A 54,905-nucleotide genomic window follows, 5' to 3' on the forward strand; every position below is an offset into this window, starting at 1 on the left:
ACCTAATCATAAATGGCCACTTTACGGTTTAGGTATAATCAAATCCAAGTCATAATTGAAATTTGTATCATTCGATTTTTTTAATCTTATGTGAAACTACCTGAGATAGCCTTTCACTCAAACCTATCTTTTGTGAGACTTGGCACTGGTCGAGTCACTTTATACTCCCCACTTATAAAAAAAGCACAGTTGGTTTTAGCCAATTGTGCTGTCGTAGTTTATGAATGATCAGATGAATGGTTTTTAGCTTCTTAGAAATGTTCACACTGTTGAAGATTTTTCGCTTTAAAGTGGTTTTTGAGCGCGTTGAAATTGGCTTTTTTAGTTGAATCTTGAATATCAAATACGGTCTGTTTGTTTTCGACATCTGCATCTAAATTTGAATGTGCTGAAATCAGTTTTTCCCCTTGGAAGAACCAGTATTCAGTAGCTTTGCCTGTCTCAAAGTTGCCTGTAAATTCAATGAGGCAGTTGTCTTTTTGTTTAATGAGGCGAGCAATATTGTGTTGAGTTTCAGGTTCAACAGCAATGTTTTTGTGTTGTTCTAGAATGCGAGGGGTATTGAGGTTGGATGGTGTAGTTGTACAAGCGCTAACAAAAAAAGCAGTAAGAGAGATTAGTATTGATCTTTGGATTTCCATAAACTTCTTTCTTGATGAGTGTTGTTAGAGTGAGTATAGGAAATAGAATAAAAATTAACTATAGTCAAAGGGTATAGATAAAAAATACATTAGCAGTTTGTTAATTTTCATGTTTGTTGAATATCTTAGCTTGCATGTCTGTTATAAATTTAACCCAATTTTGTATATCTTTACTATCTAATGTTGTATTGTGGCTAGAGTGAGCTAGCGAGTTTCGAATTCGAATAAGATAGATGAGTTCTTTCGTGTAAGGGTCTGGGATAAGTTGTAGATTAATTAATTGATTAATGATTTTTGCTAAAGACATTTTGCTAGAAGGTGTGCCTGTATACTTAGAGTGAAAATCCCGTATTTGATTTTCAAACTCAGAAAATTTAATAAAAAACTCTCCGAGAGAAGATTGAAGAGTAGTGTGAGGGATAGTAGATTTTATCTCACCAAATACGTTGGAATCAGATCCTGTAGTATTAACAGTTTGTGAAGTTGCTGGAACATGTTTTGATATGTTTTTTTTCTGGCTAGTATGTGATGGTATCTCAGAAATTAAATCATTTAAGTTATTTTTACTATCTTCAAAAACTTCTTCATTATTCTTTTGTACAGACTCTGGTAAAAATGATCTATGTATAAACTTTAATAAGGCATAGGCAAAGAGAACTAAAGAACTAAAGCTCATAGACATAAAAAAATCTTGAAAAGCAGGATATTTAAAGCTACTAATCACTAGTAAGCTTGATCCTACTGAAAAAACTCCTATGAATAATGTTAATGTTAAATCTATGAAAGCATAATTCTTTGTTCTTGAAATGGCTTCTTCTAGTGTTGGATCACGTTCTTGCTTTTGATTTAATTCTGTATTCAAAAAACTATATGAAACGAGGCTTAATGCAACTAATGCAGATACAACTTGTGCAGAGGTAGCATGCAAATAAAGTATAGAGTCTTCAGTTAGAAATACAGGATAGTAGTTACAAATTGCAATAATTGAACTAGGTATAACGCATATTGCAGAATATGTAAAAATTTGATTTTTTAAGGATGAATTCATCTAATTTTAGTGGTAAAAAAACCGCTATCAAGATAGCGGTTTTTTAAATCAATTACAATCTGTAACGATTAATGCTGTAACACCGAAATATCAGCCACTTTCGTAAACAAATCACGAAGCTGTGCAAGCATACGCAAACGGTTCGCTTTTAATTCAGCATCATCAGCCATCACCATTACGCCTTCAAAGAACGCATCGACTGGTGTACGAAGTGCAGCAAGTGCAGACAACGCAGCAGTGTAGTCTTTCGCAGCAAATAATGGCTCAACCATAGGCGTGATTTTCGCAAGTTCAGCGAACAATGCTTTCTCAGCATCTTCAACCAAGTTTGCTTCAACCACAGCGCCTTCAGGTGCAGCTTCTTTCGCAAGAATGTTTGCAACACGCTTATTCGCAGCAGCAAGCGCAGCCGCTTCAGGTAATGCACGGAAATGATTGACCGCATTTACACGCTTATCAAAATCAAGTGGTGATTTTGGTGACAACGCTTGAACCGCTTGAATCACATCAACCGCAACGCCTTGGTCTTCGTATTTCGCACGGTAACGACCTTCAAGGAATGCAACAGCATCGTTTAAAGTCTTATTGTGATCTTTCAATACATCGCCATACGCAGCAAGTGCAAGTTTGATCAGGTCTTCAATTGATACATCAAGCTCATTTTCAGTCACTAGACGTAAAATACCAATCGCAGAACGACGCAGCGCAAACGGATCTTTAGAACCTGTCGGTGCTTGACCAATACCAAAAATACCTGTGAGCGTATCTAAACGGTCAGCAAGGGCAATCGTTGTACCTGTCTTAGTCTTAGGTAAAACATCACCAGCAAACTTCGGTAAGTATTGCTCACCTAAAGACTCAGCAACTTCATCATTTTCGCCTTCAAGACGTGCGTAGTAAGTGCCTGCAATCCCTTGAAGTTCTGGGAATTCACCCACAAGCTCAGAGGTTAAGTCACATTTTGCAAGAAGCGCAGCTTTTTCAGCGTCTTGAGGGTTTGCACCTGTAATTGGCGCTAAAGCAACAGCGAGTTTTGCAATACGTGTCGATTTGTCCCAAAGCGTACCCAATTCTGCTTGGAAGACCATATTTGCTAATTTCTCTTTACGAGAAGCAAGCGGTTGTTTTTGGTCTTGTAAGAAGAAGAATTCAGCATCCGACAAACGTGGACGAACCACTTTCTCGTTACCTTCAATAATTTGTGTCGGGTCTTTAGACTCAATATTTGACACAGTAATGAAGTATGGTTGAAGCTTATTGTCAGCATTCACTAAGCAGAAGTATTTTTGGTTGTCCTGCATGGTCGTGATCAATGCTTCTTGAGGAACCGCAAGGAAGCGTTCTTCAAAGCTTGCACGAAGTGCAACAGGCCATTCAACCAATGCTGTTACTTCGTCACGTAGATCCGCAGGCACAATCGCAATCGCATTTACTTCATCAGCTAAAGCTTTGACTTGACCGTCAATGATTGCTTGACGCTCTTCAAAGTTTGCCACAACGTAAGCCGCTTTTAACTTCGCTAAGTATTCATCAGCATGCGTTAAAGTAATTGCTTCAGGTGCATGGAAACGATGACCGAAAGTTACGTTACCTGCTTTGTGATCTTGAATTGTTGCATCAACAACGTCGTTGTCTTTAAGCAATACCACCCATTTTACTGGACGTACAAATTCGGTACGGCTTGCCGCTGAACGCATACGTTTCGCAATTGGAAGATTGTCCAATGCATTTTGTAAAATTTGGGGAAGTAAAGCATCAAGGCTTTGACCTTTGACATCTTTTAAGTAGCAAACTTTTTCGACTTTACCCGCTTGAAAAGTCGAGATTTGATCAACCGTGATGCCTTGACCACGCATAAAGCCTTCAAGCGCTTTAGTTGGGTTACCTTCAGCATCAAACGCTGCTTGTTTCGCAGGGCCATCAAAACGTTTTTGCGTGTCCGCTTGCGCACCATCAACGTTTACGATTTTAAGGGCAAGACGACGTGGTGCTGCATAGGCTTCGATCGAGTCGAATGCAAGACCTGCATCTTTTAAGCCTTTTACAGTTTCAGCTTGCAGTGCATCACGTAATTTTTTTAAGCTTTTTGGTGGAAGTTCTTCACAACCTAATTCGAACAAAACGGTATGTTTAGACATTATTTGCTCTCCTCAGATTTTGCTTCTGCTTCAACTTGTGCCTTTAACTGTGCCAATACTTCATCACGTAATGCTGGTTCTGCCATTGGGAAACCAAGTTCAGCACGTGCAGCCACATAAGCATTTGCAATTGAACGCGCCAATGTACGTACACGTAAAATATAACGCTGACGTTCAGTCACAGAAATCGCACCACGCGCATCAAGCAAGTTAAAGCTATGAGAGGCTTTAACCACTTGCTCATACGCAGGAAGTGGAAGTTTTGCTTCGATTAAACGTGTTGCTTCAGTTTCATAGAAGTCAAAGAGTTCAAACAGTTTATCAACAGGTGCGTATTCAAAATTATAAGTGGATTGTTCAACTTCATTTTGATGGAATACATCACCATAAGTCACTGTACCAAACTGACCTTTAGTCCAAACCAAATCGTAAACTGAGTCTACACCTTGCAAGTACATTGCAAGACGCTCTAAACCGTAAGTGATTTCTCCAGTAACAGGGTAGCACTCAACACCACCGACTTGTTGGAAGTAAGTGAACTGAGTCACTTCCATGCCGTTTAACCATACTTCCCAACCTAAGCCCCACGCGCCAAGCGTTGGAGATTCCCAGTTGTCTTCTACGAAACGAATGTCGTGTACCAAGGGATCAATTCCGATCGCTTTAAGCGAGTCAAGATACAACTGTTGGATGTTGTCTGGGTTTGGCTTAAGTACCACTTGGAATTGGTAGTAATGTTGCAAACGGTTTGGGTTTTCACCATAACGACCGTCTTTTGGACGACGCGAAGGTTGAACGTATGCAGCGTTCCAAGTTTCAGGCCCTAATGCGCGTAGGAAAGTTGCAGTGTGGAATGTACCTGCACCCATTTCCATGTCGTAAGGCTGTAACACGACGCAGCCTTGCTCCGCCCAGTAGTTTTGTAAGGCAAGAATTAAGCCTTGGAAGGTATCAATATGCGATATGGCGCGACTCATGGTCATCCACTTAAAATTAGAAAAAAAATTGGCTCTAAGTATAAGGATTTTACAGAGGAGTGGCAAAGGGTATGAACTAATGAATAAACTATATAACTTCAGGTGTTTCGAGTGCTTCATTAAATATTGATTTATACCAAATGCAGAAATCATTACTTTTAAGTAAAGGATTCATGTATTCATTTTGAAAAACATAACTTTTATAATTTTTTACAATAGCTAATACATTTGATTCATTTAAGAAATTTACTAATTTTTTAAAATCTTTTAACTCGATAAAACATTCTACTGAATACATAATATGTTCTACCTCATCCCAACTATTCTTAAAGTTTTCGATTGCTTCATTTAATAGGATTATTTTTTTATTTTGATCAGTGATTAATTTTGCCAATTGTAATTGACAATAACCTAAAAAATGAAAATTCCCACCATATTGAGGGTCATTTTGGGTTCCTAATCTATAAGTGTTGATGGCTTTGTTGTAGCAGTTGATTCGATCTTGAATATTTTGTTTATCAAAATTCTTGTAGTCATAATATGCACTTGCCCACCAATAGAAAAATTCACCAGATAGGCTGTCTTTTAAGACTGGATAAAGCTCTTCACAAATTGCAATTAACCTTTCTTTTGAATAGTTTGGGTCATCTGAAAAAAAATGAAATTCATCATTGCCAATATAGTCAGTAACTATTTCTGCTAGCTTAAATTTGTTGATTACAGCATCATTTTTTAAGATAGAAATATAATTTTTTACTTTAGATAGTAATTGATGACCTTTAGATTTAGATGTGTTGAAATCAATTTCTTTCGTATAAAGTTCAAGCTCAGTATAAGGTTGTTCAATAAAATCTAAACTGCAATTCAATAGTTCTGCGATTTCCATAAATGTTTCATCAGCATCGCAACCATAAATTACTTTACATTCTTCATCATTTTCTAAGAAATGATGACTTTCTTTTTGTAATACTTGATTATTATATTCTAACCAATACATCCAATTGTTATATGGGCGCAGTTCATTCAAGGCATCCATTAGAGGGTCATTTTCGCCACTATAGCCCGCTATAACCCAAGTTTTAGAACAACCTGTAGAACGAACGATTTGAGTTAGAGTTTCTTTGTGAGCTTCAAGTTGATCAGTTGTATTCCTTTGTACAAAACCAACATGCTGTCCATTTAAATACACAATACTAGGATCATGTAAGAGTTCTGCGTTTACTTTACCCATTGCACCTAGATCATAGATAGCAGGGAAAGGGTACATCCCCACCATATAGCAAGCATGAATCAATAACGGATCAAAATTAACGGTAAGAATGCGACTGAAATAACCTTGTTTTAATAGTTCAGCAATTGCAATGTGTGCAAAATTAAGTTTAGCTTTTTCAATTCCTTTATCTTTGTTACCTTCAATAAACCATTTAAACAACTCTTTGCGTTTAACATTCGACAACTTTGTCATAATGTCATTGTATTGGAGTTGGCTTAAATCTTCTTGAGCGAGTTGTTGTTCTTCATCCGTAAAATAATTTGGGAAATTCTCAATCGCAATTTTCATAAGCTTTTGAGCAGGGGGAATGCCTGCTGAAACAGAAATACCTGCTCCTACAAGAAGAATGGCTCCACCATCATCTTTAGCATCTTTTAAAGATGCTGCTAAGTGTTTTAAAAGTTCTTCGCGATGCGTTGTTGTAATCGACATGACTTAATTTCTTAGAAAAATTTTAAAGTAGTAAAATGGCATTATTTCATAAAATTCAATTATTGATTCAAATAATAAGACCTTTTAGAACCATTATTCTAATCAAACTATTTAGATCTTCATCTCATTGGAATCGCAATTTACAACTTTAAATTTAAATCACATCTTTGAATCTCTGTATCATTATGTTATAAATGTTATGTTATAACATTTCAAATGTAATGTATTGTCATAATAAGAGATGATCTCCATGAAAAACCAATTACCAAAGATCAGCATTTTGCTTTCAGCTATTTTACTGACAGCATGTGGTGGTAGCGATAACAACAAATCAAATCAGAATAATCCGCCTGAAAAACCAACAACAGTGGTGAATCAAGAGGGGAGACTTTTGATCATCAATGATCAAGTCGATCGACCAGAATTGAGTTTATTCGATTTAGAACAACAAAAAGTCATCGATGTTAAACAACTGAAGACGATGCCATTTGCATTACATAGCAGTCCAAGAGCACGTTATGGCATCTTGATGGATCGAGTTGGTGGCACTGTTAATTTTTATGACAGCGGTTTAAGTGATAAGGGAACTGCTTCACCTCAGTTATTGAACTTCCAACTCAATGGTGCTGCACCTACGCATTATCGGAATTTTAATGGTCAGGCTGCTATTTTTTATGATGGTAGCGAGACTGAAACATCAAAATTTGATGTATTCACAGATGCAGGAATTGCTTCAAAAAATGTGGCATCGCAAAAGCTTCCGTTTAAACATCATGGCGTAGCTGAACCGTTGGGTGAGTATGTATTGAGTTCATATTCAGGATCAGGCGAAACATTAGCAAGTGTGGTGAGAAATTACGAACTGCATGGTGATCACTTCCATGGTCAAAATAATTTAGAAAATACGTGTCCAGGTTTGCACGGAGCCTCATCGGTTAAAGGTTATAGTGCATTTGGCTGTGAAGACGGCGTGTTACTTGTCGAGCATGGTGTTGCAGGTCTTTTTAAAGACTCGAAGATTAAGTTGGATGTTCGTATTGGTACAGTCGTCGGCCAAGCCAATGCGCAAGAGCTAGTTGGATTGGCATCCGCTACACCTGATTTATTCATTATCAATGGTGCAAATAAGCTAGTTCAACAAATTCCATGGACTGAGAAAGATACCAATGTGAAACGTCTTCAGCAGATGTATAGCCAATCTGGCGATTATTTCGTGATACTCGATTCATTGGGGCAATTGGTGATTTTAGATACTGAGTCTTGGACAGTGAAACATCGTATTCAAGTGATTGAGCAAGGTTCAGAAGCGATAGAGAAGGCAGCGCTGATTGCGCATGGTCAGCAAGATCGTGTTTTCATCAATAATGTGGTGACGAAACAGATTCATGAGATTGATTTGAAATCTGCCAAGATTGAACGCAGTATCAAGCTAGATGCCGTACCACAAAAATTCATTTGGTTGGGTGTTACAAAATAAATAAAAGACTGGCTTTGAATCGACAAGAAAAAAGCACGATACCGTGCTTTTTTCTTTTTTGAACATTTATTTAGATCAGATAAAGAACCAATAGATAAATAGTGAAACAATGAAAATACACATAATATTCAGGACGAATCCGACTTTCATCATTTCAGACTGTTGAATATGTCCAGTACCAAATACGATGGCATTTGGTGGTGTCGCAACAGGAAGCATAAATGCACAAGAAGCACCAATGCCGATCACAATAACTAAAATTTCCTTGGGCATGCCCATTTGATCTGCAATCGCTGCAAAGACTGGTACTAACAGTGCAGCAGATGCAGTGTTACTGGTGAATTCTGTTAAAAAGACAATAAATGCTGCTACAACAAAAATAATCATCAATGGTGAGGTATCACCAAACACATTTGCAAGCGTTTGACCAAGTACCAATGAACTGCCTGAATCTTTTAAAATTGCACTGAGGGTTAAACCACCGCCAAATAAAAATAAAACGCCCCAATCTGTATTTTCAGCAACTTGTTTCCATGTTGCAGTACCGATAATCACGACCAAGCATGCTGCCAGAACAGCAATCCAAGTATCAGGTTGTGAAATACCAAAGTTCTCGGTCAGCTTTTTGCTGAAGATCCAAGCAATAGCCGTACAGACAAACAATACCATTGTTGCAATTCGAGTACCCGTCCAAGGAATATCCTCAGTCACAAATTGCACTTTATGATTGAGCTTAGGTCTAAGTACCAGATAAAGACTCAAGAGCATGGCAGGTAAAATGAGCAGCATCATCGGTAAACCGATTTTCATCCAATCTGCAAAATCATAGTCTAAAGCCTTAGCCGCAATTGCATTTGGTGGAGAGCCGACCATGGTCCCTAAGCCACCAATACTTGCAGAATAGGCAATACCTAACAGGATAAAAACAAATGTTTTTCGATCTCGGCTGACATCTAAATGTGAAAGTAAACCAAGGGCAAGTGGAAGCATCATTGCTGCAGTCGCCGTATTTGAAATCCACATAGATAAAAGTGCTGTTACAGCAAAAATCGCCATTACAGAGATGCCGAGATGACCACCAGACATAGAGATGATCCACATCGCAATTTTTTTATCCAGCTTTTGAATATGCAACGCGGTCGCTAATGCGAAGCCACCAAAAAATAAAAAAATCACAGGATCTGCAAATGTAGCTAATGCCGCTTGTGTTGTGATTGGTACAAGCTCATCGCCTTTTGCCATTGGCATCGCGAGGAGAACCGCGAGTACAGGTACCAATAGGGCGGTAACCGTGATATGGATAGCCTCAGTCAGCCATAAAATGCCGATAAAGCAAAGTAATGCCAACCCTTTATTGGCGTTTTCATCATAGGGTAAGACTTGATAGAGTCCATAAGAAATAAAAGCGGCGATCAGTATCAACACCCAACCTTTGATCAGCCCTTTTGGCATCATGTTGGTCGGGGTCGCGAGTTGTTCCGTCATATTCGCTCCTTTTGAATATCGCTATAGGTTTTATAGTTGCATGTATTAAACTTCTTAATTCTGAAGAATGAATATCCTTATCACTTTTCAAAATATACTATTTAAACAATGAAATCGATTGTTCTAATAAATTATAGCTTTGCCACAGGGCTTGAATACCGAGCAAAAGTAATAGGATCAATACTGTATTTTTAAAAAACTGTTGAGAAATGTGTTGCCTGATCCGTCCTCCGATCCATACCCCAAATATTGCAAAAACACAGATCAACATGACTAAAAGTTGTTGATGCTCATCAATATTGACCAAAATTGGGTAAAGTAGAAGGAGTTGTATCAATTTGCTGGCGATAAAGCTTAAATTACTCACGATCACAATATCGGTTTTACTCAGCTGACAGCTGAGTAAATACATCATTAGAAATGGTGCCATTGCATTGGTAGCACCACCGATAATGCCTGCTAACAGACCGAATATCAGCATATTGAGCACTGACGGGCTGACGGTGAATGAATGTTGTCGTAATTGATCAATCACATACAGTACCATCACCATGCCAAGTAAAAGCTTTAAATAACCTTCATTGAGCCACAATAAAAGTTTCACCCCAAGCAGACTGCCAACTAAGCTACTTAGAATAAGGGGAAAAAATCTTATGCTGTAGTGTTGAATGCTCTGCCATATTGAATACTGAGGGTGAGCAGTTAGCAGAATTAAATTTAAAATGAGACAGGGAAGAATGACCAAAGTGACAGCGAGGCTTAGCGGGAGTTGAGTAGAGAGTACGGCGGTACTCATCATGGGAAAGCCGAAACCGCTCAGGCCATGTAATAATGCGGCCAGTGCGCATAGCCACAATACCATCCATTCCGACTGTGCCATTGATTGTCCATATTTATTGTTTTGTTCAAGTTAGCGCTATTTTGAGAAAGATGCAAAATGAGAATAAAAAAAACACGATAATTGGGGGAAATTATCGTGTTAAAAAACTCACCCGAGGTTGTGTGGGTGATTGAGGGTAAACTCAAGTTAAAGCGGTGATCTGTCCTGATGTACAGTGCGCATTGGACGATCATAAGTATTTGAATGTTCGTGCTGAACTTTATTTTTTGGCATCACTAACCAAAGCACTAAGTACACTAAAATTCCTGGAAATGCAGCGCTCATCACTGACACTAGAACAAAAATAATTCGTAATAAATTCGCATTCCAACCAAAACGTTCAGCAATACCACCCATCACACCAGCAATCATGTTAGAGCGGTTTGAGCGATATAAACCAACATTGGCCATTGAGTTCTCCTTTAGAACCTAAAATAGTCATGAAATAGACTTCGCAATTTCTCTTTAACGTTTGTCTATACATTTTATATGGAGAATAATTTTTAGTTTTAAAGGAGATTATTCACAAAATATCGTAATTTTATGTAATGAAAAAGATAAAACCTTGATGTGGTATAGGTTCTGGATAATTAGACAGAACATGCTAATACTTGTATATCCCTATTTTATAAGGATAATATTTTTATACATCGCAATTTATGAAATGGCTCAAGATATAAAATGATGAATTTAAATTTTAAAGTTCATTCAATCTCAATGTTCAGCATTATCGCCATCATGAATATTGCACTTGCAGCATGTAGCCAGAATGAATCGCCACACATTGAACACATCAACCAAATTCAGGAGTCGCATACGCCTGAGTCTTCTAACTCATTAACGAATGTCGCAGGTAAGGCACGGCCTCCAATTCAAGAGAAAGCGGATACAACACCGCAGTCTGTTGCTAAAGAATGGCAAAAATTTGTAGGTCGTTACCAAACCACGATGCAATGTGGTGATGGCTTTGCTCGTTGTGATAAGGGAGAAGCTGAGTTTATTATCAATTTATTGGCTGATGGCACAGCTCATCGTATTTTTATGCATCGTGGTAAGGTTGAATTTACAACGCAACGTCAATATCGCCAAGATCGTTGGTTGTATGATCCGCATCACCATCAAATCATTATTTTGAGAGAGAGTGGGGTTCAGTTTTTTTACGATTTGGATGAGCAGGGTAATATGGTCATGGATCTTGATAAAATTGCCAATGCAACGCAAGTGAACCAAACTTTCTTTAAAAACAATCCGCTTCCGTCACGTGCATATACTTTGCAACGTCAAAAGCTTTAAAGACATAAGAATTGATACTCTATAAGGGTAGCTTGTATTATATTGCAGGCAATAAAAAAGCCTTTCAATATGAAAGGCTTTTTTAAGAATCTGGTGGGTCGTCCGCGACTCGAACGCGGGACCAACGGATTAAAAGTCCGCTGCTCTACCAACTGAGCTAACGACCCATAGGGGTTTCAAAATAAGTGGTGGGTCGTCCGCGACTCGAACGCGGGACCAACGGATTAAAAGTCCGCTGCTCTACCAACTGAGCTAACGACCCATCTCGTTTTGATGTTGCGTATTTTAGCAAGTTATTTGAGTAGCGCAAGTAAAAAATATAAAACTTTGTTACGTTTGGCTAGAAATGACACAATTTCGTGTTTTCTAGCCAAAAAACAATCGATTTTAGCTTAAAAACGATATTTATACTGTTCAATATTTTTCAGAATCTCTTCATTTAAATCGCAATATGCATCTTCATTTGGTAATAAAACCAAAATACGATCTGAAGTTTTGTCTGGAAAATAAGCTTCTTCCTTTAACTTACTCTTTTGATATTTAAATGTTCCTGTAGTTTCGAGTGTTTTCTGTACACGTAAGAACACTGGAATTGCATAGCTAGGCAAAGACTTCTTAAAGAACTGAGCCATATCGGATAAATCTTGCTCATTTAGTTCAGCACCTTCTGCTAAAGTGATGGCTGCCATACCTGCACGACCGTTAGTATTTGGAATCTCAACGCCGTATACCACTGCTTCTGTGATCTTTTCATAATCACTACAAATATTTTCAACCTCAGTTGTAGAGACATTCTCACCTTTCCAGCGGAAGGTATCACCGAGACGGTCAACAAATTGAGCATGGCGGCACCCGATATCTCGCACAAGGTCACCCGTGATGAAATAAGAATCTCCTTTGGTAAAAACATCATGCATGATCGAGGATTTATTCTTTTCTGGATCGGTATAACCATCAAATGGCGAGCGATTGGTAATTTTACCAATCAATAAGCCTGTTTCACCTTTTTTGACTTTAATACAATGACCTTTTGCATCGCGAATAGGAGCTTCTTTTTCCTTGTCATATTGGATAATGGCATAAGGAATAGGAGAGAAACCTACGGTATTGTCGAAGTTTAAAATATTGGAAAAGCCGACATTGCCTTCACTTGAAGCATAAAGTTCGAGTACTTCTTCAATGCCAAAGCGATTTTTAAATTTATCCCAAATATTTGGACGCATGCCGTTACCAATCATCTTGGTGACGCGATGATTGCGATCTTGGTGTGATTCAGGTGCATCTAGAAGATAGCGACATAGCTCACCAACATAACCAATTGCTGATGCATTAAATTTTTGAACATCTTTCCAAAAAGAAGAGGTTGAGAACTTACGACGAATCGCTAGCGTCGAACTACCAGCAATTACACCACACCAGCAAACCACCATGCCTGTGGCATGATAAAGCGGTAAAGTGACATACATAACGTCATCTTTATTTAGATTGAGGACATGACCATATGTGCCATACGCTAACATCCAACGACTATTGGTAAAGACTACGGCTTTTGGTAAACCTGTTGTACCAGACGTATAAATATAGAATAAGCCGTCAGCACCAGTCACCTTATGTGTTTCAGCTAGATTATCTTTAGATTCAGATAAAATTTCTTGTGCAAGATTATGATAGCCATCAGGTGCTTGACCAGCATTTTGACGTGTATTTTGATCAGCCAGCCAATAGAGCTTATCTTTGGCGACAGTCAGTTGTTCGCGTACTTCATCTACAGCTTCACGGCATTCTTCACCGACAATTACACCGATTGGTTTAACCAAATTAATACTATGGGTAAGTACCTTACCTGTTTGAGACGTATTGACGAGCGCTGAAACAACCCCAATTTTTGCAAGACCAATGACGGTGGCAATAAGTTCACTACGGTTTTCAACAATGACCGCAATCACATCACCTTTTTTTGCACCCTTAGCGATGTAGTAGTGTGCAATTTGGTTTGCCCAATCATTTAGTTGTTGGTAGGTATATTTCTGATCTTCACATAACAGCGCAATACCTTGAGGATTTTTTTGCGCTGCACGCTCAAAAGCGAGGGCAAGACCTGCTGGCGTTTTAGGAGTACGTAAATAAGCCTGTTTGAGCCCGACAAGAATATTTGGCAACTTCGTGACCAAATGTGGGAGTCGTGCTGCTACGTCTTTGATTCCAATGAGATCGTTTTGATAAGTCTGGCTCATACTGGTCCTATTTTTTGTGATATTCCGTTTAGTCTTTAATTTTTCGCAAGTTTTTTTACTTGGTTTTGTCACTGAATATCTTATCCATTTTGAAAAATTGATCAATTCTGAACAGGATTTTTCAGTCAAAACTTTAAAGACCATAACAAAAAAACCTAGCCACCGTAATGACTAGGTTTGTCAAAAGCTAATGTAGTTTAAGCAAATTACTCAGCTGATGGTGTTGCTTTTTTAGGTGGGCGACCACGAGGGCGACGCGGACGAACAGGTTTATCTTCTTCCTGCTGTTCTGCATCATCCTTATCTGCTTCAGCTTGTGCAGATTTATCTTCAGCATTTACGGCAACTTCCGCCACTTCAACGTTCGCAGTTTCTGCTTCTGTAGACGCAACTTCAGTTGATTCTGAAGATTTTTCTTCAGGTTGCTGTTGTGACGAAGTTTGAACTTTTTCTTCAGTCTTCACTTCAGATTGAGTCACTTCAGCTGTCTGTGTTGCTGTTTCTTGATGTGCAACTTCAGATGTTGCATCAGCTGCTTGTGGAGCATCCGTAACAGGTGCTTCAACTTTCACGGCTTCTTGTGCTGCAACTTCTTCAAGGCGCGCTTGTTTTGCTTGCTCTGCTGCAAGTTTTGCAAGACGACGACGCTCACGTGGATCGTTTGCAACACGCTTATCAGACACTGGTTTTGGAGGTGTTAAGTCCAACACAGGTGCAGGCTCTTTTTCAGCTGGAGCTTGTTGAACAGCGACATCACGTGTGACTGGTTTTTTCTCAGTAGCAGGTTCAGCAGATTGAGTATTTAAACTCGCTGCATACTGTTCAGTGAACTTTTGCAATGCGCGATTGAAGGTTGGAATTAATCCAAACTGCTCAATCAATACAGAGCAATCCGCACCATAAACATGTTGAATTAAGCTTAAAACCGTATGTTGTGCTAAAGCTGGCACTTGTGAAGGGCGAAGCTTCGGCGCATCTGATTTTGCTTTCTGGTCATGTTGATGCTTGTTACGACGACGTTGACGTGGGTCGTTACTTGCACGTTGTGGTGCTTGTTGAGGTTTAACCTCAGCTTCAATGACAGGTTCATCAACCGTAATTTCCACTTGAGGTGCTGACACTTCAGTGTCTGTCACAACAGGTGCTGGAGCAGTTGCTACAGGTGCTGCTACTTCAGGCGTTAATGCAACAATCTCACTTTGTGCTTGATCAACATTAACCACTAACGCTGTTTTAAGCTCATCATTACGAGGTACATCAATTAAATCAACTTTAACTTGAGCTTCTGGAGCAACAGGTGCTGAAGATTGCTCTTGATTTAATACACTTTGATCGCGGTGACGATTTGGACGTTGTGGACGTTGTGCATTACGGTCTCGACGTGGCACAGCTTGTTCAGTTTGTGCTTCGAAAGCTGTCTCGTTTTGTTGAGGGCGCTTTTGATGACGTTTCTGATCACGCTGTTCTTGGCGTTGCTCATGACGGTTTTCATTGCGTGACTCATGACGATTGTCTTGACGTTGTTCATGGCGAGGTGCCTGTACAACTTCTTCAATCACATGTTGATCTGCGTTAACTTCGCGTGTGTCACGTTGCTTATTGCGATTTTTCTTGTTATGACGTTGTGGACGCTCGTCTTTTTCAGCTTGACGTTCTTGGTCGCGTGTATCATTTTTCGCAACAGGCGTATGTGAAATATACGCATTTGTTTCAAGTGGTGCAGATGCTTCAATTGCCACAGGTGTTACAGGTGCAATTTGACCGAATTGCCCACGACTTACGGCACCACCGTTCACCATTTGTTCAATTGCAGCCGCTGCAGAGTTAGCCGTACGCGATTGATCAATCGTACTTGCTTGTTTTTGAACAAACAGATTTTCTAACCATGCGCATGGGCTAGTTGCTGGAGCAGCTACTGCTGGGGCAGTTTTTTGCGCTACCGCAGGTTGTGTAGCATTTTGGTTATTTTTATGACGCTTATTGCCTTTTTCCTGCGTTACAGGGGCATGCGTATGTGGAGCTGCATGCTCTTCTTCTAAGTGCCATTCTGAAGACTCATAACCCAACTCTTTTTCACTTGAACGAGTCGCTTCAGTACGTTCATAGCTGGTTGGTGCAAAGCCTTCAGGATTATACGAGATTTTGTAATGTGGCGTTTCTAAATGCGGGTGTGGGAGTACAGTCACACGTACATTTGAAGTTTGCTCCAAATATACGAGGCTATGACGTTTTTCATTGAGAAGGAATGCTGCAATTTCAACAGGAACTTCTACTTGAACTTCACCTTGACGCTCACGAAGTGCAATTTCTTCAACTTTACGCATGATTGAAAGTGAAAGAGAACGCAAGTCACGAACCATACCTGTGCCATGACAACGTGGACATACATAGCCAGTCGCTTCTTCTAAAGAAGGGCGTAAACGTTGGCGACTCATTTCCATTAAGCCGAAACGAGACAATTGACCGAACTGGATACGTGCACGATCACTTTGAGTTGATTCACGCAGTTTCGCTTCAACCATACGTTGATTGCGTTCTTTGGTCATATCAATGAAGTCAATCACGACCAGACCACCGATATCACGTAAGCGAAGTTGGCGAGCGATCTCCTCTGCTGCTTCTAAGTTAGTACTAAGCGCAGTTTCCTCTACATCGTGACCACGAGTAGATTTTGCAGAGTTAATATCGATCGAAACCAATGCTTCTGTTTGGTCAATGACAATTGAACCACCAGAAGGAAGTTTCACTTCACGCTCGTAAGCTGTTTGAATTTGACTTTCGATACCAAAATGAGCAAATAAAGGCTCATTCAAAGTATATGTTTTTAACTTGTCTAATTGGTTCGGCATCACGGCTTTAACAAAGTTATAGGCTTCGTTATAAGCTTGTTCAGAATCAATTAAAATTTCTGCAACATCATCACGTAAATAGTCGCGAATTGCACGAGTAACTACACCAGCTTCCTGATGAACCAACATTGGAGAAGGGCCAGAATTTGCTGTACTTTGGATGCGTGCCCAAAGATCGAGAAGGTGCTGAAGATCAAGTTGAAGCTCTTCTTGTGAGCGACCAATCCCTGCAGTACGTACAATCACGCTCATACCACGAGGTACATTTAAAGACGCCAACATTTCTTTCAATTCTTCACGAACTGAACCAGAAATTTGACGACTAATACCACCACCTTTCGGGTTGTTTGGCATTAAGACCAAGTAACGACCCGCAAGGGAAATAAAAGTTGAGAGAGCAGCGCCTTTGTTGCCACGTTCCTCTTTTTCAACTTGAACTAAAAGCTCAGTACCTTCAGTGATTAACTCACGAATGTTTGAAGTTTGACGAGGGTCAGCTTTGTAATATGAGTTTGCGATTTCACGCATTGAAAGAAAGCCTTGACGGCCTGCACCATATTCTACAAAAACAGCTTCAAGAGATGGCTCAACGCGAGTCACATGACCTTTGTAGATATTGGCTTTCTTTTGTTCACGAGTACGATTTTCTAAATCGAAATCGTAAAGACGGTGACCAGTGATGAGTGCAACGCGAACTTCTTCGGCATGTGTTGCATTGATCAACATACGTTTCATGGGTGTAACACCTAATAGTGATACACAAGCAAAAACATCGCGATTTACGTAGCGAACATCAACCCGCATGGATCAATTCCTAGATCACCATAATCAGTTTGATCTAAGTGTATTACCGGCCTTTATTGATGGGCTTCGGTATTTTGATTCACGTATTGATGATGGCAATACGGCTTTAATCCTGTCACTGATTAAAGAAGCCTGAACATTCACTGGCGGACTAACGGTGCATTGGATGTTCGTTACTTTCACTGTCACATTGCTCGAAGATCATCTCTTCAATTTTTTGATAGAGTGTCTTGATACGGAATTATCGTCGTATCTTTACAAATTGTGCAGATCCAATGCATCTAACGTTATAGCCTGAATGAGAAATCAGGTTGCGACTATTCTGATGTGTATCAGTTAACGTTTAAAAACCAACATAATTGTTGGCGACATATTTTTTTAAACAAACTGATTTATGTGCAAAAGCACAATTAAACGCAACAGTTTGTCTTTTTGCCGATATAATAAGCCTTCGGCGTTGGCATATTCTTTTGGGACCATTCCGAGTTTATGCTAAACAAAAATTTAGTTTGAATTTCAAAATTTTGAAATCTCTAAACAAATGTTCACTTACGGCGGTATCCGTGCGCTGACTATAGCAAACCTTAGATCATCTGCCTATGGGCTACACAGACATTTCTAGTCAATTGGGTAGTCTAAATGATCAGTTTTTAATCGAATTTAGTATTTTTTTAGGTCAACGTAACTGTATGAATTCTACGCAAGAATGGCAAAGCGTCACTTGGTTTGAAGTGGATGAGCACCAATTGGGGCAACGCATCGACAATTTTCTATTCGCTCGTCTTAAAGGAGTACCGAAAAGTCGAATCTATCGTTTAATTCGTGAAGGTCAGGTGCGGGTCAACAAAAAGCGTGTGAAAGCGGAAACCAAATTAAATATTGGTGATCAAATCCGTGTTGCACCGATTCGTTATGAACAAAAAGATGAATCTCAAGCTCCAGTATCAGACAAAGTCGCGCAGGGCTTGTTAAGCCGTGTGGTTTATGAAGATGAAGGTCTTTTAGTGGTGAACAAACCTTCTGGGATTGCGGTGCACGGTGGAAGTGGTGTGGCGTATGGCTTAATTGAAGGCTTACGCGCAGCGACAGGGAAAAAATATTTAGAACTGATCCATCGTATTGACCGAGATACTTCAGGCTTGGTGATGATTTCTAAAAAGCGTAGCGTATTAAAAACACTTCAAGATATGCTTCGTGAACACAAGATTCAAAAAACTTATGCTGCTGTGGTGAAAGGCCAAGTAACACTAGATTCCCAATTAATCGATGCACCATTACATCGCTATGAGTTAGCCAATGGTGAACGTCGAGTGCGTGTATCTAAAGAAGGAAAGCCTTCAAAAACCCAATGGAAGGTAGCAGAACGCTTTATGCATGCATCACTCGTGTATGCATCACCGCTTTCTGGTCGTACACATCAAATTCGCGTACATGGACTCAGTATTGGTCATCCCTTGGTGGGTGATGAAAAGTACGGGCATGAGACGGAATATCGTGGACCTAAACCACGTCGTTTATGTTTACACGCAATGCGCTTAGAGATTCCTGGATATCCAGTAATTGAAGCACCATTGCCTGAGGATATGCAAAGCCTGGTTGCACAACTTCGCGCACAAAAAGCGGATAAACCTGTAGTGCAGTCTCAACAAGACTGATTGCGTCTCAGTGGTTGTGTAAGGATTGAATCATTGTGTCATGACGAGGTCATGCAACGATGAGATCTTAATATGTCAATATGATATTTAAATGGCATCTACCCGATCAAAATTAGGATAAAAAATATGACATCAGCGGTAAAACTCATTATTTTTGATTGGGATGGCACCTTATTTGATTCAGTGGGTCAAATTGTTGAAAGTTTAAAATTTGCCGCCAAACAATTTAATCAACCTTTGACTGATGAGGATGCTAAAAGCATTATTGGCTTAGGATTACCTGAAGTAGCGCAGGTTTTATTTCCTCAGGTTCCTGATTTACACGAGGCAATTTTACAGTCTTATTCAGCGCATTATGTTGAGCACTCGAAACATGATCGTTGGTTTGATGGTGTGGCTGAAATGTTGCATGATCTCAAAGAGTCAGGTATTCATTTGGCTGTTGCGACAGGAAAAAGTCGTAAGGGGCTAGATCGAGTACTGGGGCAAACTCAGAGTGTGAGTTTGTTTTCAGCGACACGTGCAGCCAGTGAAACAAAATCAAAACCAGATCCGTTGATGTTGGCTGAAATTTTAGCCGAAACTGGTTTTAATGCAGATCAAGCGATAATGGTAGGAGATACTTCATACGATCTTGAAATGGCATTGAATATTCGTATGCCAAGTGTAGGGGTGACGTATGGCGTTCATGTACCTGAGGTACTACAGCAATATCATCCACTTGCGGTCGTGGATTCCATTGATGAATTACATCAACTTTTAAAAAATTTGATTAATCAGTCAGTTGCTTGCTAAATCACATCGATAAAAAACCCGCTCAATTCAGCGGGTTTTTTATTCACGTTGAACTTTGATTAAAGTCTAAATAAAAGACTTTTGAAAGTAACTCCATAAATTTTTGCACAGCAATACCAGTGGCATTCTTGCGATAACTTACAAAGAGATCAAGCGAAGGTAGCTCTACATCGAGTGGACGAGTCACACTATTTTCCAAGAGAAGTGGCATAATATAGCCAGGAAGAATCGTACACCCTAAGCCAATACCAATAGAGTTAATGTTAAACAAGATATTGTCAGCTTTTTGAACAATTTTAAAAGAAACGCCATTTTGTTCAGCAAAGCCTAAAATGGTGTCATGCAGGGTCTTAGATTGCTCATCTGAAGGGATCACAAAATCAATGCCATCAAGCGCTTTTACAGGAATACGATCGTACTTTGCCAAAGGGTGATCTTTAGGCAGAATAAAAACTAAAGGCTCACGGAGTACAAAGCGACTCTCGATCTCTTCAGAATCTAAACGTTGACGAGTAAAAGTAATGTCCAATTCACCTTTCTTTATGCCTTTGAATTGCTCAATATTATTTAAGCTTTGTAATTCAATTTTTAATTCGGGATTTTGAACACGTAAGTTAGGTAATACATAAGGAAAGATTTTCATTTCTGCAACTGGCACAAAACCAATGCGTAGCATTTTTTGTTTTGCTTTAGACACTTGGCGCGCCATATTAATTGCTTTTTCTGCTTGAGCAATGGTGAGTCTCGCCTGTTCCAGAAACACAGCGCCTTCTTCGGTCAATTCAACTTTTCGTTTGGTTCGATTTAGTAAACGCACACCAACATCTTCTTCTAAATCTTTGATTTGTTGGCTGAGTGAAGGCTGTGCTGTGTAGAGCTTAAGTGCAGCTTTGCTAAAATTAAGCTCTTCTGCAACTGTAATAAAATAGCGCAAATGCCGTAATTCCATATAGCCTTCCAGAGAATAATCTAAAAAATGTCTTAATGTTGCTAAAGATGAGTATAAGTGAAATTGATCAATAAGTAGATGTATTTTGGTATTTAGTTAGTGAATGAAGCATTTTTTTGTATTTTAAAATTTACATGCATTTAATTTCTTACTTAGATAGAAATTTTACATTTCAAGATCGAACTCTCATCGTGAATGAGTGACTGATTTGTATAGGTTTAGAAAAGATTGTATCTATTAAAGTTGAAACCAATTGTTTCGGCTTTAAGTCTATGAAAAATAATAATGTAGAGAAAAGTACGTTGAAGCTTTGGGAGATCAGTTGTTCAGCGTTAAGTCACATCCTAAACAAAATTTAACTTCCTCTATTTAAGATTTCTGTGGGTGATTAAAAAAACATCAAAAATCAGAAAAAAACAACAAAATCATAAACAAAAAGAAAGTCTGAGTTGTATATGATGAATAATAGAGGGATGATTGGTGTTCTATTTCACAATTTATTGATGAAATTATAACCACTTCATGGGAATTGAGATTGATGTTGTCTTAAATGAAACACGAACAGTGTATCTTTTAAAAACATAATTTAAAAATGCGAATAGATGATGAACATAATCTATTTATATAACTGAATAATCAACTATTTCAAAATCGCTTCGGTTTAAGGTGCTTACATTTATTATGTCTAATTTGACTGATATTCCAACGACGACTTCGAGTAATCCAGAGTCTACACTTGTTGTTGGACGGAAGCCGCAAGATTCTAATCTGCACTATCAACTAAAGACTGAAGATTGTATTCGGCATGTGTGGTTTAAACCAAAACTTAAATTGGTTTCACTGGATCACCATAATGGGCAAAGATTCGTTAATCAGGAACCACGTCCTGCACAGCTCAACCAATGGAATTTATATAAATGGTTGATGGCTCGTAAAAGCTTTACCTGGCAAGGTGATTTCGCGAAAGAGAAACAGGACTTTATTCAAACCAAACGTGCTAAGCCTGAGGCTCGTCCGCATGCAGATTTAGAAGATTGGCAAGTATGGTTTGTTGGTCATGCTACGGTTTTAATTCAAATTGGTCCATATAACTTCTTAACCGACCCTGTATGGGCGGATTATGTAAGCCCAAAGCACGGGAGTGGACCGAAACGTGTTATCCCTGCAGGGATTGCACTTGAAGATTTACCACAGATTCACGCAGTATTACTCAGTCATAATCACTATGATCATATGGATTTAGCGAGTTTGAATTGGCTACATCAAAAATTTGCTATGCCGATCTATACAGGTCTAGGAAATGCAGCCTATTTGCCGAAAGCATTTCATGTGATTGAGATGGATTGGTGGCAGTCTGCCTTATTCAAAGATTTTAAAATTGTCTACACACCTGCCCAACATGGTTCTGGTCGAGGGCTTCGTGATCAAAACCTTGCATTATGGGGTGGTTTTTCAATTTTATCTGAGCATGGGCATTGTTACTTTGCTGGTGATACAGGCTATGCACAACATTTTAAAGAGATTCACCAGCGCTTAGGTGCACCAAGGATTGCTTTACTGCCAATCGGTGCATATGAACCAAGAGTATTGATGCAATATCTACATATGAATCCTGCTGATGCATTCCAAGCACATAAAGATTTACACGCAAAACGTTCATTAGCGATTCACTATCGTACTTTTCAGTTAACAGATGAAGATCGGAATCAACCTGAGTTGGATCTGCACCAAGCGATGAAAAATGCATCTAAATTTATCAGTCCGTTTTATTGTATTCGGGAAGGTAAAAAACTAATTGTTTGAATAAAAAAAACCGCTGATAACAGCGGTTTTTTATGGAGATATTAATTAAAGTAAGCCAGGATTTCCTTGTGCTGGGTCAGTTGCACGTGCAGCCTGTGCATCAGCTACGGTCATGCCTAATGCTTTTGCAACACCCTCGCCATATGCTGGGTCACAAGCATAGCAGTTACGAATATGACGATACTTAATGAAATCTAATGCATCGCCCATTGCTGCGGCTGTATTGTCAAATAAAGCCTGTTTTTGCTGATCATTCATGAGATTGAATAATGCGCGTGGTTGACTGAAATAGTCATTATCATCTTCGCGGTAATCCCAGAAATCTGCCGCACCAGAAATTTTTAATGGTGGCTCTTTATATTGTGGCTGTTCCTGCCATTGGCTGAAACTATTTGGTTCATAGTGTGGCAAAGCACCATAGTTACCATCAGTACGACCTTGACCATCGCGACGATTTGAGTGAACAGGGCAACGCGGTGCATTCACTGGAATTTGATAATGGTTAACACCAACACGGTAGCGTGCAGCATCTGCATAGTTGAACAGACGTGCTTGAAGCATACGGTCAGGTGAGAAGCTGATGCCTGGCACTAAGTTACTTGGAGCAAAGGCAGCTTGTTCTACGTCTTGGAAGTAGTTTTCAGGGTTACGATTAAGTTCGAATTCACCGACTTCGATCAAAGGATAGTCCCCTTTAGGCCATACTTTGGTTAAGTCAAATGGGTGATATGGAACTTTCTCTGCATCTAACTCAGGCATGATTTGGACGTACATTTTCCATTTCGGGAAATCACCACGTTCAATCGCATCAAATAAGTCAGTTTGAGAACTTTCGCGATCTTTCGCAATAATCGCTTCAGCTTCTGCATCAGTTAAATTCTTAATGCCTTGTTGCGTGCGCATATGGAATTTAACCCAGAAGCGTTCGTTGTTGGCATTAATGAAACTGAAGGTATGGCTACCAAAACCATGCATGTGACGGTAACCATCTGGGATACCTCGGTCTGACATGACAATCGTCACTTGATGTAATGCTTCTGGAAGTAAAGTCCAAAAATCCCAGTTGTTGGTTGCACTACGTTTGTTGGTTTTAGGATCGCGTTTAACTGCTTTGTTTAAGTCAGGGAACTTACGCGCATCACGTAAGAAGAAAACTGGAGTGTTATTACCTACTAAATCCCAGTTACCTTCTTCAGTGTAGAATTTCATTGCGAAACCGCGGATATCACGTTCAGCATCTGCTGCACCACGTTCGCCAGCAACTGTAGAGAAGCGCACAAAAATATCGGTTTTTTTACCGATTTCAGAGAATAATTTAGCGCGAGTATATTGCGTAATATCATGGGTAACAGTGAAGGTACCAAATGCCCCAGAACCTTTCGCGTGCATACGACGCTCAGGAATCACTTCACGAACGAAGTTACCTAATTTTTCATTCAGCCATAAATCTTGTGCAAGTAAAGGACCACGTGCACCTGCTGTCATACTGTTTTGGTTGTCTACTACAGGAGCACCAGCATCAGTTGTTAAGTGGGTGACAGGACATTTTTTTGAGTCATCGCTCATATTCATTCTCCATTTATAATATATGCCTTTCTTGATGGTTGGCTGAGCATTCACTTTTATAAGTTCTAGCGCCTCCAATATCAGAGACATGAACCGTTTTGTTCGATCATTCTAAAGCAACATTGTGACAAGAATGTGTGTTTTATTGAGTTTACAAATTCATCATAAATCATGATGCGTTCAATTGGAGTGTTTAATTTGTAAATAAAATTCCAATTACCCTCATATAAATTAAGGGTTTATTTGAATATTCACCAATAGAATATTTGGTTCAAGTTAAAAGGATTTAACGATGATTTACAGTAAGGTTTTGGTTGTGTAATTTTTGGATATGAATCATAAGTTTGGTTGTTTAAGTGTTTGAATCTTACTGTCATGAAGCATTGCATGATTACTTCATGACGGCGATTAACTTAAGAATCTTTGTTAAACATCAAGCACAATGATTGGTGAGCGAGCCACAGTGTTGCATAGGGTAATGCGATGTTGAATAGTGGATGAATTAACTTCTAATTGAGTTTGACCTTCCAATTTAGTGCATACACAGGCTTTGCATAAACCTTGTCGACAACCGCTTGGCAGTTTTAGTCCAGCCCAACGCGCGGCTTCAAGTAAAGTGACATTCCCTTCAATATCGATACTTTTATTACTTTTTTTGAAAATCACTCGACGTGTAACACCATCAGACTCAAAACTGAGAGGAGCAGGTTTAAAATTTTCTGTGTGAAATGCTGCTGCTTTAACGCCTGCTTGAATAAGTTGTTGGCGAGCAGAATCGATTAATGCTTGAGGGGCGCAGGCATATACGTGTTGGCATTTAAAATCTCGAATATAAGGTTGGAAAATTTCAAGACTAAAACGTCCTTGTCGTAAATCAGATGTCGACTCGTTCTGAACTTTGGAGCAGATAAAGTGAACATTCAAATTCGAATGCCCCGCGATTTGACGAATCTCATTTTCAAACAAAATAGAGTTTTCATCGTGGTTAAAGTAAAACAAATGAGCTTCAGCTTTACTTTCGATACGCTGATATTTTCTTAACATACTTAAAATTGGTGTAATACCGACTCCTGCTGCGATAAAGATTAACTTCGGCGGGAGGGTGTCTAAAACAAAATCAGGTGTAGATTGTGGTGGACTTACAATCGTCACCTCTGTATTTACAGGAACATGATCATGAATATAGTGAGAAACGATGCCCGCAGGTGTACGTTTCACTGCTATTTCAAAATAGCCATCTGCGCTTTGGCTTTCATGCAATAAGCTGTATTGACGAATATAAGTTTGCCCATTTATTTCAAAGCTTAATGAAATAAATGCACCTGCCTGCCATTTTAAATGTTCCCAGCCTTGAGGCTTGCTCATTTTGAGTGTTTTGACTTGACCATTAAGCTGTATTTCGACTTGTATAACTTTTGCCGACGCATTATAGAACTGTGGCTTGTGTAAATATGTCATGGTTGAGGGTGGCTGATATTGAATTCCTCGTTTGATACGTTTTAATAATTCTTTTGGTCGAATGAGTAATTTGAAAGGGTTATTTTTTTCTTGATTACCAAAAGGTAGAGTCCTTTTAATGAGGCTGAGCGGTATCGCTGGAATCAGCTTTTCCATGGGTGAATTGTGATAAGGCAAATGATATTTTTCACAAATACTACGTACTACAGCTTTGATTTGTCTTTGACGATTACATGATAAATCTGGAAATAAATGATGCTCAAGATGTGTATCTAATCCGCCATAAAAGATTTCAAATGGAGGTGGATTTGGATACGGGACCTCATCATCAAGGATTTTTTTGAGAAACTGATCCAGCGGTGCATATGGGATAAAATTGGTGGTACTTTTAATCTGTCGTATGAAATATTCTTCTTGCGTCTCATCAGGTCCAGGATCTGAATAAAGCTCCAAATTTTCAGCGTGATGTTCTAAGAAGAGGATATGAAGTAAAAAACCATAGCCTATCGTTGTTGTAAGATAATTTCCGATAAAAACAGGTAATTTTTTTGACCATTTTGCAGCAACTGGTGCTTCAATAAACTGTTTTTGAACATGATCTTTTATGAGACGAAATGATTGAGTAAAGGTTTCTTTGGAAAGGATTTTTCGACCTTCTGTACGTGCTGCTGATGTGGCTGTATAGAGTGTGAAATAGTAGGATGGAGTGATCATCAGCGCACTGTAAATCAGCAATTGAACACTGTGATGCCCATACCAGCTTTGACCTGCCAAGCTTCTTAAAAAGGAATACCCTAAATCATGATCTTTGCCAACGATGTTGGTAAATGGATGATGATTTTGATGATGCATGACGCGCCATTCACGAGGATCAGTCACAAAGTCCCATACCCAGCGTTCTGAGTGAAACTCGGTTGCTTGGGGGAGGTGATCATAACTTCCGTGCATGATGTTATGACCGAGCTCTGAAAATTCGAGTAGGGTGTGTAAACAACCCAGAATAATGCCCCGTCCCCAAGATTCTAAACTTATACATTCACGAATAAGTTGCTCACTGCGTAATTTTATAGCCTTTGAATATGCAGCAACATTTCGAATATGATCAATATCTTGGTCGTTCATCTCGGCTTTGGTTTTTTGATATAACGCCGTGAGTTCATTGACCAGGCTTTGCTGTTCCTCAGCAAGATTGGCATACATGTTCATAAAAAATTCCATTTTCTTTTATTTATGAATATAAGAGATTGAATTCACTTGTAGAATGATAATTAAACAGTTAAATTTGACATTAGATGACAAATAAAAACGCGAATAATGATGCTTAATTCATGGAAGTTTTTAAGGGAAGCGAATACAGCTCGGGTACTATGTCATGTTGCAGAAAGCTACGGTATTACTTTTGAGCAATGCCTAGAAAATACACAACTGACGAAACAAGATCTTTATCAAGAAAATTTTGAAATCCAAGAGCGAAATGAATTACAGATCATCAGAAATATTCTGAATCTAATCTCTGATGAACATCCCATTGCGCTCGAAGCTGGGCTTCGACATCACACCACCACATTAGGGGCTTGGGGATTTGCAATTTTAAGTAGTGCCAATGTCAGAGAAGCGTTGCTGATCGCGATACGATATCTGAAATTAGGCGCAATTTTTTCTGATGTGGCTTTGCAAGAAGATGGTGAATTTACACATTTAAATTTATTTCATCATGACCTAAGTGCTGATATGCAATTATTTATTTTAGAAAGAGATATTGCGACCATCATCACACTTCAAAATGACATTCTTGGTGCTCAATTACCCTTTCAGATAGATTTAGCGATGACCAAGCCTTGCTATGCAAATCAGATAGAAGAATTAACTGGTTATCCTATTTTTTATGAGAAACCACAAAGTCGAATCACGATTCAATCTGAATTGTTGCTTACCCCATTGCGTCAAGCTGATGACTTCACTTTTATGCGTTACCAAAAAGAGTGTGAGCATGTATTTCGACGCCGAAAAAGCTTAGGGGACTATAGTAAAAAAATACGCGAGTTTTTATTAAAGAATGCATCACAAATGCCGACGATTGAAGATATATCCAAAGCTTTAGCTGTCAATGTTCGTACCATTCAGCGCAATTTAGCCAATGAAGGGATTACGTTTCACCAATTGGTTAAAAATTTACGTGAGGATTTGGCAGATGATTTATTGCTGGGTACTGATCTTACAATAGATCAAATTTCTGAACGGTTGGGTTATGCGGAAGTATCTGTATTTTCTAGAGCATTCAAGCGCTGTAAGGGTATGCCGCCCGCAAAATATCGAAAGATGATGCAACAATAGCAGAACACAATACTGAGATAATATTAAGACGTTAATAAAAATTTAATGACAATTCAGGTCATCTTTTGCACTAGATAATCTACTTTCAAAAGCTATACTCGAAAATATAAATAATCAAGTTATAGATAAAAATTCCAAAGAGGGTTCGTTTATGTCGGCATGGATGACACATCAAATACATAATCAATTTGATGAGCTTCAAGATTACAATCTATATATAACAGATCCAATCTTACAAGAAATCTTACAGCGTTATGGCAGTAGAAACTCAGTCCATTTAAGTGAGTTTGGTGCAGTCGTAGGTTGTGAAAGCTTTTATCACCATGCTGATCTTGCAAATAAACATCCTCCTATTTTACATAGTTTTGATGCTCGAGGTAGGCGGGCAGATTTTGTTGAATTTCATCCTTCATGGCACAAATGGATGGCGTTAAATCGTAAATATGCGGTTCATGCACATCCTTTTCTAAATTTCACTCAAGAATCTGGTTGGGTGGATTGGGCAGCAAAATTCTTCCTCAGTGGTCAAGTGGAGTGTGGAAACTTATGTCCAAACTCAATGACCTTGGGCAGCATTCCATTGATTCAAAAAGAACCTGAGCTGTGGAAAAAGCTAGGAGATAAACTTTTATCCACTGAATATGATGAACGCGATTTACCGATTGCTCAGAAAAAATCGATTTGGATTGGAATGGGCATGACTGAAAAGCAGGGTGGTTCTGATGTGCGTGCTAATGAAACGACAGCTGTTCCAGTTGGGCGGTCTGGAAGAGGACAAGCCTATTTACTAACTGGGCATAAATGGTTTTTTTCAGCACCTATGTGCGATGCACATTTGGTTGTTGCTAAAACTGAGCATGATGGATTGGCGTGTTTCTTTGTTCCGCGTTGGTTGGAAGATGGCACAAAAAATGCGATTCATATTCAACGACTCAAAGAGAAGGTTGGAAATCGCAGCAACTCCAGCTCTGAGGTCGAATTTAAAGAAGCTTGGGGCATTATGATGGGGGAGGCTGGACGCGGCATTCCAACGATTATTGAAATGGCGAATTATACCCGATTAACGTGTGCGGTAGGTTCAAGTGGCATTATGCGTCAGGCCCTAGTACAAAGCATTGCCTATACTCGTCAACGTCAAGCATTTGGTAAGAGACTCATTGAGCAGCCATTAATGCGGTCTGTGCTCACAGATCTTGCTTTAGAAACTGAAGCGGCAGTGCAGTTGAGTTTCCATTTGGCTCATTGTTATGAACATGACAGCGAACTTTGTTTGGCATGGAAACGTATCATGACACCAGCAGCAAAATTTTGGATCTGTAAAAGAGCAGTAGAGATGACTGGTGAAATGATGGAAGTTTTCGGTGGCAATGGCTACGTTGAACATGGCATCATGGCTCGTCTCTTTAAAGAAGCACCTGTGAACACTATTTGGGAAGGGTCAGGTAATGTCATGTGTCTCGATGTGCTTCGTGCTATTTCACGTGATCCTGAATCAATCGAGCACTTATTTAAAGATTTAGCATCTACTGCAAGTCACGACAAAATACTTAATGAAGAGTTGCAGGGACTGTTTAGATTATTTCATCAGGAACCTGATGATTTACAATTTATGGGGAGAAGCTTAGTCAGTCGTTTGGTTGTGCTCTCTCAAGCAGTATTGCTGAAACGTTATGCACCAGATTTTATTGCCAATGCTTTTATTGCGACGCGGTATCAAAAATTTCATGGTCAAGTGGTGGGAATGCTTGATCCTAAACAAGTAGATGTGACCTCAATTTTAAATCGAGCATTTGCCGCTTAATTATTGTCCAAAACCCTTTTCTGATAGACAGCCAACACATAGATGCGGTTGGCTGTTATCGATACATAAAAATAAATAAGTACGACAGTGTGAAAAAATAGAATTCACTAGAATCGTGTCATTAAAAATTTTTAAATTTTGATCATATTAAAGTGAATAAAACATGTTGATCAAAAGTTATCTCCTCAATAAAGATTATTCGTCATTATGCACATGCAAAAAAAATCAAAAAAATTAAAGTATTTTTTGGTCTTAGTGGTATTGGTTGCTTTAGCTCTTTTTGTTTATTTCTATATTCAGTCACAAAAAAAGCAGCCAGAACCGCAGACCGTTGAAGTCACTCAAGGTGATCTAACGCAGATTGTTAAAGCCACAGGTGAAATTTATGCATCTGATATTGTCTCCGTGGGTGCACAAGTCTCAGGTCAAATTCAAAAGCTGTATATCAAGTTAGGACAGGATGTAAAAAAAGGCGAATTAATCGCTGAAATTGACTCGACAACACAGTTGGACAAGCTCAATACCAGTAAAGCCGAACTTGAAGCTGCGAAGGCAGACTTGGCAGCGAAACGTGTCACTTTACAAACTTTAAAACAAAACTATCAGCGTAAATTAACCTTATACAAAGCTGAAGCAGGCTCTCGTGAAGAGCTCGAACAGGCGAATAATCAGCTTAAACAAGCGATTGCAGATGTTGAGTCAAATGAATATCGGCTGAAACAATTACAGATTAATGTGAATACAGCACAAACTGAATTGGGCTACACACAGATTCGCTCTCCATTGACGGGTACCGTGGTTTCCATGCCTGTTGAAGCTGGTCAAACCATTAACTTTGCACAAACGACACCTTTGATCGCGACGATCGCCAACTTGAATAAGATGGAAATCCGAATGCAGGTCGCAGAAGGTGACTACACTAAATTAAAAGAAAACATGCCAGTTAAATTTAGCACCTTGGCAGACCCCAATGTGAAATTAGATGGTGTGATTCAAAGTATTGATCCTGCTTTAACGACCCTGACCAAAGGAACTTACGACGATAAAAATGAAAATGCGAATGCAGCAGTGTTCTACTATGCAAGAATGTTGGTGGACAACCCTGAGCGTAAACTCAGTATCGGTATGACAACCCAAAATGACATTATTGTAAATCAAAAAAAGAATGTGCTGAAAATTCCGAAAACAACGGTGATTGGATATGGATCAGATGCCATTGTTTACCTCTATCAACCTGATACAAAACCTCAACCAAGAAAAGTCGTGACTGGAATTTCTGACTCAAATGATATTGAAATCAAGTCTGGTTTAAAGTTGGGTGAAAAAATTTTGGCAGAGGCACCTGACGATAGTGCGAATACATCAGGCGATACTTAATGAGTTTGATTGAACTAAAAAAAATAAATAAATTTGTAGGTCCAGAAAATAATCAACAACACATCCTAAAAGATGTCAGTCTCAGTATTGAACAGGGTGAGTTTATTTCGATTATTGGGCAATCAGGTTCAGGTAAGTCTACTTTAATGAATTTACTTGGATGTTTGGATCAAGCCTCTTCAGGACAGTTTCTGTTTCGTGGACAAGATATTTCCTTATTGAGTAATGATGAGCTTTCATCGTTACGTTTAAAAAGTTTTGGGTTTGTGTTCCAACGCTATAATTTATTGAATGCTTTATCTGCTTTAGAGAATGTCGCCTTGCCCGCGATTTATTCAAATTTGAATGCAGAAAACCGTGCAGATCGAGCACTGCAACTTTTAGCTCAGCTCGGTTTAGCTGATAAGAGTGACAATAAACCCAATGAAATGTCGGGTGGACAGCAGCAACGAGTCAGTATTGCCCGCGCGCTTATGAATGGTGGTGAGGTTATTTTAGCCGATGAACCCACAGGCGCTTTGGATTCTGAAAGTGGTGAAATGGTCTTGCAAATTTTGGAAGATCTACACCGTCAAGGGCATACGATTATTTTAGTGACTCATGATAAAAGTATTGCAGAACGTGCAGATCGTGTCATTGAAATTAAAGATGGACGCATTCTTTCGGATACGCAGCGTAAATCTTTAGGGCAAGTTTCTCCATCAAAAGTTTTTCATGCGGACATGAAATTCAGCTTTGTTTCCCAAGTGTATGAAGCGATGAAAATGTCTTTGCACTCAATTTTCGCCAATCGTTTAAGGTCATTTTTGACCATGCTAGGGATTATTATTGGCATTTGCTCAGTCACCATTGTCATTGCGATTGGTAATGGAGCAAAAGAAAAATTTTTGAATGATTGGGGGGGATTGAAAACAGCAACACTTGAGATTTATCCAGGTGGAACAGCTTTAGCTGCATCTGCCAGCCGTTTAAATATGGATGATTTAAATGCACTCAATGAGATGAAAGAAATTATCCATGTTTCTCCACATGTCAGTTTAAGCGGGAACATGATTTATCAAAATCGTAATATTGATGTGAGTGCAACAGGTGCAGATGGTTTTTATTTAAAAATTAGAAACATGAAAGTTCAACATGGTCGCTTTTTTACACAGAGCGATGTTGAACAGCGTTCCCAAATTGTAGTGATTGATAAGCAAGCTGCTGAAAAGTTATTTGGACAGCAAAAATTAGCTTTAGGTAAAACAGTGTTATTTAATAAGCGTTCTTATGAAGTTGTTGGAATCGCTGAACCTCAATATAGCTCAGGTTCTTCACAAATTTGGATGCCTTATAATGTATTGATGTCACAAATTTCAAGTAGTGATAATGTCAATCTGCTGACTGCGGTACTACATCAAAATACTGACTCAGTGAAAGCCGAAAAGAAAGTGAGGCAACTATTGATTGCTCGTCATGGTGTGGAGGATTTTGATATATATAACAGTGATGAGTCTATGAAGTCCTTTGAAAAATATTTAGGAACGATGACTTTCTTTATTTCTGCAGTAGCCTTTATTTCATTGGTCGTAGGTGGCGTTGGTGTGATGAATATCATGCTCGTTTCTGTGACCGAGCGAATTAAGGAAATTGGCTTACGAATAGCAGTTGGTGCTCGCCAAAGTGATGTGCAGGCTCAGTTTTTGATTGAATCTGCAGTTTTATGTTTAATTGGTGGTGTAATTGGTGTTGCGATCGCCTTGATCGCCAGTTTTATTTTTAATGCGATTAGCTCAGATTATAAGATGGTATTTTCATGGTCAGTTGCTATTATCGCACTGCTATTTTCAACGTTGGTTGGTTTGATCTTTGGTTATATGCCCGCTAAACGTGCTGCAAACTTAAAACCAATTGAAGCCTTAGCCCATGAATAAAAAAAATTAGAGATGGCTGTTCAGTGAGCAATGTCTGTATTAACAGGCATTCAAAGTTCGAGATACTAAAGTTAACATTTTTTATCGTGGAATTTATTGTTGCAAATCAGTCTAATATTTTAACTGCAAATTCGATTATTTTACTTACTAAACCGTAAGTACTTCTCATCCTTCTTCTGCCTCAATAAGCTTTTAATTCGCCTTGTTGCACTACCACATCCGCAGTATGACGAGGGGAAATATGGCACTTTTGCTTTAAAGTTTATTTAAAAAATAAAGATCAATAAGAACCATAGATAAATTTATCTCATGAGGCTGATATGACAAAACTCCTAACCACTAGTTTATTTGTGACCACCATTGCTTTAAGTGGCTGTAATGATTCTGATGATAAAAGTCCAAAAGATTCATCAAATCCATCTCCACTCACTTTGCAGACTTATACTCCTGGAGAGGATGCTGTTTTTGCCGTTGCATCAACTTTAATTTCAGGAAAAAAAGATGCTATTTTGGTCGATGCTCAATTTCAGAATCAATACGCTAAAGACGTAATCAATCTGATTAAGAAATCAGGTAAAAATTTAAAATATATTTATATTTCCCATAGTGACCCTGACTATTATTTTGGAACCAATGAAATTTTAAAAGCATTTCCAAATGCTAAGGTTGTTTCAACTGCGCAGACAGCTTATTTAATACAAGCCTCTAAAGAAGATAAGTTATCAGTTTGGCAGCCACAATTAGCAAAAAGCGATGCCCCTGAAAAGATTATTATTCCTGAAGCCTTAAATTCAGGATATATGGAATTAGATGGGCAAAAGCTTCAAGTCCAACTTGATCCAGAAGATTCCGCACATAGTTTCTTATGGATTCCAAGTTTAAAAACGGCATTGGGTGGTATTTCGGTCGCTTATGGTGAGCATTTGTGGATGGCCGATACCAATGGTGTGCAAGGGATCGATCTTTGGAAGAAGCAAATTGATAAAATACTGAGTTTAAATCCTGAAAAAGTGATCCCAGGTCATTATGTAAAAAGTGACTTTTCACCTAAGCCATTGGATTGGATTAAAGGGTATTTAACGAACTTTAAAACAGCAGTTACTGAAAATCAAAGCTCGGAGGGGATTTTTGGATATATGAAAGCAAAGTATCCAGATCTTGAGTCGAGTGAAGAAGTACTAAAAATGTCTGCACAAGTATTTGCCAAAGAAACCGATTGGAAAGTTGCATCTCCTTATCCGCCAATAGGACAAAAAATTCAAGTCGATTTTACGAGTTTGAAATTTTATCTTGATTTCAAAGACCACAAAAACCTAACTTTTACAGGTGCCGGTGGCGCAGTTGGGCCAGATCTTTCTGAAGCGGTAAAATACACACCTGTTGAAATTGCTAAAAATATTTTTATGGTTTATTGGCATGAGGATAAATCAGGAGATAATGTCGTTCATATTCAAGATTATAATCGAGATGTCGTTTACACCAACATTGCTGGGAATGATGGAACAATTCATCTTAAAGGCAAAATACAGGGCGTCAAAGGTGTAATCAAGGACATCGGTTTACAACAAGTATTGAACAAACCATTCTTCGCTATTGGACAGACTTTGGCGTTAAACATCAATGGTCAAACGCAGCGTCTTGAATTCAAAGACCAAAGTCTTTTAAATATCACATCAGGACAAAATACATCTGCCAATATTGAATATTTAGCCACACAGGTTGGACCTGAGCAGTTTATGGTGTATTGGACAGATGATGCGACTAAAGAAAATGTTGTACTTATCATCGATCAAAAGCAAAAGATCATTTACCAAAATATCGCAATGCCAGATGGAAAATTTAATCATCATCGAGGTACATTTAGTCTTCTACCGAAATAATGAAGATTTAGTCCTTTCTATGCTGAGTAAGAGTACCTTCGGGTGCTCGAGTTTTTGATCAATTTAACATAGAAAAATGGCAGAGCTAATCTTAAACATTTTATGCATTCGATGAATGTCATTGAAAAAACCATTATGAATTTGCTTGTATAATGTACAAAAAAGCGTAATATCGCTTTCCCATCATCTAGGGTGGTTAAACTGAAGGTAATATAAAATGGCAAAGAAAAAAGCGTTGCCAGAAGTTGTGATTCACAACTTTGTGGCAAAACATATGCATGAAGTCAACAAAAGCCAAGTTTTTGTAGATCGTAAGAAAAATGCAAAACGTGGCTATAGCAAGCACAAAAAAGGGAGATATTCGAATGATTATCTCCCTTTTTTTATATGCCTAAACACGTGAAGGTTAGTCTGCTCCACCGATACTTCCACCGCAATCTATATCAACATGTGATGATAATTCGCTCATTTGGTGTTCAGAATTCATCGTTGAGCCATGACCTAGCGTATGATTTGAAATAGGTTTGTTAGGTGTTGAACTACTTTTTAATTTACTAATATATAAATGAAATAGAATTACCGAGATCGCTACGAAAAACATGAAGATAAAAAAAGCCAATTGATCATGTTGTTACTCAGCTCTTTCTCTGCTTAAACCGAGATTCATATTAGGCATTTACAATACGATTCGATTTCACCATATCCGCTAAACCATGATGACGGAAATAATATTCCATCCAACTTTTTACAATGAGTGGATTATTCATTTTCACCACTTCATCTAAAAGCGTTTGCGCATCTACCATTGGAACATGACAAATTGCTTTACGGACTCTGAGAATATTGCTCGAACTCATTGAAAGTGTATTAAAGCCCATCGCCATCAGTAAAATTGCTGAGAGTGGATCGCCAGCCATTTCACCACAAATACTGACAGGTTTGTCATATTTATGACACTCTTGAACTAAGCGTTGCAATGCTCGAAGCACTGAGGGATGGAAGTGAGAATAAACACTCGATACACGTGGGTTATTACGGTCGACTGCCAACAAATATTGGATTAAATCATTCGAACCCACAGAGAAGAAATCAACTAATTCTGCAAACTCACCAATTTGAAGTAAAACACTAGGTACTTCCACCATGATGCCAATTTTAGGACGATTAATTTTAACTTGTTCTTCTTCCTGAACCGCAGCTAAGTCACGCTCAATAATATAAAGCGCTTCTTCTACTTCACTGACGCTGGTGATCATTGGCAGCAAAATATGCAAATTATTCAAACCAACACTGGCTTTTAACATCGCACGAATTTGTGAAGAGAAAATCTCAGGATGATCCAAGGTGAAACGAATCCCTCTCCATCCTAATGCTGAGTTTTCTTCTTCTATTTCGAAATAAGGTAAATCTTTATCTGCACCAATATCCAAAGTACGCATCACGACTGGTTTATTGGCAAAGTGACTAAGTTGTTGACGGTAAATCGCCCGTTGCTCTTCTTCACCCGGGAAACGATCACGCAACATAAATGGAATTTCTGAACGATAGAGTCCGACACCTTTGGCACCACGTTGTACACCACGCACGACATCAATCATTAAACCTGTATTCACAAGTAAGCGTACTGCAACACCATCAGGAGTGATGGCATCTTTGGTTTCATACTGTTTAAGATCTTTGGCAATTTGTTCTTCTTCTTTTTGGATGTCACGATAACGTTGACGTAAACGGCGTGGTGGATTGATAAATACACGTCCTTGATAGGCATCAACAATCATTTCCACATCATCAAGTGTGGTTACTGGAAGCTCGGTTACCCCAACGACTGTCGGGATACCCAAAGCACGTGCCACAATCACCATATGTGAATTGGCAGCCCCTTCAGACGTCACAATCGCTGCAATCTTATCGACAGGTAGTTCAACCAATGCTGCCGTACTGATTTCCTCACCCACGATGATACTGTCATTACTCAGTTCACGATGACTCAGATCATCTTCTTGAAGTGCTGCTAAAATACGTCGCCCAAGGTCTTTTAGGTCTGCAACACGTTCTCGTAAATAATCGTCTTCCATTTGTGCAAAGATTGCCACATGACGATCTATAACGTGTTTAACTGCACCTTGAGCCCAGTGACCATCACGGATTAACTCTTTGATTTCAGCAGGCAGGGCATTCTCATCCAACATTCTCAAGAATACGCTAAATAATGCACGTTCCTCAGACATCAAAGAATCTTGCATTTTTTCATCAAGTGATTGAATTTCTTGGCGAACTGAATCAACCGCATGATCAAGTAATTCAAGCTCTTCACTAATATCTTCAGCTTCGCGGTCAGGTACTGAACCTAAATCTGCGGGTGGATAAAGAATAAGTGCACGACCTAATGCAATACCACCTGCACCTGATGATCCTTGAAATGTTTTATAGGTTGGAGAATTATTTGGCTTACGGAAAACATCAATATTTCCAACTGCATGCGCATGGGCGATAACGCCAGAAAGTTGCGCACAAAGTGTGACTAAAAACGATTCAGCAGCTTCGCTAAAGTCTTGTGGTTCAGTATTTTGAACCACGAGAACACCCATGACTTTTCGACGATACATGACAGGAACGCCAAGGAAAGAGTTATAAATCTCTTCACCCGTTTCTGGGAAATACGCGAAACGCTCATGCTTAAACGCATTCTCGATATTGACGATTTCCTCGCGTTGCCCAACGAGTCCGACCAAACCCTCACCCAGCTGCAGTGAGACATTGCCAATAGATTCAGCATTTAAGCCTTTGGAAGCCATCAAAACGTAACGTTGGTTACGTTCATCAAGTAAATAAATAGAGCACACATCTACATGCATTGCTTCAGAAATTTGGTTGACCATAATTTCTAACGAATCATGCAAACTGACAGACGCATTGATTTCTTGGACAATGCGCCGTAAAGAGTCTAATTGCATGTTCGACATGTAGCGGTGCTCCTCTTAAAGGGATGTAATTATGGTGATTATTCAAATAGTCGAAATAAAAATCAAACATTTAAATTCAATGTTTAATATAAATCATGCTATGGCAGATGCATACACAATTCCAACATGGCACGACGGTAAACATCTTTTTTGAAGTTCACCACTTGGCCTAGTGGATACCAATAGCTGACCCATTGCCATTGATCAAACTCTGGCGGATCATTTAAGTTCAACTGAATATGATTCGTTGACGCGACTAATTTCAATAAAAACCATTTTTGCTTTTGTCCGATACACACAGGATCAGAATCTGATCTGATGTAGCGAAGTGGCAAACGATAATGTAACCAACCTTCGGTCTGAGCAATTATTTGGACGTGCTCCGGCAATAACCCGACTTCTTCACGGAGTTCCCTGAAAAGTGCCTGTTCTGGAGTTTCACCAAATTGGATGCCTCCTTGAGGAAATTGCCAAGCATTGTGACCAATGCGTTTTGCCCATAAAACTTGTCCAATATCATTTGCCAAAATGATCCCGACATTCGGTCGGAAACCTTCTGAGTCGATCATTTGGCACCTAAAATTTATTAAATTCGTTGACTTTGGGTTCGGGGGCATCCACTCTCTATGCCCGACTCGAAAAGTTCAAAGTAATAATGTTTTAAAATTGCTATGATCTTAACGAATTTCTATCGACTAGCGGAGATAGATTTACATTTTTTTTCTTAAATTTCAGTTTGAACGAGTAATTTCATGAAATTGGCGTTGTTTGATTTAGATCACACCTTGTTAAATACCGACTCTGACCATTCTTGGGGCGAGTTTTTAGTCAATGAAGGCTTGGTTGATCCAGTTCGACATCGCGCCATGAATGACAAATTTTATGAAGACTACAAAGCAGGACAACTTGATCCAATTGCCTACAACGAATTTGTATTTGAATTTTTAACGCAACATGACAATGAGTATTTGACCGACTTACATCAGCTTTTTATGCAAAAAGTGATTCGACCTCAAATGCGTCCTGAAGGTTATAAAGCGATTCAACGTCATCAAGATGCTGGGCATCAATTAGTAGGAATTACCGCAACATCAGATTTTATTACTGCACCTATTTTTCGTGAATTTGGTATTACAGAAATTATTGCAACCAATGCAGAAGTGGTTGATGGTAAATATACGGGTAAAGTCATTAATATTCCGTGTTATCAAAAAGGTAAATTGGCACGATTAGATCAATGGCTCGAGGGACGAGACGTTACTGAATCATGGGCATATTCAGACTCCATTAACGATCGATTCTTATTGGAATATGCGGATCATGCGATTGCAGTCAACCCAGATGATCGTCTTGAAGGATTGGCTAAAGAGCAGGGTTGGGATATCCAAGACTGGTCCATTTAAGACAGTTTTATTCTCAAAATTAAATCATTGCTAAAGCCATTGTATCAATGGCTTTTTTTCATTGATCAGCATTGAAATAACTTGAGATGAAATTCAGCATAAATTTACAGACGCTTTCATCCCTTAGTGATACCTTATGCGCAAACAACTAACTTAAAATTAATCAAAATCATAAGGAATATACGATGATAAATGCAGAGCCAAGAATGACCAACTTATTTGAGCAATTAGGATTGGATTCTAGCGAGCAAGCTATTGCAGAATTTATTGAAACACATCAGTTAGAAGCTGAAACCTTTTTGACTGAAGCAAGTTTTTGGTCTGAAGGTCAACGTCAATTTTTGAAAGAAAAATTATGTTCAGATGGTTCATGGGCATTAATTATCGATCAGCTCAATGAGTCTTTACATGAAGATTCATTGAAGAAAAAAGCTTAAGTAGCTCACTTGTCTTAAAAAGTAAAAAGTCATCTGATTAGATGACTTTTAAATATCGAGTGCTGAAATTATTTCATTAAATCAACCAATGCTTTGGCTGCCTTAGATTGGGTGCGTCCCGGATGCCAAACCATACCCAATTGACGCTGCATTTCTAAATTAATATCCAGTCTGACCAGGTCTTGATTGACTAAAGTACTTGGCAAGACAGACCAACCTAACCCAATAGAAGCCAACATGCGAATGGATTCAAGCGGATTATTGCTCATGGACACTTTAGGTTTTAATCCATTTTTTTCAAATTCTGCAAGGGTGATCTGCGCTGTATATGTTTGAGCTGCAGGTAATAAACTTGGATACTGCATGAGATCTTCAAGGCTTAAATTTTTCATATTTGCCAATGGATGAAAAACTGCAGCAACGAAAACCAAAGGATCACTCCATAAAGGAACATATTTTAAACGTTCATCTAGGACAGGGGGTAAGGTTAAGAATGCCAGTTCAAGATCACCAGCTAACACTTTTTCATGCGCTTGTTCTGAATCTACAAAATGCACATCTAATGTCACATCAGGATATTGCTGAACATAGCTTTTTAAATGTTGCGGTAAATGATGTAATCCAATGTGATGGCTGGTACCAACTTTAAGCTTTCCTTTAATCTGATTTTGGTCGTGGCTTAAGGTGTGATGAATATCACCTAGTTCATTTAACCAATTTTTAACTTTTGGAAGCAGGGAATGAGCCGCATGGGTGGCTTGTACACCTCGGCCAGCAGATTCAAATAATTTGACACCAAAATAATCTTCTAAACTATGAATACGTTTGGTAACAGCGGGCTGAGTGATAAATAGTTGATCAGCTGCCATAGAAATCGAACCCGTTTCCATGACTTTTATAAAAGCTTCAAAGGCAGCAAGATTCATAATTTAAACTCGGTTATGAAAATATTATTTAATTATAAAATAAATTTATATCTATTGCGAAGTAATTCTTCATAAACTGTTGCAAAAAAAGCCGCATAGTGCGGCTTAGATGAGGAGGATCACAGGTGAAACTATGCGACGATATTTTCTTCCTGTTGTATCGTTTTTTTCTCCCACACGCGTTCGTGAATGAAATAAGCCACGGCTTGTACAGTAGGCTCAAGTAAACTCAAAGTAATTGCCATCCAAATGCTGCCTGTGACAAGGTAGCCTACAATCATGGCTACCGTAATGTGCATAATATAGTAGCTTAATGTTTTTTTGAACATGCGTTGATTATCTTCAACAAATTTTTGAATATGTGCCATGTGAACATCCTCAGTTGGTGGTGATCTTGGAGATGTTTAAATGATAAGCATTCTTATTTAATCTGTAAAAGCGAATATTATTTTTAAATTAATCGTTTTTATAGATGGTTTTTGTGTTTAAATTGATTCTAAAAAGTTTTTAAACTAATAAAAATGATAAATTAGATTTATGTGAATAGGCCGTTATAATCGTAATTAATGACAGAATTACCCAGTCCAGTGGAGCAAATCGACATGGCAGGCGAAACCCAAAAAGCAGAAACTCAAACAAAAAAAACGTTGTACGATAAATTGTGGGACGATCATTTAGTTAAACAACGCGATGATGGTTCTTCTTTACTTTATATCGACCGTCACTTGTTGCATGAAGTGACTTCTCCACAAGCTTTTGAAGGCTTACAACTTGCAGGACGTAAACCTTGGCGTTTAAGTGCAAACGTGGCAACTCCTGACCATAACGTACCAACGTCTACGAAAGAGCGTTCTGAAGGGATTGCGGGGATCGAAGATGATACTTCACGTATCCAAGTGCAAACTTTAGATGATAACTGTAAAACATTTAATGTTGCACAGTTTGATATCAACGATGTCCGTCAAGGGATCGCACACGTTGTTGGACCTGAGCAAGGTTTAACTTTACCGGGTATGACGGTTGTTTGTGGTGACTCTCATACAGCGACGCATGGTGCGTTTGGTTGCTTGGCACACGGTATTGGGACATCAGAAGTTGAACATGTATTGGCAACGCAATGTTTAGTTCAAAAGAAAATGAAAAACATGTTAGTACGTGTTGATGGTAAATTGGGTCAAGGCGTAACACCAAAAGACGTGGTTTTAGCGATTATCGGTAAAATTGGTACTGCTGGTGGTACTGGACATGCGATTGAGTTTGGTGGTCAAGTATTCCGTGACATGTCGATCGAAGGTCGTATGACGGTATGTAATATGGCGATTGAAGGCGGTGCCCGTGTCGGTATGGTTGCTGTAGATGAGAAAACCATTGAATATGTGAAAAACCGTCCTTATGCACCGAAAGGTGAGCAGTGGGATCAAGCTGTAGCTTATTGGAATACTTTACATTCTGATGAGGGTGCACACTTTGATACAGTGGTTGTATTACAAGGTGAAGAGATTGAGCCACAAGTGTCTTGGGGTACATCTCCTGAGATGGTGATTCCTGTATCGCAAGCAGTACCGACATTAGAACAAGCAAAAGATGATGTACAACGTAACGATTGGACACGTGCTTATCAATATATGGGCTTAACCGCGGGTCAAGCATTGTCTGATATTAAATTGGATCGCGTATTTATCGGTTCTTGCACCAACTCTCGTATTGAAGATATCCGTGCGGCAGCTGAAGTTGCAAAAGGCAAAAAAGTTGCAAGCACGATTAAGCAAGCGATGGTTGTTCCGGGTTCTGGCTTAGTCAAAGCACAAGCAGAAGCTGAAGGTTTGGATAAAATCTTAATTGAAGCTGGTTTTGAATGGCGTGAGCCGGGTTGCTCAATGTGTTTAGCAATGAACGCAGACAAATTACAACCAGGTGAGCACTGTGCATCAACATCAAACCGTAACTTCGAAGGTCGTCAAGGTAATGGTGGTCGTACGCATTTAGTGAGTCCAGCGATGGCAGCAGCAGCGGCAATTGCAGGTCACTTTGTAGATGTGCGTACGTTCTAAGCAAACCTAGAAATGAGTTATGTAACTGAAGTGAAATGCTCACTGACTAGAGACTCAGTTTGCATGGGGGATGATGTAAATGTTCCTCATTTGTTACAGACTCACATTGTAAAATATGAACAGAGTGAACAGTTTTTCAATGAAATTTTAAAACACTATTCATTTCCAGCTATGGCATGTTGGTCTTGTTATTTAAATGATGAACTGTTTGCACTCATTAAATTTGATCATAAAGAAAATGGAGTCCATGTGGAGTACAAATATTTAAAAGATAAAGTTGAACTGTTAAAAGTTAATTTTATACATTTTAGATATGATAGTTCTTGTGAAACATGGTCTTGATTCCATTAGGTAGTAATCATGAAAAAATATACCGTTGAACAAGGTATCGTTGCACCATTAGATCGTGCCAATGTCGATACAGATTTGATTATTCCAAAGCAGTTTTTAAAATCAATTAAGCGTACAGGTTTTGGTGCGAATTTATTTGATGAATTACGTTATTTGGATGAAGGTTATTTGGGTCAAGATAACTCAAAACGTCCTCTAAACCCTGACTTTGAGTTGAACAAGCCTCGTTACCAAGGCGCATCAATTTTGATCTCACGTGCTAACTTTGGTTGTGGTTCAAGCCGTGAACACGCGCCATGGGCTTTAGAAGAATATGGTTTCCGTACCGTAATCGCACCAAGCTATGCAGACATTTTCTACAACAACAGCTTTAAAAATGGCATGTTACCAGTGATCTTGTCTGAAGAGATTGTGGATCAATTATTCAAAGAGTGTGCAGCTCAAGAAGGTTATCAGTTAACGATTGATCTTGAAGCACAAGAAGTGCGTACACCATCTGGTGAAGCATTTAAATTTGAAGTTGATCCATTCAGAAAGCACTGTTTGTTGAATGGTTTAGATGATATTGGTTTAACGTTACAAGCGGCAGAAGATATTCGTGCTTATGAGGAAAGAACTAAAGCTGTTCGTCCATGGGTATTCCAAGAAATCAAAGCGTAACTGACACTTTAAGCTATAGTGCTCTGATTCAAGTCTTGCTAATATCGGTGCAAAATTATTCTTTTAGTTTTGCGCCGTTTGGTGAGGTTGGGCACAAATGAAGGCAAAAGTTTTATTACGCTATGCGTTTTTCGGATTGTCTGTCGCCGTTTTATCCGCTTGTCAGACCGTAGACCGATTACAACTGAAAAAGATTAAAGAAACGCCTGAAACCAGAAATCATGCTTTGATTTATTGCTCAGGAACGCTGAATTGTGAGTTTGAAAGATTCGATGAGCATCCCATTGTTGATGCTCAATCTCGAAGATTAGATCAGCGTGCGATCAAGCAAGGTATCGTGCGATTAAATGCTGGCTCTTTGAAAGATCCGCAAGCCTTATATCTTTCAGTTCCTGCTGGACTGCATGAAGTGGTGGTTCGCTTTTATCCGATTTCAGAGGAAAAAGCAGAAACTATTAATGTCATCCATCGCTTCGAAGCAAAAAAAGATTACCGATTTGTAATGTTTAGAGATCGAAGCAGTGGGAAAAAAAGTTTACTTGATGCTTCTGCACCAGAGCCATTATGTGTTGACTTGTTGCAAGAGCAACAAACCATTCGTCGTTTCTGCAAACCCTATAATGTTCTCAATGGACTAGGTGAGTTTGTGGAACAAAAAAATTTAAAAACACGTTAGTTCATACTAACTTTATAAATGGAAAATCTCATGTCTAAACAAATCTTGATTTTAGCTGGTGACGGCATTGGTCCTGAAATTGTAAAAGCAGCTGAACAGGTCCTCACCCGTGTCAATGAAAAATTCAATCTAGATTTAACATGGGAACAAGGTTTATTGGGTGGCGCTGCAATTGATGCGCATGGTTCACCTTATCCAGAAGTTACCTCTGAACAAGCAAAAAAAGCAGATGCGATTTTGTTAGGTGCTGTTGGTGGTCCGAAGTGGGACACAATTGAGCGCTCAATTCGTCCTGAGCGTGGTTTATTGAAATTACGTAGCGAACTTAACCTTTTCGCTAACTTGCGCCCAGCGATCTTGTATCCTCAATTGGCAGATGCTTCAAGTTTGAAACCTGAAATTGTTTCAGGCTTAGATATTTTAATTGTCCGTGAATTAACTGGTGGTATTTACTTCGGTCAACCACGTGGTATTCGCGAATTAGAGAATGGTGAGAAGCAAGGCTTTAATACCGACGTATATGCAGAGTCAGAAATCAAACGTATTGCTAAAGTGGCGTTTGAAATGGCGAAACTACGCGGTGGTAAAGTGTGTTCAGTAGATAAGGCAAATGTTCTTGAAGTCACTGAGCTTTGGAAACAAACAGTAACTCAGTTACATGCTGAACAGTATGCTGACATTAACTTGTCACATATGTACGTTGACAATGCAGCAATGCAATTGGTTCGTGCACCTAAACAATTTGATGTGATCGTAACAGGTAACTTGTTCGGTGATATCTTGTCTGATGAGGCTGCGATGTTGACTGGTTCAATCGGTATGTTGCCATCAGCTTCATTAGATGAAAATGGTAAAGGGATGTATGAGCCTTGTCATGGTTCAGCACCAGATATCGCAGGTCAAAATATCGCAAACCCATTGGCAACAATTTTATCTGTTGCAATGATGCTTCGATATACGTTCCGTCAAGAAGCTGCAGCAAAAGCGATTGAAGATGCAGTAGGGAATGTTTTAGATCAAGGTTTACGTACAGCTGACATTATGTCTGAAGGCATGAAGAAGGTCGGGACAATTGAAATGGGTGAAGCAGTTGTTGCAGCGCTTAACTAATTTCAGTTGATTCATTCAAAACGCAGCCTATGAGCTGCGTTTTTTATTGCCGAGCTTTCGAAAGCGATATTTTTTTTTAACTAAAAACACTCGAGCAAGTCATTACGTTACCGTATCACAGCTTTGCTGAAGCTGCACGTACAGGAATAACAAAATCATTTTCATCTCTCATCGAATTTCCCATTGGAATCGAGGTGTTGACTATACGTTCAAAGGTGAAAATGGATCGATCATCTCGAATCTCAAGATTGGGCTTCAGCTTAATGTTAAAAGAATTCAACTCGGTAGTTTATCGGATATGTTGGATATCTTGTCCTACAAATTGTGAAACATAAGTATTCATATTTTTTTTGTTCTGAAAATTTGCTGTTTGGCATGCCGTAAACAGGAAAAGTGTAAATATGCAGATGGGCAAAAAACACAATTTATTTAGTGCACGAAATAGTGGGGCAGTACGACGATTTTTTTGTGGTTGAGTGTGTATATGAGGATTGTTTTTATATTTGATTGAAAGTTAAGAATAAATAGTGAGTTTAATTATTCTATATATCTGAATTTATCTCTTATCACAAAGACAGGCGATTGATTTAGCTGAATGAACTTTCTATGCGATTCATAAAATAAAAGTACAAAAACAAAAAAGCCACTCAATGTGGCTTTTCGCTTACTAACACTTAGCGTGCACGGTAAGTAATGCGACCCTTAGATAAGTCATAAGGTGTCATTTCAACTTTAACACTGTCGCCAGTCAAAATACGAATATAGTGTTTACGCATTTTACCAGAAATGTGTGCAATTACTTCGTGACCGTTTTCTAAACGTACACGGAACATAGTATTAGGAAGCGTTTCGGTGACAACGCCTTCGAACTCGATAAGTTCCTCTTTATTGGCCATAGCCTACCTGATGATCAAATTGGAAAGGCGCAAATTATAGGCAAAATTTTAGAAAAAAACAAGGTTAAACCAAGTTCAGTCGGCGTTTCTATGGTCAAACTTGTCGAACAAACAAATAAAATTTTTAAACAAAAAAATGCTTAACTATGTTGTCAGTTTGGTCAATCGACTGTAATCTAATTCATAAGTTTTAAGTAAATATTAATAACATACAAGGAAGGGCACTGCGTGAGTCAGCTAACTGATGCTTCGGTTGTTCTACGATTAGGTTATCAAGCAATTCGTCGTGCTGGATTGCCCACAGAAGAAATTTTAACAAAAGCGGGTGTGGCCTTAAATCAAGTAGATCAAAATGCGCGTACGCCTTTAAGCGCGCAGTACGCTTTCTGGGTTGCTGCCGAAGAAGTCAGTAAAGATCCAGACATTGGTCTACATTTAGGTGAGCATTTACCACTTTATCGTGGTCAAGTGATTGAACATCTTTTTATTTCATCTGAAAATTTTGGCGAAGGCCTGAAAAGGGCTTTAGCATATCAACGTCTAATCAGTGATGCATTTCATGCCAAATTGGTTATTGAAGATGATCGTTGCTACCTAACCAATGGTGAACAACCTTTCTCTGAAAACCTAGTCAATCGTCATTTTTCTGAGTGCGCGATTTCAGGCATTTTAAGATTCTTCAAATTTATTACTGAAGGTCGTTTTCAACCTATATATATCGATTTTAACTTTAGCGAGGGTGCTTCAGACGATGAGTATTTCCGTGTATATGAGTGCCCGGTAAGTTTAGGCCAAAAAGAAACGCGACTTTATTTTGATCCTGCAATTTTAGATTATGTACTTTGGCAAGCCGAGCCAGAATTACTTCAACTGCATGAGCAGTTGGCGATTGAAAAATTACAGGAGTTGGCTCGATACGATTTAGTGGGTGAGGTGCGCCGTGCTATTGGATCAACACTTGAGAGTGGAGAAACAACGCTAGAAACTGTGGCAGCTCAGTTGAATATTACCCCACGTCGTTTGAGAACACAGCTCAGTGAAGCCAATACAAGCTTCCAGCAAATTTTATCTGACTATCGTTGTCGTTTAGCTAAAAAACTTTTGGCAAATACCAATGAAAGCGTAGAGAGAATTGTCTATCTGACGGGTTTCTCGGAACCAAGTACGTTCTATCGGGCCTTTAAACGATGGACCAATGAGACACCTGTTGAATATCGTAAGCGGAAACAGCGCTAAAAAAGTCCCTTCTTATGAAGGGATTTTTTTCTATTTAATTCAAAATAAAAATCTATTCAGGCATGTTTAACCAATGAGGGCCTAGGGGTACTTTAGGCAAGTTAAACTCTTCAGGATAGTGTGCTTGGATAAAGTAAAGGCCGTCAGGTGGTGCTGTGATCCCTGCTGCTTTACGGTCTTCTGCTGCGAATATTTCATCGATATGGTCAATGCCGTACATCCCCTGACCAATTTCCAGTAAACAGCCCATAATATTACGAACCATGTGATGTAAAAAACCATCTGCTTGGATGTCAAGAACAAGGTAAGCACCGTGTTTGATGAGTTTGCAATGGCTCACATGGCGTACAGGTTGGTTGGATTGACACGCAGCAGCTCGAAAACTTTCAAAGTTATGAGTACCCTCAAATTTTGAGGCTGCAGCAATCATTTTATCTACATCAAGTGGGTAATAAGCATGCGTTACTTGTTTGTGGAGTAAGGCAGGGCGCATGGGGCTGTTATAAACGACATAACGATAACGGCGAGCCTGCGCTTTAAAGCGTGCATGAAAATCACTATCCATTTCTTGAATCCATTGGATGGCAATATCTTTAGGAAGTGTACTGTTAGCCCCCATAAGCCAGCCACGAATTGGACGTATTGCATTTGTGTCAAAGTGAGCCACCATATTTGTGGCATGAACACCTGCATCTGTTCGACCCGCACCATGCAAAATGATGGGTTCATCAGCAATTTTGCTCAACACTTTTTCCATGGTTTCTTGTACGCTCGGCACACCAGGTTGCTGTGTTTGCCAACCTCGATACCGAACGCCACTAAACTCAATTCCGATTGCAAAACGCGGCATTTGAACCTCTAATTTGATGAATCATACCAATGTTTTAACCATTGATCTGTGGAGGGGTATTGTAAATACATTTTTAGAATTTTGGCATAAAGATCGGCATCACTGAGTGTATCGTCTATTAAAATATCAGATGCTTGAATCCAACTGCTAATTGCATAGCGTTGATCTAATTCTCCAAACATGACCTGACTACTTAATATAATATGGCAGCCTAAGGCACGAAGCTGCTTCAAAATATCTGTGGTATCCGCATTAATTGCTAAATTACCGGTTCCATATGCTTGAAGTATGAGTACATGAGGCGGATTGTCGATAAAACGCGTTAAATGCTGATTGAATAATTTGATTTCAATGGGGCGAAGACTCAGATTCGCAATATTGAGTTGTATCGAGCGTTCAATATGTTGCTCAGTAATGTTGAAAAAAGAACTTGATATGGGCTTGATGACATTTGTAAATGCTTCACCACAAAATGCATTTAGTGCCGTGCGATGAGTCTTGACTGCAGTTCTGGCATGAAAAATTTGATGGTTAAAGCATAAGTAAACACCATCAGACATATTTTCCATATGTTGGATGGCATGATTCAGATTATCTAAAGCATCGCTCGATGGATGCAAAGATGTCGCTGCATGATTGAGCAGAGGAAATTGGCTACCTGTGATAATGACTCGACACGTATCATGGAGAAATCGAGAAAGAATAGCCGCAGCATAACTCATGGTATCGGTACCATGAATGACAATAAAATTTTGAAATTGTTTAGCTTGTAATTGTTGAATTTGTTGGATTAACAGCAACCAATCACGCGCCGTACATGCACTACTGTCTTTAATCTCATGAGCCTGGACAAGCTCGATTTGATTTTGAACGGGCAAAATTTCTTTTAATTGCGGAAAAAAATCGGCAGCAGGCATAGGCGCTAAAGGTTCACCAACGCAACCAAATGTCCCACCCATATAGATTAAAGCTATTTTTGAACTCATAAAAAAAGCAGCCTGATTAGACTGCTTCATATTAAGATTAATTGGAATCAGATTCCATGCTCTCTCGGAGTTTTGCTGCACGCATTTTTTGTTCGTCATTGTAATGCGATTCATATTCCGTAATTAATTTTTCTGCTTCATCAAACGCGCCAAATTTAATGTATTGATCCGCTAAATCTAAGTTAAGTTGAATTTCATCAACGTTGAGTAATTCAGGAAAACGTTGTACAAGAGGATCATCAGGACGATTCGGATTCATTTTTATCGCAGATGTTTCATGCGAATGATTCTGTTGCACTTCTACATTTTCATCTGATGAATTGAGGTCAAAATTAAACTCGTTTGTCGGTTCAATTGAGCTTTCTATTGTAGATTTTGAATCAAGATTTTCCTCAAAGTCGAAAGTTACAAAATCTAAAATCTGATCATTTACGCTTTGCTTTGAAACTTTTGCTGAGCTAGATGTTTCAGCATCAAAGTTAAAATCATCTGAAAGATCAAAAGTGAGTTCATCCTTGGATGTTGTTGTTTGAGAATGAGACTGTTCCGATTGATCTGAAAAGTTAAATTCCAATGGATCGATTTCAATATTCAGTTCTTGTAGATTTTTTTCTGATGGAGAAGAACTCAGTGCTGAATGAGGGAGATCTGTTTTTTCACCCCATTCTTGACTCAAATCAAGTGTGAAGTCGAGATTTTGGATGGACTCATTTTCTGAAGCACGGTTCTCTCTAGCGGTCGACTGCACTGATTCTGTTTGTGATTTATTTTCAGACTGAAAACTGGTGAAGTCTAAATCAAACTCTAAGGGTGCGCGATCTTCAGTCGATTGATTGGTTGTTTCAGATTCAGTCTGTGTTTGAGCATTTTGCTCGAAAGTTAAATCTGTCGTTATAAATTCTAAAGATGTTTGCTCTTTTGATGCAGGAGCCTTCTCATCAACTTGCTCGAATGGATGTTGTGAAGTGGGTTGAGGTGTATCTTCCATAAAAAAATCGAGTTCAAAATGCTCGTTTTGCGATGGAGTCTCCTGTTCAGTTGCCTGCTGATTTTCAGCCTGATCAGAAGGGAGCTGGTCAATGATTTCTTCATTGGTTTTATTGAGCGTAAACTCTTCTGCTAAATCGAGCTGTTCTGAGCTAAATACAAAATGAGCAGTAGGTTCAGCAGAGACATGCTCAGTTTCTTCTTCAGGGGTGCTTTTCTTCTCTTTGGCTTGTAAGGGATGTGGGTATTGTTCTGTTTCAAACACAAATGTTGAGCTTTGAGAAGGAAGAGAAGATTGCTCTGTGGTCTCATTTGTTTCAGTGGGTGTGCTTTCCTGAGAGCTATGTTGTTCATCCTGAGACTTGATGAGATGATCAAAAGCTTGTTCTGATTGCACTGCAGGAATTTCAGTTATAAAACTGGTGCTATGAAACTGTGCAGCATGACGAGGCTGATTCTCAGTGTTCGATATATCCCGTGATTCTTTCGCAATTTCTTTATTATGTTCCGCTTCTTTTGCAGCTTTAAGTTTGTCTTCAGCTTCATCCGCAATGTAATGTAATCCAGTGGAGCGTAAATAATTACTTAATTGTTTTAAAGCAAATTCATCATTCTGTAGGATGTGAATATCAATCAAATACGAGTAAAGCTCATGTTGTCTAGGATCACGATTCAATGCTTGATTGATTTTTGCTTCGGCTGACATATAGCTTTCTGATTGAATTAAGTATTCAATGCTGGCTTTAAGTTCATCAGCCACTGGTTCGGCACTTAAGTCTTGTGGTGCGCCATGACCGTGCTGTGAATAGGCTTGTTGTGGGGTGGAGCGAGTTTTAGGGCTTTTCTTAGCGCGTTTTACACTCACATTTTTTTTAGATTTTGTTGATCCTGTGTCACCATTTTTTTGTTTATCCTCACGTTTTTTGAGCACCAGTGCGATTAACAGCAAGACGACAAATGGAATGACATACAACATAATTTTTCCCCTTCATTGAATTCAATGAATTTATTGCAAATCTAATACCTGAGTGCTCGAAATATTGGACTGTTTTTAATCCCGATTTTTTATATTCTCAGTTCATCATTATGCATCGATCAAGATGTTCGAAATAAGAAGTGATGAGATTGTAATTTAACTGTTTTTTGTATAGATGTCATAATATTTCCTTTCAAATAGCACTCCAAGCTCTAATCAATTCAAATTGCATAAAAAAAGCCGATCTAATCAGACCGGCTTTTTATTGAAGTGACTATTAAAAATTAAGCATTTTTATAGTCAATCAAGATGCGTAGCATACGGCGTAAAGGTTCAGCAGCACCCCAAAGTAATTGGTCACCAACAGTGAACGCGCCTAAATACTCTTTACCCATATTGAGTTTACGTAAACGACCTACTGGAACAGTAAGCGTGCCTGTTACTGCAACAGGTGTAAGATCAGTCATTGATGCTTCACGTGTGTTCGGCACAACTTTAGACCAGTCATTTGCACTTGCAATGATGTCTTCAATTTCATTTAAAGGAACATCTTTACGAAGTTTTAAAGTCAATGCTTGTGAGTGACAGCGCATTGCACCAATACGTACACAGTGACCATCAATAGGTACAATTTGTGAATTACCAAGAATCTTATTGGTTTCAACTTGACCTTTCCATTCCTCTTTCGATTGACCGCTTTCAAGCTGTTTGTCGATATAAGGAATTAAAGAACCTGCTAAAGGTACACCGAAGTTTGCTGAAGGGAATCCTTCACCACGTTGTAGTTCAGCAATTTTAGAGTCGATATCTAAAATTGGAGAACGTGGATCGTCTAATAGATCTTTTGTATTGTTATACAAATAGCCCATACCTGTGATGAGTTCACGCATGTTTTGCGCACCCGCACCAGAAGCAGCTTGGTAAGTCATTGAAGTCGCCCATTCAACAAGATTGTTTTGGAACAGACCACCAAGACCCATTAACATCAATGAAACAGTACAGTTACCGCCTACAAATGTTTTCGTACCTTTTACCAAACCGTCTTTGATCACATTCATGTTGACTGGATCTAATACGATGATTGCTTCATCGTCCATACGCAATGTAGATGCAGCGTCAATCCAGTAACCATTCCAACCATCAGTTTTCAACTTAGGGAAAACTTCAGTGGTATAATCACCACCTTGGCAGGTAATAATGACATCCATTTGCTTCAGACTATTAATGTCTGTCGCATCCATAAGTGCTGGGGCAGTTTTACCACCAAACGCAGGGGCTTCACCACCTGCATTACTGGTAGAGAAGTAGAATGGCTCAAAATGAGCGAAATCATTCTCTTCAACCATACGTTGCATAAGGACGGAACCAACCATCCCGCGCCAACCGACCAGACCTACTTTCATGTCACTTTGCCTCGGTGCGTTAAAATAAAAAAGGGGGTTCGAGTGTATCAAAAGAGTGTATAACTGCAAGTGGTACACAATCAAAACAGCAAATATATTGTGCAATATATCTTGTTTATGTTACATGCAAAACTAATATAAATTTATGAATCATCGAAAAATTAAGAATATATAAAGAGAAGCGCTATGCTATGGATTGAGATACTGGCTGTTGTTGTGATTTGGTTAAGTTTTTGGTCTTTGATTCCGCGTGATGAGTGGTGGTTTCGAGGTGCCGATTTTCCAAGACTACAAATTTTAGCCCTAGGCTTTATCGCATTTATCCTCCTGTTGATTTGGGATGGGGAATGGGATTTAAGACGCCAAGTCATATTTGTTGGATTAATTGCTGCATTAGCATATCAATTGAAGATGGTTTTGCCTTATACCTTAATTTGGAAAAAACAGGTGAAACAGGTCCAACCAGATCAACTTGATCCATCAAAGCAAATCTCTTTAATTGTGTCGAATGTTTTAACACCAAATACAGAATATCATCGTTTGATTGAACAGATTCATCAGCATCAACCCGATATCGTATTGACGCTTGAAACAGACCAAACCTGGCAGAATGAACTTTCGGTCATTGAGGCGGATTATCCTTATCGTGTTCCAGTACCTTTAGATAATCTCTATGGAATGCATCTCTACAGTAAGTTGGAATTGAGTGATACCGAAGTCAAATTCATACTGAGTAATGAGATTCCTTCTATTCATACCACAGTGAAATTGCGTTCTGGACAGCCAGTTCAATTATATTGTTTACATCCCAAACCGCCGAGTCCAACTGAAGCCAAAGACTCTACATTACGTGATGCTGAATTGTTGATTGTCGGTGATCAAATTAAAGACTTGGATGAAAGTTGCATTGTCATGGGAGATCTAAACGATGTGGCATGGTCTCGTACCACACGACTATTTCAACGTATCAGTGGTTTGTTAGACCCGCGTGTTGGACGTCATTATGTCAATACCTTCCATGCGGACTATCCGCTATTACGATGGTCACTCGATCATGTATTCCACAGCACTGATTTTGCTTTGGTGAAAATGGAGCGATTACCGCATATTGGTTCGGATCATTTTCCTGTGTACGTTGTTTTACAAACTGGACGACAATTTGAGCAAGTACAGCAAGAATTAGAACAGACGGATGCTGATGAGCAAGAGGCTCAGGAGGCGATTCAAGAAGGTATTGCGAAAGCTGAGAAAGAAGAGAAACAAGTGACAGATGAAATTGCGCAAGATTATAAAGATGGCAAACAAGTGTGAATGGATGCGTGTAAGAAATTGCTTACAATGAATGTGTCTGTTGACCCATAGTCACGAAGCGAGCTTAAGCGTAATCTAAGCTTATCGGCACAGGGAGTGGGAATGGAATGATCCCAATATGGAAGACGACGCCGACGGAAAATCATCATGGAGATGATGTAGGAAAGGAAAGCCAATAAAACAATAATATGATTTTTGAAAAGCACAACCTCATCGACCCGAGTTTTACAGGATGTAGAACTCGGGTTTAGTTTATGGTGGATTTAAACGTTTAAATGCATACAGGTCGAATGAATTAAATCTCGTTATTCAGCTCTAATCTTTTATTAATGCTATGATTTGCCAAAATGAAAATATTGAGCAGATGGGGTATGAGTTTGTTTCTTAAAAATATGAAAGACATAACTACAAGCAAATCCTTCGCTTCGATCGTTGTGTTAAATGTACTAATGAGTACCAATGTTTTTGCACAAGAAGCTGATGAAAAAATGATGGATGCGGTTGCATCTCAAGAACAGGTCGCGAACACTGAAGCTAAAGAAGCTAAAGAAGCTAAAGAAGCTAAAGAAGCTAAAGAAGCTAAAGAAGCTAAAGAAGCTAAAGAAGCTAAAGAAGCTAAAG

At 39.0% G+C, this 54,905-nt stretch carries 45 protein-coding genes and 2 tRNA genes (1 of these 47 only partly in view); 23 read left to right on the forward strand and 24 right to left on the reverse strand.

Translation table 11 applies throughout. The features are described 5' to 3' along the window. A protein-coding gene (locus tag AC1M89_RS07225) for an HPP family protein (protein WP_481614073.1) crosses the window boundary here: on the forward strand, positions 1–55 show its 3' end. Its footprint begins 479 nt before the window's first position; only the last 55 of its 534 coding nucleotides appear in the window; its start codon lies off the left edge, out of view; its stop codon occupies positions 53–55. A gap of 196 nt (positions 56–251) precedes the next feature. Here the strand turns inward: AC1M89_RS07225 and AC1M89_RS07230 are convergent, their stop codons facing one another. The 5 genes from AC1M89_RS07230 to AC1M89_RS07250 form a co-directional block, all read right to left on the reverse strand. Continuing rightward, a complete protein-coding gene (locus AC1M89_RS07230; protein WP_481614074.1) occupies positions 252–641 on the reverse strand; it encodes a hypothetical protein in 390 nt (129 codons plus the stop codon). A 100-nt stretch (positions 642–741) separates the two neighbouring features. Further along, positions 742–1,689 carry a hypothetical protein gene (locus AC1M89_RS07235; RefSeq protein WP_481614075.1) on the reverse strand — a complete coding sequence of 316 codons (948 nt, stop codon included), beginning with the start codon at positions 1,687–1,689 and terminating at the stop codon, positions 742–744. 68 nt (positions 1,690–1,757) lie between these two features. Further along, positions 1,758–3,827, reverse strand: a complete 2,070-nt coding sequence (gene glyS / locus AC1M89_RS07240) for a glycine--tRNA ligase subunit beta (RefSeq protein ID WP_481614076.1) — start codon at positions 3,825–3,827, stop codon at positions 1,758–1,760. After that, on the reverse strand, positions 3,827–4,804 hold the full coding sequence (glyQ, locus tag AC1M89_RS07245) for a glycine--tRNA ligase subunit alpha (protein ID WP_035264216.1): 978 nt from the start codon (positions 4,802–4,804) through the stop codon (positions 3,827–3,829). The genes glyS and glyQ overlap by 1 nt, the downstream gene beginning before the upstream one ends. An 88-nt stretch (positions 4,805–4,892) precedes the next feature. Further along, complete coding sequence (locus AC1M89_RS07250; RefSeq protein ID WP_481592239.1) at positions 4,893–6,509, reverse strand: SIR2 family protein; 1,617 nt, start codon at positions 6,507–6,509, stop codon at positions 4,893–4,895. A 250-nt stretch (positions 6,510–6,759) separates the two neighbouring features. On the opposite strand from AC1M89_RS07250, the gene AC1M89_RS07255 reads away from it, so the two are divergent. Further along, positions 6,760–7,986 (forward strand): hypothetical protein, encoded by a 1,227-nt coding sequence (locus tag AC1M89_RS07255; protein WP_481592238.1) that lies wholly within the window; start codon positions 6,760–6,762, stop codon positions 7,984–7,986. Between the two features lie 75 nt (positions 7,987–8,061). On the opposite strand, the gene AC1M89_RS07260 is transcribed toward AC1M89_RS07255, so the two are convergent. From AC1M89_RS07260 to AC1M89_RS07270, 3 genes are all read right to left on the reverse strand, one after another. Then, positions 8,062–9,471, reverse strand: a complete 1,410-nt coding sequence (locus AC1M89_RS07260) for an SLC13 family permease (RefSeq protein ID WP_481592237.1) — start codon at positions 9,469–9,471, stop codon at positions 8,062–8,064. Positions 9,472–9,568: 97 nt separating this feature from the next. Continuing rightward, positions 9,569–10,351 carry a sulfite exporter TauE/SafE family protein gene (locus AC1M89_RS07265; protein ID WP_481592236.1) on the reverse strand — a complete coding sequence of 261 codons (783 nt, stop codon included), beginning with the start codon at positions 10,349–10,351 and terminating at the stop codon, positions 9,569–9,571. Between the two features lie 147 nt (positions 10,352–10,498). Beyond that, positions 10,499–10,762 carry a PspC domain-containing protein gene (locus AC1M89_RS07270; RefSeq protein ID WP_179998741.1) on the reverse strand — a complete coding sequence of 88 codons (264 nt, stop codon included), beginning with the start codon at positions 10,760–10,762 and terminating at the stop codon, positions 10,499–10,501. A gap of 270 nt (positions 10,763–11,032) precedes the next feature. On the opposite strand from AC1M89_RS07270, the gene AC1M89_RS07275 reads away from it, so the two are divergent. Continuing rightward, positions 11,033–11,644, forward strand: coding sequence for a hypothetical protein (locus AC1M89_RS07275; protein WP_481592235.1), 612 nt, complete (start codon positions 11,033–11,035; stop codon positions 11,642–11,644). Positions 11,645–11,735: 91 nt separating this feature from the next. Here AC1M89_RS07275 and AC1M89_RS07280 read toward each other — a convergent pair. The 4 genes from AC1M89_RS07280 to AC1M89_RS07295 form a co-directional block, all read right to left on the reverse strand. Beyond that, positions 11,736–11,811, reverse strand: a tRNA-Lys gene (locus AC1M89_RS07280). A gap of 19 nt (positions 11,812–11,830) precedes the next feature. After that, positions 11,831–11,906, reverse strand: a tRNA-Lys gene (locus tag AC1M89_RS07285). Positions 11,907–12,036: 130 nt separating this feature from the next. After that, positions 12,037–13,878, reverse strand: a complete 1,842-nt coding sequence (locus AC1M89_RS07290; RefSeq protein ID WP_481614077.1) for a long-chain-acyl-CoA synthetase — start codon at positions 13,876–13,878, stop codon at positions 12,037–12,039. Between the two features lie 206 nt (positions 13,879–14,084). Then, entirely contained in the window at positions 14,085–17,462 is a 3,378-nt protein-coding gene (locus AC1M89_RS07295) for an Rne/Rng family ribonuclease (protein WP_481614083.1), read from the reverse strand. A 67-nt stretch (positions 17,463–17,529) separates the two neighbouring features. Between AC1M89_RS07295 and AC1M89_RS07300 the strand changes: the two genes are divergently transcribed. From AC1M89_RS07300 to AC1M89_RS07310, 3 genes are all read left to right on the forward strand, one after another. Continuing rightward, positions 17,530–17,667 carry a hypothetical protein gene (locus AC1M89_RS07300; protein ID WP_179998737.1) on the forward strand — a complete coding sequence of 46 codons (138 nt, stop codon included), beginning with the start codon at positions 17,530–17,532 and terminating at the stop codon, positions 17,665–17,667. Between the two features lie 553 nt (positions 17,668–18,220). Then, positions 18,221–19,186 (forward strand): RluA family pseudouridine synthase, encoded by a 966-nt coding sequence (locus AC1M89_RS07305; protein WP_035264199.1) that lies wholly within the window; start codon positions 18,221–18,223, stop codon positions 19,184–19,186. 126 nt (positions 19,187–19,312) lie between these two features. After that, complete coding sequence (locus AC1M89_RS07310; protein ID WP_092766702.1) at positions 19,313–19,981, forward strand: HAD family hydrolase; 669 nt, start codon at positions 19,313–19,315, stop codon at positions 19,979–19,981. A 43-nt stretch (positions 19,982–20,024) separates the two neighbouring features. On the opposite strand, the gene hcaR is transcribed toward AC1M89_RS07310, so the two are convergent. Beyond that, a complete protein-coding gene (hcaR, locus tag AC1M89_RS07315; RefSeq protein WP_092766703.1) occupies positions 20,025–20,930 on the reverse strand; it encodes a DNA-binding transcriptional regulator HcaR in 906 nt (301 codons plus the stop codon). Positions 20,931–21,611: 681 nt separating this feature from the next. Here hcaR and AC1M89_RS07320 point away from each other — a divergent pair. Continuing rightward, positions 21,612–22,733 carry an MBL fold metallo-hydrolase gene (locus AC1M89_RS07320; protein WP_481592424.1) on the forward strand — a complete coding sequence of 374 codons (1,122 nt, stop codon included), beginning with the start codon at positions 21,612–21,614 and terminating at the stop codon, positions 22,731–22,733. A 45-nt stretch (positions 22,734–22,778) separates the two neighbouring features. On the opposite strand, the gene AC1M89_RS07325 is transcribed toward AC1M89_RS07320, so the two are convergent. After that, complete coding sequence (locus AC1M89_RS07325; protein WP_035264193.1) at positions 22,779–24,299, reverse strand: catalase; 1,521 nt, start codon at positions 24,297–24,299, stop codon at positions 22,779–22,781. A gap of 426 nt (positions 24,300–24,725) precedes the next feature. Then, positions 24,726–26,963 carry a fatty acid desaturase gene (locus tag AC1M89_RS07330; protein ID WP_481614078.1) on the reverse strand — a complete coding sequence of 746 codons (2,238 nt, stop codon included), beginning with the start codon at positions 26,961–26,963 and terminating at the stop codon, positions 24,726–24,728. Between the two features lie 108 nt (positions 26,964–27,071). Between AC1M89_RS07330 and AC1M89_RS07335 the strand changes: the two genes are divergently transcribed. From AC1M89_RS07335 to AC1M89_RS07360, 6 genes are all read left to right on the forward strand, one after another. After that, positions 27,072–28,091, forward strand: coding sequence for an AraC family transcriptional regulator (locus tag AC1M89_RS07335; RefSeq protein WP_481614079.1), 1,020 nt, complete (start codon positions 27,072–27,074; stop codon positions 28,089–28,091). 151 nt (positions 28,092–28,242) lie between these two features. Next, positions 28,243–29,892 carry an acyl-CoA dehydrogenase family protein gene (locus AC1M89_RS07340; RefSeq protein WP_481614080.1) on the forward strand — a complete coding sequence of 550 codons (1,650 nt, stop codon included), beginning with the start codon at positions 28,243–28,245 and terminating at the stop codon, positions 29,890–29,892. A gap of 207 nt (positions 29,893–30,099) precedes the next feature. Beyond that, positions 30,100–31,269, forward strand: coding sequence for an efflux RND transporter periplasmic adaptor subunit (locus AC1M89_RS07345; protein WP_481596206.1), 1,170 nt, complete (start codon positions 30,100–30,102; stop codon positions 31,267–31,269). Beyond that, positions 31,269–33,182, forward strand: a complete 1,914-nt coding sequence (locus AC1M89_RS07350; protein WP_481614081.1) for an ABC transporter permease — start codon at positions 31,269–31,271, stop codon at positions 33,180–33,182. Before AC1M89_RS07345 ends, AC1M89_RS07350 begins: the two co-directional genes overlap by 1 nt. 320 nt (positions 33,183–33,502) lie before the next feature. Continuing rightward, positions 33,503–35,062, forward strand: coding sequence for a MoaF-related domain-containing protein (locus AC1M89_RS07355; RefSeq protein ID WP_481614082.1), 1,560 nt, complete (start codon positions 33,503–33,505; stop codon positions 35,060–35,062). A gap of 217 nt (positions 35,063–35,279) precedes the next feature. Continuing rightward, on the forward strand, positions 35,280–35,465 hold the full coding sequence (locus AC1M89_RS07360; protein ID WP_035264181.1) for a DUF7230 family protein: 186 nt from the start codon (positions 35,280–35,282) through the stop codon (positions 35,463–35,465). A 265-nt stretch (positions 35,466–35,730) separates the two neighbouring features. Here the strand turns inward: AC1M89_RS07360 and ptsP are convergent, their stop codons facing one another. Beyond that, the gene (ptsP, locus tag AC1M89_RS07365; RefSeq protein ID WP_481592417.1) at positions 35,731–38,025 is read right to left on the reverse strand and encodes a phosphoenolpyruvate--protein phosphotransferase; all 2,295 of its coding nucleotides are present in this window, start codon (positions 38,023–38,025) and stop codon (positions 35,731–35,733) included. Positions 38,026–38,123: 98 nt separating this feature from the next. After that, positions 38,124–38,594: an RNA pyrophosphohydrolase gene (locus AC1M89_RS07370; protein ID WP_035264177.1), complete on the reverse strand. Its 471-nt coding sequence runs from the start codon at positions 38,592–38,594 to the stop codon at positions 38,124–38,126. A gap of 183 nt (positions 38,595–38,777) precedes the next feature. Between AC1M89_RS07370 and AC1M89_RS07375 the strand changes: the two genes are divergently transcribed. Next, positions 38,778–39,428 (forward strand): HAD family hydrolase, encoded by a 651-nt coding sequence (locus tag AC1M89_RS07375; protein WP_481592416.1) that lies wholly within the window; start codon positions 38,778–38,780, stop codon positions 39,426–39,428. 185 nt (positions 39,429–39,613) lie between these two features. Then, positions 39,614–39,865, forward strand: a complete 252-nt coding sequence (locus AC1M89_RS07380) for a DUF2789 domain-containing protein (protein ID WP_481592415.1) — start codon at positions 39,614–39,616, stop codon at positions 39,863–39,865. 68 nt (positions 39,866–39,933) lie between these two features. Here the strand turns inward: AC1M89_RS07380 and AC1M89_RS07385 are convergent, their stop codons facing one another. Next, positions 39,934–40,791 carry a LysR family transcriptional regulator gene (locus AC1M89_RS07385; RefSeq protein WP_035264171.1) on the reverse strand — a complete coding sequence of 286 codons (858 nt, stop codon included), beginning with the start codon at positions 40,789–40,791 and terminating at the stop codon, positions 39,934–39,936. Positions 40,792–40,922: 131 nt separating this feature from the next. Next, entirely contained in the window at positions 40,923–41,159 is a 237-nt protein-coding gene (locus AC1M89_RS07390) for a DUF2061 domain-containing protein (RefSeq protein ID WP_035264169.1), read from the reverse strand. A gap of 234 nt (positions 41,160–41,393) precedes the next feature. On the opposite strand from AC1M89_RS07390, the gene leuC reads away from it, so the two are divergent. From leuC to leuB, 5 genes are all read left to right on the forward strand, one after another. Beyond that, positions 41,394–42,842, forward strand: coding sequence for a 3-isopropylmalate dehydratase large subunit (leuC, locus tag AC1M89_RS07395; RefSeq protein WP_481592414.1), 1,449 nt, complete (start codon positions 41,394–41,396; stop codon positions 42,840–42,842). A 12-nt stretch (positions 42,843–42,854) separates the two neighbouring features. Next, on the forward strand, positions 42,855–43,184 hold the full coding sequence (locus AC1M89_RS07400) for a hypothetical protein (protein WP_481592413.1): 330 nt from the start codon (positions 42,855–42,857) through the stop codon (positions 43,182–43,184). An 18-nt stretch (positions 43,185–43,202) separates the two neighbouring features. Then, positions 43,203–43,853: a 3-isopropylmalate dehydratase small subunit gene (gene leuD, locus AC1M89_RS07405; RefSeq protein ID WP_481592412.1), complete on the forward strand. Its 651-nt coding sequence runs from the start codon at positions 43,203–43,205 to the stop codon at positions 43,851–43,853. Between the two features lie 97 nt (positions 43,854–43,950). Beyond that, the gene (locus AC1M89_RS07410; RefSeq protein ID WP_179998722.1) at positions 43,951–44,529 is read left to right on the forward strand and encodes a hypothetical protein; all 579 of its coding nucleotides are present in this window, start codon (positions 43,951–43,953) and stop codon (positions 44,527–44,529) included. 30 nt (positions 44,530–44,559) lie between these two features. Beyond that, positions 44,560–45,639, forward strand: coding sequence for a 3-isopropylmalate dehydrogenase (leuB, locus tag AC1M89_RS07415; RefSeq protein WP_179998721.1), 1,080 nt, complete (start codon positions 44,560–44,562; stop codon positions 45,637–45,639). A gap of 674 nt (positions 45,640–46,313) precedes the next feature. Here the strand turns inward: leuB and infA are convergent. Next, on the reverse strand, positions 46,314–46,535 hold the full coding sequence (gene infA / locus AC1M89_RS07420) for a translation initiation factor IF-1 (RefSeq protein ID WP_004692529.1): 222 nt from the start codon (positions 46,533–46,535) through the stop codon (positions 46,314–46,316). A 228-nt stretch (positions 46,536–46,763) separates the two neighbouring features. Here infA and AC1M89_RS07425 point away from each other — a divergent pair, with 228 nt between their 5' ends. Further along, a complete protein-coding gene (locus AC1M89_RS07425) occupies positions 46,764–47,771 on the forward strand; it encodes an AraC family transcriptional regulator (protein WP_035264130.1) in 1,008 nt (335 codons plus the stop codon). Between the two features lie 52 nt (positions 47,772–47,823). Here the strand turns inward: AC1M89_RS07425 and truA are convergent, their stop codons facing one another. The 4 genes from truA to asd form a co-directional block, all read right to left on the reverse strand. Then, positions 47,824–48,621: a tRNA pseudouridine(38-40) synthase TruA gene (gene truA, locus AC1M89_RS07430; protein WP_481587331.1), complete on the reverse strand. Its 798-nt coding sequence runs from the start codon at positions 48,619–48,621 to the stop codon at positions 47,824–47,826. Positions 48,622–48,629: 8 nt separating this feature from the next. Next, on the reverse strand, positions 48,630–49,607 hold the full coding sequence (locus AC1M89_RS07435) for an asparaginase domain-containing protein (protein WP_481592410.1): 978 nt from the start codon (positions 49,605–49,607) through the stop codon (positions 48,630–48,632). Positions 49,608–49,644: 37 nt separating this feature from the next. Beyond that, positions 49,645–51,570: a hypothetical protein gene (locus AC1M89_RS07440; protein WP_481592409.1), complete on the reverse strand. Its 1,926-nt coding sequence runs from the start codon at positions 51,568–51,570 to the stop codon at positions 49,645–49,647. 284 nt (positions 51,571–51,854) lie between these two features. Further along, positions 51,855–52,973, reverse strand: a complete 1,119-nt coding sequence (gene asd, locus AC1M89_RS07445; protein ID WP_481592408.1) for an aspartate-semialdehyde dehydrogenase — start codon at positions 52,971–52,973, stop codon at positions 51,855–51,857. Positions 52,974–53,159: 186 nt separating this feature from the next. Between asd and AC1M89_RS07450 the strand changes: the two genes are divergently transcribed. Next, positions 53,160–54,284, forward strand: a complete 1,125-nt coding sequence (locus tag AC1M89_RS07450; protein ID WP_035264120.1) for an endonuclease/exonuclease/phosphatase family protein — start codon at positions 53,160–53,162, stop codon at positions 54,282–54,284. A 371-nt stretch (positions 54,285–54,655) separates the two neighbouring features. After that, positions 54,656–54,905: hypothetical protein (locus AC1M89_RS07455; protein ID WP_481592407.1), on the forward strand; the 250-nt coding region annotated here is incomplete at its 3' end.

This window comes from Acinetobacter sp. ANC_7635 (genome assembly GCF_056779945.1).

Excerpts from the sequence above, each read along its gene's own strand:
- AC1M89_RS07230 (WP_481614074.1), bottom strand. The coding sequence starts at position 641 with ATGGAAATCCAAAGATCAATACTAATCTCTCTTACTGCTTTTTTTGTT.
- AC1M89_RS07235 (WP_481614075.1), bottom strand. The coding sequence starts at position 1,689 with ATGAATTCATCCTTAAAAAATCAAATTTTTACATATTCTGCAATATGC.
- glyS (WP_481614076.1), bottom strand. The coding sequence starts at position 3,827 with ATGTCTAAACATACCGTTTTGTTCGAATTAGGTTGTGAAGAACTTCCA.
- glyQ (WP_035264216.1), bottom strand. The coding sequence starts at position 4,804 with ATGAGTCGCGCCATATCGCATATTGATACCTTCCAAGGCTTAATTCTT.
- AC1M89_RS07250 (WP_481592239.1), bottom strand. The coding sequence starts at position 6,509 with ATGTCGATTACAACAACGCATCGCGAAGAACTTTTAAAACACTTAGCA.
- AC1M89_RS07255 (WP_481592238.1), top strand. The coding sequence starts at position 6,760 with ATGAAAAACCAATTACCAAAGATCAGCATTTTGCTTTCAGCTATTTTA.
- AC1M89_RS07260 (WP_481592237.1), bottom strand. The coding sequence starts at position 9,471 with ATGACGGAACAACTCGCGACCCCGACCAACATGATGCCAAAAGGGCTG.
- AC1M89_RS07265 (WP_481592236.1), bottom strand. The coding sequence starts at position 10,351 with ATGGCACAGTCGGAATGGATGGTATTGTGGCTATGCGCACTGGCCGCA.
- AC1M89_RS07270 (WP_179998741.1), bottom strand. The coding sequence starts at position 10,762 with ATGGCCAATGTTGGTTTATATCGCTCAAACCGCTCTAACATGATTGCT.
- AC1M89_RS07275 (WP_481592235.1), top strand. The coding sequence starts at position 11,033 with ATGATGAATTTAAATTTTAAAGTTCATTCAATCTCAATGTTCAGCATT.
- AC1M89_RS07290 (WP_481614077.1), bottom strand. The coding sequence starts at position 13,878 with ATGAGCCAGACTTATCAAAACGATCTCATTGGAATCAAAGACGTAGCA.
- AC1M89_RS07295 (WP_481614083.1), bottom strand. The coding sequence starts at position 17,462 with ATGAAACGTATGTTGATCAATGCAACACATGCCGAAGAAGTTCGCGTT.
- AC1M89_RS07300 (WP_179998737.1), top strand. The coding sequence starts at position 17,530 with ATGGATCAATTCCTAGATCACCATAATCAGTTTGATCTAAGTGTATTA.
- AC1M89_RS07305 (WP_035264199.1), top strand. The coding sequence starts at position 18,221 with ATGAATTCTACGCAAGAATGGCAAAGCGTCACTTGGTTTGAAGTGGAT.
- AC1M89_RS07310 (WP_092766702.1), top strand. The coding sequence starts at position 19,313 with ATGACATCAGCGGTAAAACTCATTATTTTTGATTGGGATGGCACCTTA.
- hcaR (WP_092766703.1), bottom strand. The coding sequence starts at position 20,930 with ATGGAATTACGGCATTTGCGCTATTTTATTACAGTTGCAGAAGAGCTT.
- AC1M89_RS07320 (WP_481592424.1), top strand. The coding sequence starts at position 21,612 with ATGTCTAATTTGACTGATATTCCAACGACGACTTCGAGTAATCCAGAG.
- AC1M89_RS07325 (WP_035264193.1), bottom strand. The coding sequence starts at position 24,299 with ATGAGCGATGACTCAAAAAAATGTCCTGTCACCCACTTAACAACTGAT.
- AC1M89_RS07330 (WP_481614078.1), bottom strand. The coding sequence starts at position 26,963 with ATGAACATGTATGCCAATCTTGCTGAGGAACAGCAAAGCCTGGTCAAT.
- AC1M89_RS07335 (WP_481614079.1), top strand. The coding sequence starts at position 27,072 with ATGATGCTTAATTCATGGAAGTTTTTAAGGGAAGCGAATACAGCTCGG.
- AC1M89_RS07340 (WP_481614080.1), top strand. The coding sequence starts at position 28,243 with ATGTCGGCATGGATGACACATCAAATACATAATCAATTTGATGAGCTT.
- AC1M89_RS07345 (WP_481596206.1), top strand. The coding sequence starts at position 30,100 with ATGCACATGCAAAAAAAATCAAAAAAATTAAAGTATTTTTTGGTCTTA.
- AC1M89_RS07350 (WP_481614081.1), top strand. The coding sequence starts at position 31,269 with ATGAGTTTGATTGAACTAAAAAAAATAAATAAATTTGTAGGTCCAGAA.
- AC1M89_RS07355 (WP_481614082.1), top strand. The coding sequence starts at position 33,503 with ATGACAAAACTCCTAACCACTAGTTTATTTGTGACCACCATTGCTTTA.
- AC1M89_RS07360 (WP_035264181.1), top strand. The coding sequence starts at position 35,280 with ATGGCAAAGAAAAAAGCGTTGCCAGAAGTTGTGATTCACAACTTTGTG.
- ptsP (WP_481592417.1), bottom strand. The coding sequence starts at position 38,025 with ATGTCGAACATGCAATTAGACTCTTTACGGCGCATTGTCCAAGAAATC.
- AC1M89_RS07370 (WP_035264177.1), bottom strand. The coding sequence starts at position 38,594 with ATGATCGACTCAGAAGGTTTCCGACCGAATGTCGGGATCATTTTGGCA.
- AC1M89_RS07375 (WP_481592416.1), top strand. The coding sequence starts at position 38,778 with ATGAAATTGGCGTTGTTTGATTTAGATCACACCTTGTTAAATACCGAC.
- AC1M89_RS07380 (WP_481592415.1), top strand. The coding sequence starts at position 39,614 with ATGATAAATGCAGAGCCAAGAATGACCAACTTATTTGAGCAATTAGGA.
- AC1M89_RS07385 (WP_035264171.1), bottom strand. The coding sequence starts at position 40,791 with ATGAATCTTGCTGCCTTTGAAGCTTTTATAAAAGTCATGGAAACGGGT.
- AC1M89_RS07390 (WP_035264169.1), bottom strand. The coding sequence starts at position 41,159 with ATGGCACATATTCAAAAATTTGTTGAAGATAATCAACGCATGTTCAAA.
- leuC (WP_481592414.1), top strand. The coding sequence starts at position 41,394 with ATGGCAGGCGAAACCCAAAAAGCAGAAACTCAAACAAAAAAAACGTTG.
- AC1M89_RS07400 (WP_481592413.1), top strand. The coding sequence starts at position 42,855 with ATGAGTTATGTAACTGAAGTGAAATGCTCACTGACTAGAGACTCAGTT.
- leuD (WP_481592412.1), top strand. The coding sequence starts at position 43,203 with ATGAAAAAATATACCGTTGAACAAGGTATCGTTGCACCATTAGATCGT.
- AC1M89_RS07410 (WP_179998722.1), top strand. The coding sequence starts at position 43,951 with ATGAAGGCAAAAGTTTTATTACGCTATGCGTTTTTCGGATTGTCTGTC.
- leuB (WP_179998721.1), top strand. The coding sequence starts at position 44,560 with ATGTCTAAACAAATCTTGATTTTAGCTGGTGACGGCATTGGTCCTGAA.
- infA (WP_004692529.1), bottom strand. The coding sequence starts at position 46,535 with ATGGCCAATAAAGAGGAACTTATCGAGTTCGAAGGCGTTGTCACCGAA.
- truA (WP_481587331.1), bottom strand. The coding sequence starts at position 48,621 with ATGCCGCGTTTTGCAATCGGAATTGAGTTTAGTGGCGTTCGGTATCGA.
- AC1M89_RS07435 (WP_481592410.1), bottom strand. The coding sequence starts at position 49,607 with ATGAGTTCAAAAATAGCTTTAATCTATATGGGTGGGACATTTGGTTGC.
- AC1M89_RS07440 (WP_481592409.1), bottom strand. The coding sequence starts at position 51,570 with ATGTTGTATGTCATTCCATTTGTCGTCTTGCTGTTAATCGCACTGGTG.
- asd (WP_481592408.1), bottom strand. The coding sequence starts at position 52,973 with ATGAAAGTAGGTCTGGTCGGTTGGCGCGGGATGGTTGGTTCCGTCCTT.
- AC1M89_RS07450 (WP_035264120.1), top strand. The coding sequence starts at position 53,160 with ATGCTATGGATTGAGATACTGGCTGTTGTTGTGATTTGGTTAAGTTTT.